General features: G+C 63.3%; 54 protein-coding genes and 1 tRNA gene (1 of these 55 running past the window's edge). 34 read left to right on the top strand and 21 right to left on the bottom strand.

Translation table 11 applies throughout. The annotated features are described in order from the left end of the window. Positions 1-1,419 (top strand): type IV pilus assembly protein FimV (locus tag ACFQNJ_RS14380; RefSeq protein ID WP_382258806.1); only part of this gene is annotated, 1,419 nt, incomplete at its 5' end. A 12-nt stretch (positions 1,420-1,431) separates the two neighbouring features. Here the strand turns inward: ACFQNJ_RS14380 and ACFQNJ_RS14385 are convergent. The 3 genes from ACFQNJ_RS14385 to lexA all read right to left on the bottom strand — a co-directional run bounded on the left by ACFQNJ_RS14385 (position 1,432) and on the right by lexA (position 3,680). Continuing rightward, positions 1,432-2,439: a D-2-hydroxyacid dehydrogenase family protein gene (locus ACFQNJ_RS14385; RefSeq protein ID WP_382258808.1), complete on the bottom strand. Its 1,008-nt coding sequence runs from the start codon at positions 2,437-2,439 to the stop codon at positions 1,432-1,434. Between the two features lie 57 nt (positions 2,440-2,496). Further along, positions 2,497-2,877, bottom strand: a complete 381-nt coding sequence (locus ACFQNJ_RS14390; protein ID WP_382258811.1) for a hypothetical protein — start codon at positions 2,875-2,877, stop codon at positions 2,497-2,499. A 122-nt stretch (positions 2,878-2,999) separates the two neighbouring features. Next, positions 3,000-3,680: a transcriptional repressor LexA gene (lexA, locus tag ACFQNJ_RS14395; protein WP_374639870.1), complete on the bottom strand. Its 681-nt coding sequence runs from the start codon at positions 3,678-3,680 to the stop codon at positions 3,000-3,002. Positions 3,681-3,777: 97 nt separating this feature from the next. On the opposite strand from lexA, the gene ACFQNJ_RS14400 reads away from it, so the two are divergent. Genes ACFQNJ_RS14400 through ACFQNJ_RS14410 form a run of 3 tightly spaced genes read left to right on the top strand, consistent with a single transcriptional unit; the run spans position 3,778 to position 5,622 of the window. Next, positions 3,778-4,710 carry an asparaginase gene (locus tag ACFQNJ_RS14400; RefSeq protein WP_382259046.1) on the top strand — a complete coding sequence of 311 codons (933 nt, stop codon included), beginning with the start codon at positions 3,778-3,780 and terminating at the stop codon, positions 4,708-4,710. Next, positions 4,711-5,130, top strand: a complete 420-nt coding sequence (locus tag ACFQNJ_RS14405; protein WP_382258814.1) for a hypothetical protein — start codon at positions 4,711-4,713, stop codon at positions 5,128-5,130. Positions 5,131-5,142: 12 nt separating this feature from the next. Then, positions 5,143-5,622, top strand: coding sequence for a DUF6152 family protein (locus ACFQNJ_RS14410; RefSeq protein WP_382258817.1), 480 nt, complete (start codon positions 5,143-5,145; stop codon positions 5,620-5,622). A 65-nt stretch (positions 5,623-5,687) separates the two neighbouring features. Here the strand turns inward: ACFQNJ_RS14410 and adk are convergent, their stop codons facing one another. The 6 genes from adk to ACFQNJ_RS14440 form a co-directional block, all read right to left on the bottom strand. Further along, positions 5,688-6,344, bottom strand: coding sequence for an adenylate kinase (gene adk, locus ACFQNJ_RS14415; RefSeq protein WP_374639866.1), 657 nt, complete (start codon positions 6,342-6,344; stop codon positions 5,688-5,690). 117 nt (positions 6,345-6,461) lie between these two features. Then, the gene (gene kdsB / locus ACFQNJ_RS14420; RefSeq protein WP_382258820.1) at positions 6,462-7,256 is read right to left on the bottom strand and encodes a 3-deoxy-manno-octulosonate cytidylyltransferase; all 795 of its coding nucleotides are present in this window, start codon (positions 7,254-7,256) and stop codon (positions 6,462-6,464) included. After that, entirely contained in the window at positions 7,253-7,459 is a 207-nt protein-coding gene (locus ACFQNJ_RS14425; protein WP_374639864.1) for a Trm112 family protein, read from the bottom strand. The genes kdsB and ACFQNJ_RS14425 overlap by 4 nt, the downstream gene beginning before the upstream one ends. After that, positions 7,440-8,552 carry a tetraacyldisaccharide 4'-kinase gene (lpxK, locus tag ACFQNJ_RS14430; protein ID WP_382258823.1) on the bottom strand — a complete coding sequence of 371 codons (1,113 nt, stop codon included), beginning with the start codon at positions 8,550-8,552 and terminating at the stop codon, positions 7,440-7,442. Before lpxK ends, ACFQNJ_RS14425 begins: the two co-directional genes overlap by 20 nt. A 22-nt stretch (positions 8,553-8,574) precedes the next feature. After that, positions 8,575-9,003, bottom strand: a complete 429-nt coding sequence (locus ACFQNJ_RS14435; protein WP_382258826.1) for an ExbD/TolR family protein — start codon at positions 9,001-9,003, stop codon at positions 8,575-8,577. Between the two features lie 16 nt (positions 9,004-9,019). Continuing rightward, complete coding sequence (locus tag ACFQNJ_RS14440; protein WP_374639861.1) at positions 9,020-9,661, bottom strand: MotA/TolQ/ExbB proton channel family protein; 642 nt, start codon at positions 9,659-9,661, stop codon at positions 9,020-9,022. Positions 9,662-10,004: 343 nt separating this feature from the next. On the opposite strand from ACFQNJ_RS14440, the gene xseA reads away from it, so the two are divergent. From xseA to ACFQNJ_RS14455, 3 genes are all read left to right on the top strand, one after another. Next, positions 10,005-11,303, top strand: a complete 1,299-nt coding sequence (gene xseA, locus ACFQNJ_RS14445; RefSeq protein ID WP_382258829.1) for an exodeoxyribonuclease VII large subunit — start codon at positions 10,005-10,007, stop codon at positions 11,301-11,303. Between the two features lie 104 nt (positions 11,304-11,407). Beyond that, positions 11,408-11,989 (top strand): superoxide dismutase, encoded by a 582-nt coding sequence (locus ACFQNJ_RS14450; RefSeq protein WP_374639859.1) that lies wholly within the window; start codon positions 11,408-11,410, stop codon positions 11,987-11,989. A 245-nt stretch (positions 11,990-12,234) separates the two neighbouring features. Beyond that, complete coding sequence (locus ACFQNJ_RS14455; RefSeq protein WP_382258832.1) at positions 12,235-14,472, top strand: NADP-dependent isocitrate dehydrogenase; 2,238 nt, start codon at positions 12,235-12,237, stop codon at positions 14,470-14,472. 108 nt (positions 14,473-14,580) lie between these two features. On the opposite strand, the gene ACFQNJ_RS14460 is transcribed toward ACFQNJ_RS14455, so the two are convergent. Beyond that, positions 14,581-15,027 (bottom strand): DUF192 domain-containing protein, encoded by a 447-nt coding sequence (locus ACFQNJ_RS14460; RefSeq protein WP_382258835.1) that lies wholly within the window; start codon positions 15,025-15,027, stop codon positions 14,581-14,583. A 167-nt stretch (positions 15,028-15,194) separates the two neighbouring features. Between ACFQNJ_RS14460 and icd the strand changes: the two genes are divergently transcribed. From icd to clpA, 3 genes are all read left to right on the top strand, one after another. After that, positions 15,195-16,448, top strand: coding sequence for an NADP-dependent isocitrate dehydrogenase (icd, locus tag ACFQNJ_RS14465; RefSeq protein WP_382258838.1), 1,254 nt, complete (start codon positions 15,195-15,197; stop codon positions 16,446-16,448). A 222-nt stretch (positions 16,449-16,670) separates the two neighbouring features. After that, positions 16,671-17,027: an ATP-dependent Clp protease adapter ClpS gene (gene clpS / locus ACFQNJ_RS14470; RefSeq protein WP_374639854.1), complete on the top strand. Its 357-nt coding sequence runs from the start codon at positions 16,671-16,673 to the stop codon at positions 17,025-17,027. Between the two features lie 101 nt (positions 17,028-17,128). After that, positions 17,129-19,468 (top strand): ATP-dependent Clp protease ATP-binding subunit ClpA, encoded by a 2,340-nt coding sequence (gene clpA, locus ACFQNJ_RS14475; RefSeq protein WP_382258841.1) that lies wholly within the window; start codon positions 17,129-17,131, stop codon positions 19,466-19,468. Positions 19,469-19,532: 64 nt separating this feature from the next. Here the strand turns inward: clpA and ACFQNJ_RS14480 are convergent, their stop codons facing one another. Beyond that, complete coding sequence (locus tag ACFQNJ_RS14480; protein WP_382258844.1) at positions 19,533-21,068, bottom strand: helicase HerA-like domain-containing protein; 1,536 nt, start codon at positions 21,066-21,068, stop codon at positions 19,533-19,535. A gap of 91 nt (positions 21,069-21,159) precedes the next feature. Here ACFQNJ_RS14480 and ACFQNJ_RS14485 point away from each other — a divergent pair, with 91 nt between their 5' ends. Genes ACFQNJ_RS14485 through rng form a run of 8 tightly spaced genes read left to right on the top strand, consistent with a single transcriptional unit; the run spans position 21,160 to position 28,162 of the window. Beyond that, positions 21,160-21,885 (top strand): YebC/PmpR family DNA-binding transcriptional regulator, encoded by a 726-nt coding sequence (locus tag ACFQNJ_RS14485; RefSeq protein ID WP_374639851.1) that lies wholly within the window; start codon positions 21,160-21,162, stop codon positions 21,883-21,885. 12 nt (positions 21,886-21,897) lie between these two features. Beyond that, positions 21,898-23,172, top strand: a complete 1,275-nt coding sequence (purD, locus tag ACFQNJ_RS14490) for a phosphoribosylamine--glycine ligase (protein ID WP_382258847.1) — start codon at positions 21,898-21,900, stop codon at positions 23,170-23,172. Between the two features lie 24 nt (positions 23,173-23,196). Then, positions 23,197-24,111, top strand: a complete 915-nt coding sequence (gene hemF / locus ACFQNJ_RS14495) for an oxygen-dependent coproporphyrinogen oxidase (RefSeq protein ID WP_382258850.1) — start codon at positions 23,197-23,199, stop codon at positions 24,109-24,111. After that, positions 24,108-24,749 carry a nicotinate (nicotinamide) nucleotide adenylyltransferase gene (nadD, locus tag ACFQNJ_RS14500; RefSeq protein WP_382258853.1) on the top strand — a complete coding sequence of 214 codons (642 nt, stop codon included), beginning with the start codon at positions 24,108-24,110 and terminating at the stop codon, positions 24,747-24,749. Before hemF ends, nadD begins: the two co-directional genes overlap by 4 nt. After that, positions 24,746-25,501 carry a ribosome silencing factor gene (gene rsfS, locus ACFQNJ_RS14505; protein ID WP_382258856.1) on the top strand — a complete coding sequence of 252 codons (756 nt, stop codon included), beginning with the start codon at positions 24,746-24,748 and terminating at the stop codon, positions 25,499-25,501. The genes nadD and rsfS overlap by 4 nt, the downstream gene beginning before the upstream one ends. Then, positions 25,498-25,965: a 23S rRNA (pseudouridine(1915)-N(3))-methyltransferase RlmH gene (gene rlmH / locus ACFQNJ_RS14510; protein WP_374639846.1), complete on the top strand. Its 468-nt coding sequence runs from the start codon at positions 25,498-25,500 to the stop codon at positions 25,963-25,965. Before rsfS ends, rlmH begins: the two co-directional genes overlap by 4 nt. A 21-nt stretch (positions 25,966-25,986) precedes the next feature. Then, entirely contained in the window at positions 25,987-26,604 is a 618-nt protein-coding gene (locus ACFQNJ_RS14515; protein ID WP_382258860.1) for a Maf family protein, read from the top strand. A gap of 31 nt (positions 26,605-26,635) precedes the next feature. Further along, positions 26,636-28,162, top strand: coding sequence for a ribonuclease G (gene rng / locus ACFQNJ_RS14520; RefSeq protein WP_382258863.1), 1,527 nt, complete (start codon positions 26,636-26,638; stop codon positions 28,160-28,162). Between the two features lie 8 nt (positions 28,163-28,170). On the opposite strand, the gene msbA is transcribed toward rng, so the two are convergent. After that, the gene (gene msbA, locus ACFQNJ_RS14525) at positions 28,171-29,961 is read right to left on the bottom strand and encodes a lipid A export permease/ATP-binding protein MsbA (RefSeq protein WP_374639843.1); all 1,791 of its coding nucleotides are present in this window, start codon (positions 29,959-29,961) and stop codon (positions 28,171-28,173) included. Between the two features lie 211 nt (positions 29,962-30,172). Here msbA and tolB point away from each other — a divergent pair, with 211 nt between their 5' ends. The 8 genes from tolB to ACFQNJ_RS14565 all read left to right on the top strand — a co-directional run bounded on the left by tolB (position 30,173) and on the right by ACFQNJ_RS14565 (position 36,910). After that, on the top strand, positions 30,173-31,432 hold the full coding sequence (gene tolB / locus ACFQNJ_RS14530) for a Tol-Pal system beta propeller repeat protein TolB (protein WP_374639894.1): 1,260 nt from the start codon (positions 30,173-30,175) through the stop codon (positions 31,430-31,432). Between the two features lie 127 nt (positions 31,433-31,559). Next, positions 31,560-32,048 carry a peptidoglycan-associated lipoprotein Pal gene (gene pal / locus ACFQNJ_RS14535; protein WP_374639893.1) on the top strand — a complete coding sequence of 163 codons (489 nt, stop codon included), beginning with the start codon at positions 31,560-31,562 and terminating at the stop codon, positions 32,046-32,048. A 23-nt stretch (positions 32,049-32,071) separates the two neighbouring features. After that, the gene (gene ybgF / locus ACFQNJ_RS14540; protein ID WP_374639842.1) at positions 32,072-32,827 is read left to right on the top strand and encodes a tol-pal system protein YbgF; all 756 of its coding nucleotides are present in this window, start codon (positions 32,072-32,074) and stop codon (positions 32,825-32,827) included. Positions 32,828-32,893: 66 nt separating this feature from the next. Then, positions 32,894-34,006, top strand: coding sequence for a YeeE/YedE family protein (locus ACFQNJ_RS14545; protein ID WP_382258867.1), 1,113 nt, complete (start codon positions 32,894-32,896; stop codon positions 34,004-34,006). A gap of 31 nt (positions 34,007-34,037) precedes the next feature. Then, positions 34,038-34,805: a tRNA threonylcarbamoyladenosine dehydratase gene (locus ACFQNJ_RS14550; protein WP_382258870.1), complete on the top strand. Its 768-nt coding sequence runs from the start codon at positions 34,038-34,040 to the stop codon at positions 34,803-34,805. 78 nt (positions 34,806-34,883) lie between these two features. Beyond that, positions 34,884-34,959, top strand: a tRNA-Lys gene (locus tag ACFQNJ_RS14555). 128 nt (positions 34,960-35,087) lie between these two features. Continuing rightward, positions 35,088-36,422 (top strand): phosphoglucosamine mutase, encoded by a 1,335-nt coding sequence (gene glmM / locus ACFQNJ_RS14560; protein WP_382258873.1) that lies wholly within the window; start codon positions 35,088-35,090, stop codon positions 36,420-36,422. Then, the gene (locus tag ACFQNJ_RS14565; RefSeq protein ID WP_382258876.1) at positions 36,422-36,910 is read left to right on the top strand and encodes a GNAT family N-acetyltransferase; all 489 of its coding nucleotides are present in this window, start codon (positions 36,422-36,424) and stop codon (positions 36,908-36,910) included. The genes glmM and ACFQNJ_RS14565 overlap by 1 nt, the downstream gene beginning before the upstream one ends. A gap of 18 nt (positions 36,911-36,928) precedes the next feature. On the opposite strand, the gene ACFQNJ_RS14570 is transcribed toward ACFQNJ_RS14565, so the two are convergent. Beyond that, positions 36,929-38,488, bottom strand: a complete 1,560-nt coding sequence (locus tag ACFQNJ_RS14570; protein ID WP_382258879.1) for a methyl-accepting chemotaxis protein — start codon at positions 38,486-38,488, stop codon at positions 36,929-36,931. Between the two features lie 161 nt (positions 38,489-38,649). Continuing rightward, a complete protein-coding gene (locus tag ACFQNJ_RS14575; RefSeq protein ID WP_374639836.1) occupies positions 38,650-38,934 on the bottom strand; it encodes a hypothetical protein in 285 nt (94 codons plus the stop codon). 181 nt (positions 38,935-39,115) lie between these two features. Here ACFQNJ_RS14575 and ACFQNJ_RS14580 point away from each other — a divergent pair, with 181 nt between their 5' ends. The 4 genes from ACFQNJ_RS14580 to ACFQNJ_RS14595 are packed head-to-tail and all read left to right on the top strand — an operon-like array spanning position 39,116 to position 44,100. Then, complete coding sequence (locus ACFQNJ_RS14580; RefSeq protein ID WP_382258882.1) at positions 39,116-41,098, top strand: DUF47 domain-containing protein; 1,983 nt, start codon at positions 39,116-39,118, stop codon at positions 41,096-41,098. Next, complete coding sequence (locus ACFQNJ_RS14585) at positions 41,095-42,795, top strand: PEP/pyruvate-binding domain-containing protein (protein ID WP_382258885.1); 1,701 nt, start codon at positions 41,095-41,097, stop codon at positions 42,793-42,795. The genes ACFQNJ_RS14580 and ACFQNJ_RS14585 overlap by 4 nt, the downstream gene beginning before the upstream one ends. Continuing rightward, positions 42,792-43,580: an enoyl-ACP reductase FabI gene (fabI, locus tag ACFQNJ_RS14590; RefSeq protein ID WP_382258888.1), complete on the top strand. Its 789-nt coding sequence runs from the start codon at positions 42,792-42,794 to the stop codon at positions 43,578-43,580. Before ACFQNJ_RS14585 ends, fabI begins: the two co-directional genes overlap by 4 nt. Before the next feature lie 16 nt (positions 43,581-43,596). Next, on the top strand, positions 43,597-44,100 hold the full coding sequence (locus tag ACFQNJ_RS14595; protein ID WP_382258891.1) for a MaoC/PaaZ C-terminal domain-containing protein: 504 nt from the start codon (positions 43,597-43,599) through the stop codon (positions 44,098-44,100). Here the strand turns inward: ACFQNJ_RS14595 and ACFQNJ_RS14600 are convergent. Then, a complete protein-coding gene (locus ACFQNJ_RS14600) occupies positions 44,088-45,770 on the bottom strand; it encodes a PHA/PHB synthase family protein (protein ID WP_382258894.1) in 1,683 nt (560 codons plus the stop codon). The genes ACFQNJ_RS14595 and ACFQNJ_RS14600 overlap by 13 nt on opposite strands. 198 nt (positions 45,771-45,968) lie before the next feature. Between ACFQNJ_RS14600 and ACFQNJ_RS14605 the strand changes: the two genes are divergently transcribed. Together ACFQNJ_RS14605 and ACFQNJ_RS14610 are read left to right on the top strand one after the other, a co-directional pair. Further along, positions 45,969-47,117 carry an ABC transporter substrate-binding protein gene (locus tag ACFQNJ_RS14605; protein ID WP_382258896.1) on the top strand — a complete coding sequence of 383 codons (1,149 nt, stop codon included), beginning with the start codon at positions 45,969-45,971 and terminating at the stop codon, positions 47,115-47,117. Then, positions 47,114-47,509, top strand: a complete 396-nt coding sequence (locus ACFQNJ_RS14610; RefSeq protein WP_374639829.1) for a hypothetical protein — start codon at positions 47,114-47,116, stop codon at positions 47,507-47,509. Before ACFQNJ_RS14605 ends, ACFQNJ_RS14610 begins: the two co-directional genes overlap by 4 nt. On the opposite strand, the gene ACFQNJ_RS14615 is transcribed toward ACFQNJ_RS14610, so the two are convergent. The 5 genes from ACFQNJ_RS14615 to asd are packed head-to-tail and all read right to left on the bottom strand — an operon-like array spanning position 47,490 to position 51,878. Further along, complete coding sequence (locus ACFQNJ_RS14615; RefSeq protein WP_382258899.1) at positions 47,490-48,092, bottom strand: TetR/AcrR family transcriptional regulator; 603 nt, start codon at positions 48,090-48,092, stop codon at positions 47,490-47,492. The genes ACFQNJ_RS14610 and ACFQNJ_RS14615 overlap by 20 nt on opposite strands. Positions 48,093-48,148: 56 nt before the next feature. Then, positions 48,149-49,354, bottom strand: a complete 1,206-nt coding sequence (locus tag ACFQNJ_RS14620; RefSeq protein ID WP_382258902.1) for an exo-beta-N-acetylmuramidase NamZ family protein — start codon at positions 49,352-49,354, stop codon at positions 48,149-48,151. Positions 49,355-49,368: 14 nt separating this feature from the next. Further along, positions 49,369-49,986, bottom strand: coding sequence for a DOMON-like domain-containing protein (locus tag ACFQNJ_RS14625; protein WP_382258905.1), 618 nt, complete (start codon positions 49,984-49,986; stop codon positions 49,369-49,371). Positions 49,987-50,037: 51 nt separating this feature from the next. Next, entirely contained in the window at positions 50,038-50,955 is a 918-nt protein-coding gene (ppk2, locus tag ACFQNJ_RS14630; RefSeq protein WP_374639825.1) for a polyphosphate kinase 2, read from the bottom strand. 32 nt (positions 50,956-50,987) lie between these two features. Further along, the gene (gene asd, locus ACFQNJ_RS14635) at positions 50,988-51,878 is read right to left on the bottom strand and encodes an archaetidylserine decarboxylase (RefSeq protein ID WP_382258908.1); all 891 of its coding nucleotides are present in this window, start codon (positions 51,876-51,878) and stop codon (positions 50,988-50,990) included. A 57-nt stretch (positions 51,879-51,935) separates the two neighbouring features. Between asd and ACFQNJ_RS14640 the strand changes: the two genes are divergently transcribed. Beyond that, on the top strand, positions 51,936-53,618 hold the full coding sequence (locus ACFQNJ_RS14640) for an aminotransferase class III-fold pyridoxal phosphate-dependent enzyme (protein WP_382258911.1): 1,683 nt from the start codon (positions 51,936-51,938) through the stop codon (positions 53,616-53,618). Positions 53,619-53,657: 39 nt separating this feature from the next. Here the strand turns inward: ACFQNJ_RS14640 and ACFQNJ_RS14645 are convergent, their stop codons facing one another. Next, on the bottom strand, positions 53,658-54,269 hold the full coding sequence (locus ACFQNJ_RS14645; protein WP_382258914.1) for a hypothetical protein: 612 nt from the start codon (positions 54,267-54,269) through the stop codon (positions 53,658-53,660). Positions 54,270-54,438: 169 nt separating this feature from the next. Between ACFQNJ_RS14645 and ACFQNJ_RS14650 the strand changes: the two genes are divergently transcribed. Beyond that, positions 54,439-55,259, top strand: partial view of a glycosyltransferase family 4 protein gene (locus tag ACFQNJ_RS14650; protein ID WP_382258917.1) — the 5' portion only. It continues 424 nt past the right edge of the window; 821 of the gene's 1,245 nt are visible here — the first part of the coding sequence; the start codon lies at positions 54,439-54,441; its stop codon lies beyond the right edge, outside the window.

The raw sequence follows: 55,259 nt of genomic DNA on the forward strand, positions 1-55,259 counted from the left end.
GAACTCGCGCTTGCGCGTGCGCTTGGTCTTGCGCTCGTATCCGCTCTCGCCCAGGCTCATTTGCTTCATGTCGGCAATGTCTCACATCACGCGGGTGGCGGCAGGGTTATGCAGACCTTCCCTAGGCGATTGGCCGCGCTTGAAGCTGAAACCAAGGCGTTGCGGGAGCAGATGTCCCGCAGCCAGGAACAGGTGGCTGCTCTTCAGTCAAAGGTCGACGAAGGAGCTTGGTTTCGTTCGCTCAGCCTGATGCTCGGTGGGGCACTGCTGGCGGTGCTCGTGGCGGGCGTATGGATCTGGCGTCGCAACCTGTTTCGAGGGCGCGCGCCTGTCTGGTGGGTGGGTGACGAGGCCAGGACACCTGCGGATGCCGAGGTGCCGGCGCAAAAGCGCCCCATCGTAAAAGGCCCCACCCGGTTGCCGGTCAGTCTGCGTGCGCGTAAGCCCGTGCCGGTTGATCTCGACCTGAGTCTGGATGAAGATTCCGCCTTTGATCAGGCACAGGTGGCTGCTGCAGGGCCGGGGGCCGCCGCGGCCAAGCCGCTGGCCGATGCCGAACTGCGGAGGGATTTCGCACCCAGTGGTACCGCACCAGGGCGCTCGGTGGCCACCGAGGAGTTGTTCGATGTGCAACAGCAGGCGGACTTTTTCGTATCGCTGGGCCAGCATGAGCAAGCCATCAGCATCCTGAAGGATCATCTGGAGGAGAGCCACGAACCCAGTCCCTTGGCCTATCTGGATCTGCTCAACATCTATCACAGTCTCGGACGTCGGGACGACTACGAGGCGCTGCGCGAAGATTTCAATCAGGTCTTCAATGCGGGGGCCCCGCCATACGATCAGTTCACCCAGGGTAGCCGTGGTCTGGAGTCCTACGAGACGGCCTTCAGCCGCATCCAGGCACTCTGGCCGCAGCAGAAGGTCCTTGACCTGATCGAACGGTCCATCTTCAGGGACTCACAGGCGACCGACGGGGAGGTCTTCGATCTGGAGGCCTATCGCGAGTTGCTGTTCCTGCACGCCGTGGCCAAGGAGATCGTGCAGGTGCGCAAGGAGGACGACAGCGCAGACGGGGTCGTGAACGACTTTCAGCACACCGCCATGAAGCCCCTGAAGGCTCAGCCATCTGCATTGGTGGAGCCTTCGGCGATGCGGGTCGACGGTGACCGGGTTACAGAGCCCATGAAGTATGCCCCGCCGATATCCAGCAACATCGGTCTTGACGTGGACCTGGATGCGCTTGCGGAGTTGTCCGCTTTCGAAGCGTCGTTGCCCGAGATCACGTCGCCGGTTCAGCCCTCAGCACAGACATCACCATCACAACGCGAGCAGTCGTCCGGTCTGAGCAACATGCTGGACTTTGAATTCCTCGACTTCGTTCCGCCGGCGAATGACCAGCCGGAGCCGCCGAAGAAGTGAGGATGCTTGCGCTCAGCGTCTGACCTGCAGCGCACCGGGGTTGACCACATTGGTGGGTGTGCCCTTGATGAAGTTGACCACGTTGTCGAACGCGGATGAGAACAGAGTTTCGTAGTTGTCCTGTTCCACGTACCCAATGTGCGGCGTGCAGATGCAGTTCTCCAGGCGCAGCAGCGCATGCCCCTGAAGAATCGGTTCCGATTCGAAGACGTCGATGGCCGCCATTCCAGGGCGGCCACGGTTGAGAGCCGTCAGCAAGGCCTCGGGTTCAATCAGTTCTGCGCGAGACGTGTTCACCAGCAGCGATGTCGGCTTCATGCGCGCAAGATCGTCCAGGGTGACGCATCCTGCATTGCGCTCCGAGAGCCGAAGGTGGAGCGACAGCACATCGGATGTCTCGAAGAGGTGCTCGCGGCTGTCCGCCAGTTCGAAGCCGTCGGCCAGCGCGCGAGCGCGCGCATCGTCGCTGCCCCAGACCAGAACGCGCATGCCGAAAGCGCGTCCGTAACCCGCGACCAGCGAGCCGATCCGGCCATAGCTCCAGATGCCAAGGGTACGTCCGTGCGCGACGGCGCCCAGCCCGAAGTTGGGGGGCATGGAGGCCGCCTTCAGTCCCGATTGCTGCCAGGCCCCGTGCTTGAGGCTGGCCACATACTGGGGAATGCGGCGCATGGACGCCATGACCAAAGCCCAGGTCAACTCTGCGGTGGAGACAGGTGAGCTCACACCTTCACAGACCGCAATCCCCCGCTCGGTACAGGCCTGGACATCTATGTGTGCGCCCACCCGCCCGGTTTGAACGATCAACTTCAACCGTGGCAACTTTTCGACGAGTTGGCGGGTCACCAGTGTGCGCTCTCGGATCAGCACCACAATGTCGGCGTCACGAAGGCGAACAGACAACTGCCCGACCCCTTTGACGGTGTTGGTGAAAACCTTCGCAGGGTAGGGCTCCAGCTTGTCGGCACACCGAAGCTTGCGCACCGCGTCCTGATAGTCGTCGAGAATGACAATGTTCATGGGCACTATTGTGCCCGCGTGTGCGCAGACATCCGTCAGGCTGCTCCGTCCGAGAGATCAGGCCGATGCCATCCTTGACTCCATGGCTGCCAGTCGGTCAAGCTCTGCGCAAACATCGCTCATGCGCCCGGAGATGACCAGCCTGGTCTCCTGCCCCCCAAGATCGGCACCCTGCGCGACGCGCACGACACGGACAGGGCGCAAGTTCCGACCGGAAACCGCTTCGGCCGCGCGGGACGCCTTGGCAAAACACACATCGTTGGCAGCCACGGCGGGGATTGGGTGTCCCCCCAGCCAGCCCGCCTTGCGGAACAGTCGCAAAGCTGCATGCTCATTCCCGGGCGGCCTGGGTGTGACATGCACGCCCCGCTGTGGAAGGAAGCTGTCAATGATCTGCAGGGGAGCGCGCCAGCTGCTGGCCTTGAATCGAAATCCCATGTGAAACTCCTGGTCAGGGGTTGTACATAGGCGAGATTGGGCAAAGGCCTGCCACGCAGGGTCTGGCCGCCACAATGGCTGCCAAACGCCCGCCACCTACGAGGCAGGAGGGTCTGAGCTGGTCAGACGAGAAAACTGTTGCGGATCAGGCCAACGGCCAAGCCTTCAATCTCGAACGGCTCTTCGGGACTGACCACAATGTTGCGGAAGTCGGGGTTCTCCGCGATCAGCTCGATGTGATCGGGATGTCTCATGAATCGCTTGACGGTCACATCGTCGCCCAGACGAGCCACCACGATCTGACCGTTGCGCGCGTCACGGGTGGCCTGCACCGCGAGCAGATCACCGTCCATGATCCCGGCATCCCGCATGGACATGCCGCGAACCCGCAGCAGATAGTCGGGTTGTCGGGCGAACAGGCTGCTTTCCACGTGATAGGTCTGGTCGACATGCTCCTGCGCGAGAATCGGCGAGCCGGCCGCCACCCGGCCGATCAGCGGAAGGGCCAACTGGGCCAACCCAGGCAACGCGAGCTGGCGGCTTCGGCCAGCATTGATCGACCGAAGGTCCTCGCTTCTCAAACGGATGCCGCGGGAGGTGCCGCTGACCAGTTCGATGACGCCCTTGCGTGCCAGCGCCTGCAGATGTTCCTCAGCCGCATTGGCCGACTTGAAGCCCAGCTCACTGGCGATTTCAGCGCGTGTGGGCGGTGCACCGGTCCGCGCGATGGCAGACTGGATGAGTTCCAGAATTTGCTGCTGGCGGGCTGTAAGCTTGGGCGAGTAGGACGGCAGTTCTGGCATGTGAACCTCATGGTTAGACTGGTTGCGTATCCAGTAACTGTATTTTTCAACAGTTTTTAGGAAAACACAAGTGCCCCTTCATCACAACCCAGGCAAAGTGGTCATTCTCGGGACTGGCGGCACCATCGCCGGGCGTGCGCAACGGGCGGGCGATAACGTGGGATACACCGCTGGACAGGTTCCCGTGTCCGAGCTCGTGTCGTCGATTCCGTCACTGGCCAATGTGTCTGTCGAGCTCGAACAGGTGGCCCAGGTGGACAGCAAGGACATGGACTTCGCCTTGTGGAAGCGCCTGGCCGACAGGGTGGTCCATCATGTCGGTCGGGATGATGTTCAAGGTGTGGTCATCACCCACGGCACCGACACCATTGAAGAAACCGCCTGGTTCCTCCACCACGTGCTTAATCCGGTAAAACCTGTGGCGCTGACTTGCGCCATGAGGCCCGCCTCGGCACTGGTTCCGGACGGTCCGCAGAATCTCGCGGATGCCGTCTCGGTGGTCCTGGATGGCCGCGTCTCTGGTGTGACTGTGGTCTGTGCCGGCCTGGTTCATGCGCCCGAGCATGTCACCAAGATTCACACCTACCGGACCGATGCATTTGATTCTGGCGAGGCCGGACCCATCGGGGTGGTGGAAGAAGGGCAGTTGCGGGTTTTCTGGTCGCCCAACCCCGGACAGGCTGACGAGGGTCTCTGGCCCGCTGTCCGGTCTGCCGACCAGCTGCCCAGGGTGGAACTGCTGGTCAGTCATGCGGATGCGGATGGTCATGTGGTCAGGGCGATGCTCAACGACACCCTGGCACCCCCTTTGCGCGGCCTGGTGGTGGCCGGGACAGGCAACGGCACCTTGCACGCCAGGCTGGCCGACGCGTTGGACGAAGCCCAGGCCAGGGGAGTGATTGTCTGGCGCGGTACCCGGTGCGTCCGGGGTCGTGTGCTGCCTGGCGGCGCGTCGTCGATGCCCTTGGCATCGCCGTCGGCCCTGAAAGCACGCTTGTCACTGGCGCTGGACATCCTCAAGGCCGCCTGAATGCTCGACGCGCTCGTTATTCATCCCTGGGCCTACCCGATGCTGGAGGTCATTCACCTGCTGGGTGTGTCTTTGCTGCTTGGCAATCTGGCCTTGCTGGAAATGCGGGTCTTCGGGGCAGGCCAGTCGCTGGAGGTGCGTCCGCTGGCCAAACTGTCGCTTTCCCTGGCGCTGGCTGGGTTTGCATTGGCGGGTGGAAGTGGTCTGCTGATGTTTGCCTCTCAGGCTGAGGAACTCCTGACCAACCAGATATTCACAGCGAAAATGCTGCTGCTGGTTCTGGCGGGATGCAATGCGGGCTGGTTTCACGGGAGACAGTCGCTGGATCGCCTGGACGCCTTGGCCAAGCTGCAGCTGGTGGTGTCCGCTTTGCTGTGGTTGCTGATCCTGGGCTGCGGACGTTGGATTGCCTATGTCTGAGGAGAATGCCGGATGAATCGACGTCAATGCCTGCGACTGTGTGCGGTCAGCGGGATCACCGGGTGGTCCGGGCAGGCGCTGGCCCACCATGGCTGGAGCAGCTTCGATCAGGACAGGCCGTTGTACCTGGAAGGGCGTGCGGTCGAGGTCCGGTGGCGCAACCCCCATGCCGAACTTGTGCTGGAGTTGGCCGATGGCCTGACGCTGCCGGCCGATCTGGCACGGCGTACCATCCCGGCCCAGTCGGCACCGGTGGATGCGGTTGCGGTGTTATCCAAGGCGACGCTGCCACGTCGCCGCGATCGACGTTGGAACGTCGAACTGGCGCCCTTGTTCCGGCTGGGGCAGTGGCAGGTTGGTGAGGTCGCCGTCGGTACCCCGTTGTCTGTGGTGGGTTTCGGTCTTCGTGACGAGCGGGGAGAGGCCCTGCTGCGCGCTGAATACCTGTTTGTGGACGGCAAGGCCTACCCCTTGCGCTCGTCACCGGCCTGAACTTGTTGGTGGCACAAAAAATCCCGGCGCCAGGCCGGGTCTTCACGGGTGCGCGGTCGGGCGATTCAGGCCGCCAGGGCAGCCAGGGCGCGTGACGTGATGTCTTCCACTGTGCCCATTCCGCTGATGGCCCGGTACTTGGGGGCAGCTGCCGGATCCTGGCTGGCCCAGTTGCGGTAGTAGTCCACCAGCGGGCGGGTCTGCGCACTGTACACGTCCAGACGCTTGCGGACAGTTTCCTCTTTGTCGTCGTCCCGTTGAACCAGCGGCTCACCCGTGACGTCGTCATGTCCCTCGACCTTCGGCGGGTTGAACTTGACGTGATAGGTGCGTCCCGATGCCGGGTGGGAACGCCGTCCGCTCATGCGCTCGATGATGGCGTCGAAAGGGACATCGATTTCCAGCACATAGTCGAGCTTGACACCGGCTGCCTTCATGGCATCGGCTTGCGGGATGGTCCGCGGAAATCCGTCAAACAGGAAGCCGTTCGCACAGTCGGGCTGGGCAATGCGTTCCTTGACGAGGTTGATGATGAGATCGTCGCTGACCAGCCCACCAGACTCCATCACCGCCTTGGCCTGAAGGCCCAGCGGTGTACCGGCTTTGACCGCAGCACGAAGCATGTCGCCTGTGGAGATCTGCGGAATGCCGTATTTCTGGCAGATGAACGTGGCTTGCGTGCCCTTGCCCGCGCCAGGCGCGCCCAGGAGAATGAGTCTCATCGGTTTCCTTCGTCTTGGATGTCAATTTCTGGTGGGGCGGCCTTCAAGTCGGGCAAACGCTCCCGGCCCTCCGGGCCAAATCGGGTCAAGGATAGCATGGGCTCCCCCCACGCAGGCTTACACAGATGGGTGGCCAGAGGGCCCGGCCGCGACGATGGCGCGCACCTTTTCAAGGTCTTCGGGCGTGTCCACCCCCGGAGCACCTGCGGTCGGGGTCACATGCACGGCAATGCGCTCGCCATGCGACAGCACCCGAAGCTGCTCCAGGGACTCGCAGGCCTCCAGCCCCGTTTTGCCAAGCGCCGGAAATCCAAGCAGGAACCCGACGCGGTAACCATAGAGGCCGATGTGGCGCAAGGGTGCCGGCGATGGGAGTGGGCCCTGGTCTGGGACGGGATTCATACCGTCGCGCCACCAGGGGATGGGTGCTCGGCTGAAATAGAGCGCGGTCGATCGAAGGTCAATCACCACCTTGACCACATTCGGGTTGAGAAACTCATCCCAGCTGCTCAGCGGGTGGGCTGCGGTGCTCATCACGCAGTCCGGGCGCATGGCAAGTTCTCTGGCCACCGACGCAATCAAATCCGGGGCCACAAGCGGTTCGTCACCCTGAACGTTCACCACCAGCTCGGCCGGGTCGAGCGACAGCCTCTCGCAGGCTTCGGCGAGTCGGTCACTCCCGGACTCATGATCGGGTCGTGTCAGTACCGCATCCACCCCGTGCTCGGCGCAAGCCTGGACAATGCTGATGTCATCGGTCGCGACCACGCACCGGTGGGCACCGCTTTGCTGGGCCTGTCGGGCCACACGGACCACCATCGGCAAGCCCCCGATGTCCGCCAGTGGCTTGCCGGGCAGCCTCGAGGAGGCCAGCCTTGCGGGAATCAGAACCGTGAACGCTGGCGTGTTCATGGCGCCCGGGGCGGTGTGGGCAGCTTGTCCAGCTCCTCGTCGCTCAGGGTGCGGGCCTCATGCTCCAGAAGGATCGGCATGCCATCGTGGATCGGGTAGGCCAGACGAGCGCTGCGAGAGATCAGCTCCTGTCGTTCCCGGTCGAAGATGAGGGGCCCCTTGGTGACCGGGCAGACCAGCATTTCAAGCAGTTTGTTGTCCATCCGGTGATGATAGTCGCGGACAGTGCCCCTGCTCCAGCAGGAGCCGGTCGATGGCTGCGAAGAAATCTGGCTCTATGTCCATTTCAAGGCGCACCGAGCCGACGCGCAGTCCGGGCACGGGCTGGGCCTGGCAGGCAGGAAGCAACTTGACGGCGTCTTTCTCCGTGCAGAGCAGCATGCCCTGCAGATCTTTGATGCCTTCCCGCAGGGCGCCGATGTCCGCATGATCGGCCAGGGACAGCTGTTGGCCGAGGCTCAGGCCCTGTTTCTGCAGCATGGAGAAGAAGCCTTCCGGGCGTGCGATGCCTGCCAGGGCATGCACCCGCTGTCCTTGCAACCCCGAGAGATCGCTGACCGAGCCATCTGACCAGCGCACCTGCTGGGCCAGCCGACGGGCACCTTCAAACTGCGGGAGGGACCGTGGAGCGGGTAGGCTAGGGGGGAGCGCGGATGCGTCGCTCCGGATCCTCAGGACCAGGTGGGGCGACAAGGCATCCAGTTGGGTCGGAGGCCAGGGTTCACGAAGCAGTCCGGCCGGCAGCAGCCAGCCGTTGCCGACACCCCGATCGTCAAACACCGCGATCGCCAGATCCCGCCCCAGGCGGAAGTGCTGCAAACCATCATCACACACCATGACATCGACCTCGGGGTGCTCGAGCAGGAGCTGGCGACCAGCCTCCGCCCGCCGGGCACCCACGCATACCGGTACGCCACCGAGCTGCTTCAGCAGGGATGGCTCGTCCCCATGCAAGGCAGGATCCGGGGTATCCGGCAGCATCAGTACGTCGCTTGCGCTGCGGCCGTAGCCTCGGGACACCACGCCAGGGCGCCAGCCGCGTGACCTCAGGTGACGGAGGAGGGCGAGGGTGGTGGGTGTTTTGCCGGCACCCCCCACCACGATGTTGCCCACCACGATCACGGGCACGGGCATGCGCTCGATTCGGCGGGGGTCAGCCAGATAGCGCTGACGATGGCGACGGGCGAGCACCTGGTAAACAAGGGACACCGGCCAAAGCAGCCGGGCCTGCCAACCCTTGGTCTGGGTGGCCTTCTGCCAGGTCGAGGTCCAGTGAGCTGCGGTGGAGGAACGCATTCGGCGCGGCACCTCCAGCTGGTCAGCGGCCGGATCGGCCGTTGCCTTGCTGGGTGGCAAAGGTGATCTGGACCAGGCCAGCCCGGCGCGCAGCATCCATCACGTTGATCACCGACTGGTGGGTGGCGGCCGCATCCGCGCTGATGATCACCACCGGGTCCTTCATGCCGGACGCGGCGACGCCGAGGGCACGCTGCAGGCTGTCGACCGAAGTGCCGTCGGCCGACTCCCGATTGATCGCGTATCGACCGTCACTGGCCACGGCCACGATGATCTCGTTGGGATTCTGGCGGGGCGTCTGGGCGTCCGCCACCGGCAGGTTGACCTGCAATTCCTTGAACTTGCTGTAGGTGGTGGTCAGCATGAGAAAGATCAGAACCACCAGCAGGATATCGATGAACGGAATGAGATTGATCTCCGGCTCATCCCGTGTGCCTTGGCGAAAGTTCATGACGAACGCTCCCGGCTCACTTGCGCAGACTCAGCAGATGGCGGGCAAATCGGTCGGCGGCGACCTCCATGCCCAGCAGGTACTGGTCGACGCGCGCACGGAAGTAGCGCCAGAAAATGAGCGCCGGGATGGCGATGATCAGGCCAAACGCGGTGTTGTACAGCGCAATGGAGATGCCATGCGCCAGGCGTGTGGGGTCCCCGCCACCGGGCACAGCCCCCATGCCGCCATCGCCGCCCTGGGAGGCAAAAATCTCGATCATCCCCACCACGGTGCCGAGCAGTCCGATCAAAGGGGCGGCAGAGGCTATGGTGGCCAGGGCACCCAGGTACTTCTGAAGCTTGGCGGCGGCCAAGCGCCCTGAAGCCTCCATGTTGGCCCTCAGGTCGGTTTCACTGGCCCTGGGGTCGCCCTGGAAGGTCCGAAATCCGCTGGCGAGTACCTCGCCGAGCACCGAATTCTGCTCCAGCTGCTTGATCACGTCGGGCGTCGGAATGCCGTTGCGTGACACCATGACCGCTTCATCGAGCAGCTTGGGCGGCAGGATGCGGGAAGACTTGAGGCTGATAAACCGCTCGATGACCAAGGCCAGGCCCAGAATGGAACACAGAATCAGAGGCCAGATGGGCCAGCCAGCGGCTTGTATGATGGACAGCAAAACGAAGCTCCGTCGACGTTCCGCAGGAGGTTGCGGCGGTATTGAAAGTAAGCTTTCGGATTATGACCCAGCCTCGGGCAGGTGCCGGGACAGGCTTACTCTGCGGCATATTTCACGCTCCGGGCGGTATGCACATCTTCTGTGGATAACTTTGTGAAGATCCTTGCGGACAAATCCCGGGAAGCCAGTCTTTCTGCGGGGTTGACCAGATTGATGACAAAACAGGCAGTGCAAAACGCTTTGAAATCAACGGGTTGCGGTGAAGCCTTTGGCTTTGCAGGGGCTTTGGGCCTCAATCCCAGTGTTTTCGCGGCCTGTGGACACGTGTCCCGCGGAGAGCCGCGTGTCTGAAGGGTTTGGCGACCGATCCCTGCCATTGGTGCGCACTGTGTGGGCGGTGGGGCCCTTGCTGCGAGCGATCGCCGACAGTCTTTCCGCCCGATTCAATCCCGTCACGGTGCGCGCCGAGATTTCAGGGTTTTCGCGGGCCGCCAGCGGTCACTGCTATTTCAACCTGAAGGATTCGACGGGGCAGGTACGCTGTGCCATGTTTCGCCGGGCCGCCGAACAGTTGTCATTCAACCCGGCAGACGGGGCGTTGGTCGAGGTGGAGGGCAAGCTCGATATCTACGGCCCAAGAGGCGATTTGCAGCTGATCGTCGAGCGCATGCGGCCGGCCGGACAGGGTGCGCTGTTCGAGCAGTTCATGCGGTTGAAGGCGCGTCTGGAGGCCGAGGGACTGTTTGATCCCGGGCGCAAACGCGAACTGCCCGTGTGGCCGAGGAGCGTCGGGGTGGTCACTTCCCTGGGGGCGGCGGCCCTGCGTGACGTGGTGACCGCCCTGCGGCGGCGCGTCCCTCACCTGCCGGTGGTGATCTATCCCGCCTCGGTGCAGGGTGCGCAGGCCCCGGACGAGATCGTCGGTGCGCTGCGGCAGGCCTACAGCCGTCACCCGGTGGGAGAGTGCGATGTCCTGTTGCTCGTCAGGGGCGGCGGCTCGCTGGAGGATCTCTGGTGTTTCAATGACGAGCGGGTCGTGCGGACGGTGGTCGCGGCGCCAATGCCGGTGATCTGCGGGGTCGGCCATGAGACGGACTTCACGCTCGCCGACTTCGCCGCCGACTTGCGAGCCCCCACGCCCACCGCAGCGGCTGAGCTTTGTGCACCGCCCCGACACCAGTTGATGGCGAGTCTGGAGCTGATGACCGAACGCCTGACCGCGTCGGTGGACGCGCGCCTGGATCTGAACGCACAGCGGCTTGATCGTCTGGCGCAGCGCCTGGGAAAGCCCTCGGGTCGGCTGCATGAGGCGCGCCAGTCTTTGCTGTCGATCGAGCACCGGTTGAATGGGTTGCTCCAGCAGACCATTCAGCGGGAGAGGCGACGAACTGATCGACTCGCGCCTGCGCTGCGCGAGGCCATGCTGCACAACCTGCAGGTGCAGCAGCGCCGCGTGGAACGATGCACCACGGCGCTGAGGCACCTTGATCCCCAAACCGTGCTGGACCGCGGCTACGCCTACGTCAGCGACATGTCCGGTCGTACCATCACCAGGGCAGCTCAGGTGGCCGGCGGCGATCGGCTGCATGTCACCATGGCCGACGGAGCGCTGGAAGTCCTTGCTGCCGATCCGGAGAAGTGATCTCCGGTCATCGGCCAAGCCTTGCCTTACCTACAATGTGAGGTTTCTCCGGGGCAATGTCCCTGAAGATGCATCTCTGTCACAACCACCAACGAGGAACCCACATGGAACACACCCTGCCCCCGCTGCCGTATGGCCTGGACGATCTGGCCCCGCATTACAGCCGTGAAACGCTCGAGTTCCACCATGGCAAGCACCACAATGCCTACGTGGTCAACCTCAACAACCTGCAGAAGGGCACCGAGTTCGAGGCCATGGACCTTGAGTCCATCGTCAAGAAGTCCAGCGGCGGCATCTACAACAACGCGGCCCAGATCTGGAACCACACCTTCTTCTGGAACTGCATGAAGCCCAACGGCGGCGGTGAGCCCTCCGGTGCGCTGGCCGCGGCCATCAACGCCAAGTGGGGCAGCTACGCTGCCTTCAAGGAAGCTTTCGTCAAGTCGGCTGTGGGCAACTTCGGCTCTGGCTGGACTTGGCTGGTCAAGAAGGCCGACGGTTCGGTGGATATCGTGAACATGGGCGCAGCAGGCACGCCGCTGACGACGGGCGATACCGCCTTGCTGACCGTGGATGTGTGGGAACACGCCTACTACATCGACTACCGCAACCTGCGTCCGAAGTTCGTCGAGACCTTCCTGGACAAGCTGGTCAACTGGTCGTTTGCCGAGAAGAATTTCGGCTGATCTGCTCGTAGCACTTTGAGAGAACCCGGGGCCGTTGCCCCGGGTTTTTTTTCGCCTATGACCCGCATCGGTGCGAAAATTTTTCGCTATTTCTGATATTCATTTTGCAATATGGAAAATTGAATCAAAAATCAGGACCTGGGTCAGAGGACTGAAAGCAAAATCACCCACGATCTTCCGATTCAGCCGACCGACACCCATGGTCGGCGGGATGCAGACATCACAACGACATCCGGAGCACCTTCATGAGCAATCAGACATCCACCATCGTCTACACCCTGACCGACGAGGCACCGCTGCTGGCCACCAGCGCCTTCCTGCCGGTGATCCAGACGTTCGCGGCGCCTGCGGGCGTCAACGTGACCACCAGCGACATCTCGGTGGCCGCCCGCATCCTGGGCAACTTCCCCGAGTACCTGACGGAAGAGCAGCGGGTGCCGGACTACCTGGCCGAACTGGGCAAGCTGACGCTCAAGCCGGATGCCAACATCATCAAGCTGCCCAACATCAGTGCATCCGTGGCCCAGCTGGTGGCCGCCATCAAGGAGTTGCAGGCCAAGGGCTACAAGATTCCTGACTACCCGGAAAACCCCAAGAACGACGAAGAGAAGGCCATCAAGGTCCGCTATGGCAAGTGCCTGGGCTCCGCCGTGAACCCGGTGCTGCGCGAAGGCAACTCCGACCGCCGGGCGCCGAAGGCCGTGAAGGAGTTTGCCCGCAAGAATCCGCACAGCATGGCCGAATGGAGCCAGGCTTCGCGCTCTCACGTCTCGCACATGCACGCTGGCGACTTCTACCACGGTGAGAAGTCCATGACTCTGGATCGTGCGCGCAACGTCAAGATGGAACTCATCACCAAATCCGGCAAGACGATTGTGCTCAAGGAGAAGGTGGCGCTGCTCGACCGCGAGGTGATCGACAGCATGTACATGAGCAAGAAGGCCCTGCTGGCCTTCTACGAGAAGGAGATCGAGGACGCCCGCAAGACCGGCGTGATGTTCTCGCTGCACGTCAAGGCCACGATGATGAAGGTCTCTCACCCCATCGTGTTCGGCCACTGCGTCAAGATCTTCTACAAGGAAGCGTTCGAAAAGCACGGCAAGCTCTTCGACGAACTGGGTGTGAACGTCAACAACGGCATGGTCGATCTTTACAACAAGATTGCGACCCTGCCCCAGAGCAAGCAGGAAGAGATCAAGCGCGACCTGCATGCCTGTCACGAGCACCGCCCCGAGCTGGCCATGGTCGACTCCGCCAAGGGCATCACCAACTTCCACTCGCCCAATGACGTGATCGTGGACGCTTCGATGCCGGCGATGATCCGCAACGGCGGCAAGATGTGGGGCGCCGACGGGCGTCTGAAGGATGTCAAGGCCGTGATGCCCGAGTCGACCTTCGCCCGGATCTACCAGGAGATGATCAACTTCTGCAAGTGGCATGGCGCTTTCGACCCCCGCACCATGGGCACCGTGCCCAACGTGGGCCTGATGGCCCAGCAGGCCGAAGAGTACGGCTCGCACGACAAGACCTTCGAGATCCCCGAAGACGGTGTGGCCAACATCACCGATCTGGACACCGGCGAAGTGCTGATGAGCCAGAACGTGGAGCAGGGCGATATCTGGCGCATGTGCCAGGTCAAGGACGCCGCCATCCGCGACTGGGTCAAGCTGGCCGTCACGCGCGCCCGCAACTCCGGTATGCCAGTGGTGTTCTGGCTGGACCAGTACCGTCCGCACGAGGCGCAACTGATCACCAAGGTCAAGATGTATCTGCACGAGCACGACACCACCGGCCTGGATATCCAGATCATGAGCCAGGTGCGCGCCATGCGCTACACGCTCGAGCGCGTCATCCGTGGTCTGGATACCATCAGCGCGACCGGCAACATCCTGCGCGACTACCTCACCGACCTGTTCCCGATCATGGAACTGGGCACCTCGGCCAAGATGCTGTCGATCGTGCCGCTGATGGCCGGTGGCGGCATGTATGAAACGGGTGCGGGCGGCTCTGCTCCCAAGCACGTGCAGCAGCTGGTGGAGGAAAACCATCTGCGCTGGGATTCGCTGGGCGAGTTCCTGGCCCTGGCCGTGTCTCTGGAGGACCTGGGCATCAAGACCGGCAACCAGAAGGCGAAGATCCTGGCCAAGACGCTGGATTCGGCCACGGGCAAGCTGCTGGACAACAACAAGAACCCCAGCCCCAAGACGGGTCAGCTGGACAACCGGGGCAGCCAGTTCTATCTGGCCATGTACTGGGCCCAGGAGCTGGCTGCGCAAAGCGAGGACGCCGAACTGGCGGCCAAGTTCGCACCTCTGGCCAAGCGCCTGACCGAGCAGGAGGAGGCCATCGTTGCTGAACTGAACGAGGTGCAGGGCAAGCCGGTGGACATCGGCGGCTACTACAAGCCCGACTTCGACAAGCTGGCCCAGATCATGCGACCCAGCAAGCTGTTCAACGAGGCCCTGGCCTCTGTGTCGGCCTGATGGTGGGTACGCGGGTTCTCGATACTGAGGACCCGCCGAATCTGCTGACGCCCCGGCGTACTGGTCCACACGGGGCGTTTTTCATTTCTTCGACCCGGTCACCTCTTTTCAAGGACGCGTGGCGAACGGTGCTCCCATGAGTTTGAAGCCTGGCTGGATGCCACGTTTGGCAAACCACCCCTGGTGCATCTCCAGCACGTAGCGCACGGGTTTCTCGGAGCAGTGCGAGTCCAGGCTTTGCGGCTTCATGTCGGCCAGGTTCACCACCGTGCCATCGTCGGCCACAAATGCGGCGGTCAGGGGCAGCAAGGTGTTCTTCATCCAGAAGCATTGCACGGCAGCCTGCTCGAAGACAAAAAGCATGCCTTCGTTGGCGGGCATCTCCTGTCGGAACATCAAGCCAGTGGCACGTTGCTCCGGGGTCTGGGCAACCTGGGCCTGGATCAGGTGCATGCCGGCCTTGAGGGTGGTGCGTGGCAGCTGGGTCTGTGGCACACCCTGCGCCCAGGCCAAGGAGACAAAGAGCGTCAGACAGCCGGCAAACAGTTTTTTCATGGGTTGGATAGATGGCAGATTGGGTCGCCGCCATTGTGCGGCATGCGGAACTTCGGTGACCCGCCAGTCCTTGGCCGGCAAGCATTCGGGTCTAGAATTCGCCGGCATCGCCGCCCTGACGCTCGCGCAGGCGACCACCGACATCGCATTCATCGGAGACCGGTTTCATGTACCAGCACATCCAGGTGCCCGACCAAGGCCAGAAGATCACCGTCAACGCCGACATGTCCCTGAACGTGCCGGATCAGCCCATCGTTCCCTACATCGAGGGTGATGGCACCGGTGTGGACATCACCCCGGTGATGCTCAAGGTGGTGGATGCCGCGGTGGAAAAGGCCTATGGCGGCCGCCGCCAGATCCAATGGATGGAGGTGTACGCTGGCGAGAAGGCCACCCGTGTCTATGGCCCGGATGTGTGGCTGCCCCAGGAGACGCTGGATGCCCTGCGCGAGTATGTCGTGTCGATCAAGGGTCCGCTGACCACGCCGGTGGGCGGTGGCATCCGTTCGCTCAACGTGGCGCTGCGCCAGGAACTGGATCTGTATGTCTGCCTGAGGCCTGTCCAGTATTTCAAGGGCGTGCCGTCACCGCTGAAGGAACCCGAGAAGACCAACATGGTCATCTTCCGGGAGAACTCGGAGGACATCTATGCGGGCATCGAATATCCGGCGCAAAGCGACAAGGCCCGCAAGTTGATCCGTTTCCTTCAAGACGAGATGGGCGTGACCAAGATCCGTTTCCCGGAGACCTCGGGCATCGGCATCAAGCCGGTTTCGATCGAGGGCACCGAGCGCCTGGTTCGCAAGGCCATCCAGTATGCGATCGACAACGACAAGCCCAGCGTCACCCTGGTGCACAAGGGCAACATCATGAAGTACACCGAGGGCGGGTTCCGGGATTGGGGATATGCGCTGGCGCAGAAGGAGTTCGGTGCCCAGCCCATCGATGGCGGCCCATGGTGCCAGTTCGCCAATCCCAAGACTGGGCGCAAGATCGTCATCAAGGACTCCATTGCCGACGCCTTCCTCCAGCAGATCCTGCTGCGGCCTGCCGAGTACTCGGTGATCGCCACGCTCAACCTCAACGGGGACTACATTTCCGATGCGCTGGCTGCGCAGGTGGGCGGCATCGGCATCGCTCCGGGCGCCAACCTCTCCGACTCAGTGGCCTGTTTCGAAGCCACGCACGGCACGGCCCCCAAATACGCGGGCAAGGACTACGTGAATCCGGGGTCTGAAATCCTGTCCGCCGAAATGATGCTGCGCCACATGGGATGGAAGGAGGCGGCCGACCTCCTTATTTCGTCCATGGAGCAGGCCATCCTGTCCAAGCGGGTGACCTACGACTTTGCCCGCCTGATGGAAGGTGCTACCCAGGTTTCCTGCTCGGGGTTCGGGCAGGTGATGATCGAAAACATGTGACCGTTCAACCAGGGGCACGTCCCCACGAGTGTCGGGCGGTCATGCCCGGAAATGCCGCCGGGAAGTGCGATTTCTCGGCGGTTTTCTTTTTGTGGTGCCACCCAGAATAGGCAATCAGCGGCGGGTTCCAGAGCCAGAGGAGGCCAGGGTGAAGACGGCAAGGATCCGCCGACGAATCCGGGGTGACGGTGTGGTCGCCATGTCGCCGCTAGAATGGTTTTCATGGCTACCCAGATACCCAAAAAACCCGACTTGCCGGCTTCGCCGCCCTCGGCGGGCAGCGACGATTCGGTGGTGCTTGAGCGGCGGACCCAGAGAGTGGGACCGCCCAAGATGTATCAGGTCGTGTTGCTCAATGACGACTTCACGCCCATGGAGTTCGTGGTGTTCATCATCCAGGACTTTTTTGGAAAGGACCGGGAAACGGCGACCCAGATCATGCTCAAGATCCACCTGGAGGGCAAAGGCGTGTGCGGGGTTTACACCCGGGATGTCGCAAGCACCAAGGTGGACCTCGTCCTGCAGGCCTCCCGCCAGGCAGGTCATCCGCTGCAATGTCTGAGTGAACCTGTTGAATAAGGGAAGCTACTCCCCATCTGATGGACTCTTCCACCCGATACTGATCGCCAGCACGCTGGAAATACCCTCACTCCTCATCTTCGACGCCAAAGGAAGTGCCCATGATTGCCCAGGAACTTGAAGTCAGCTTGCATATGGCCTTTGTCGAGGCCCGGCAGCAGCGGCACGAATTCATCACTGTCGAGCATCTGCTGCTGGCCTTGCTGGACAACCCCAGTGCGGCCGAGGTGCTGCGCGCCTGCTCGGCCAATATCGACGATCTGCGCAAGTCGCTGACCAACTTCATCAAGGACAACACGCCTCAGGTGGCGGGTACCGAAGAGGTGGATACACAGCCGACGCTGGGCTTCCAGCGGGTGATCCAGCGCGCCATCATGCACGTGCAATCCACGGGCAATGGCAAGAAGGAAGTCACGGGCGCCAACGTGCTGGTGGCCATCTTCGGCGAGAAGGACTCGCATGCCGTCTACTACCTGCACCAGCAGGGCGTGACGCGCCTGGATGTCGTCAACTTCATTGCCCATGGAATCCGCAAGAGCGACCCGCAGGAATCGGCCAAGCCGGGTGATAGCGCGGCCGAGAACGAAGAGCAGGGCGCCGAAGCCAAGGGCAACGAGAAGCAATCTCCGCTGGAGCAGTTCACCCAGAATCTGAACCAGGCGGCCAAGGACGGCAAGATCGATCCGCTGATCGGCCGCGAGTACGAGGTGGAGCGAACCATCCAGATCCTGTGCCGCCGCCGCAAGAACAACCCCTTGCTGGTGGGCGAGGCGGGTGTGGGCAAGACGGCGATTGCCGAGGGTCTGGCCTGGCGCATCACCCAGAATGAGGTTCCCGAGATTCTGGCCGAGGCGACGGTCTACTCGCTGGACATGGGTGCGCTGCTGGCGGGCACCAAGTACCGTGGTGACTTCGAGCAGCGCCTCAAGGCGGTGCTCAAGTCGCTCAAGGACAAGCCGCACGCGATCCTGTTCATCGACGAGATCCACACCCTGATCGGCGCTGGTGCGGCATCGGGGGGCACCCTGGATGCGTCCAACCTGCTCAAGCCGGCCCTCTCCAGCGGGCAGCTCAAGTGCATTGGCGCGACGACCTTCACCGAGTATCGCGGTATCTTCGAGAAGGATGCAGCGTTGTCTCGCCGCTTCCAGAAGGTGGACGTGGTCGAGCCCACTGTGCAGGAAACCATTGACATCCTCAAAGGCCTCAAGAGCCGCTTCGAGGAGCACCACAGCGTCAAGTACGCGGTGGCCGCGTTGCAGGCCGCGGCCGAACTGTCGGCCAAGTACATCAACGACCGGCACCTGCCGGACAAAGCCATCGATGTGATCGACGAGGCCGGTGCGGCCCAGCGCATCCTGGCGCCCTCCAAGCGCAAGAAGACGATCGGCAAGAGTGAGATCGAGGAAATCGTGGCCAAGATCGCCCGGATTCCGCCCGCCAATGTGTCCAACGATGACCGCAGCAAGCTCCAGACGCTGGAGCGCGACCTCAAGAGCGTCGTGTTCGGTCAGGACAAGGCGCTGGAGGTGTTGTCGGCCAGCGTGAAGATGGCGCGCTCTGGTCTGGGCAAGGCGGACAAACCCATCGGTGCGTTCCTGTTCAGTGGTCCCACTGGTGTCGGCAAGACCGAAGCCGCCAAGCAACTGGCCTACATCATGGGTATCGACCTGATCCGGTTCGACATGTCCGAGTACATGGAGCGGCATGCGGTCAGCCGGCTGATTGGCGCGCCCCCGGGCTATGTGGGCTTTGACCAGGGTGGACTCCTGACCGAGGCGATCACCAAGAAGCCGCACTGCGTGCTGTTGCTCGATGAAATCGAGAAGGCGCACCCGGACATTTTCAACGTGCTGCTGCAGGTGATGGACCATGGCACGCTGACCGACAACAACGGGCGCAAGGCCGACTTCCGCAACGTCATCATCATCATGACGACCAACGCGGGCGCCGAGACCATGAACAAGGCGACCATCGGCTTCACCAACCCGCGCGAGGCGGGCGACGAGATGGCCGACATCAAGCGCCTGTTCACGCCCGAGTTCCGCAACCGGCTGGATGCGATCGTGAGCTTCAAGGCGCTGGACGAGAACATCATCCTGCGAGTGGTGGACAAGTTCCTGTTGCAGCTCGAAGGTCAGCTCGCCGAGAAGAAGGTCGAGGTCACGTTCACCGACACCCTGCGCAAGTACCTGGCGAAGAAAGGCTTTGACCCCCTTATGGGTGCCCGGCCGATGCAGCGTCTGATCCAGGACACGATCCGCCGTGCGCTGGCCGATGAACTGTTGTTCGGTCGCCTGACCGAAGGCGGGCGCCTGACCGTCGATCTGGAGGTCAAGACCGGTGACGACGGCAAGGAAACGCAGGAAGTCAAGCTCGACATCCAGCCTTTGCCCAAGAAGGAAGGCAAGGCCAAGCCCGAAGAGGCCACCGCCGACTGACCCGACTCAACCCACAAAAAGCCCGGCGCAGGCCGGGCTTTTTCATGGGGCGCGGATCGCTTCTTCAGCGGCGTTTGCCGCCCAGCAGGCTGCCGAGCACCCCGCGGACGATCTGGCGGCCCAGAGAGCTGGCCACCGTTCGCGCAGCGGTCTTGGCCATCGTCTGGACGATGCCGTCGTACTGTCCACCGCGAGGTCCGGTCCGGCCAAAGAGCGCCTCGTTGACCATGCCGCCAAAGCCCCCGGATGTCTCCTCCGCGGGCTGACCACCCGGCACGCGGGGTGTCCTGGGTGTTCCCTCTGGGGCCTCATCTGGCATGCGGGCCTGGGCGTGGCCCCGCAGGATTTCGTGGGCACTTTCCCGGTCAACCACCTTCTCGTACACGCCGGCGACCAGCGAGTTCTGGATCAGGGACTGGCGTTGTGCGGCGGTGATCGGACCGATCTGGCTGCCCGGTGGCAGGACATACACCCGCTCGGTTTCGCTCGGTCGTCCTTTGGGGTCAAGGAAGCTGACCAGTGCCTCGCCCACCGCCAGCTCGGTGATGGCGGCTTCGATGTCCAGGCCTGCCTTGGGCCGCATGGTTTCGGCCGTGGCCTTGACCGCCTTCTGGTCCCGGGGGGTGAAAGCCCGAAGGGCATGCTGGACGCGGTTGCCCAGTTGCCCCAGGACGCTGTCAGGGATGTCCAGCGGGTTCTGGGTGACGAAGTAGACGCCCACGCCTTTGGACCGGACCAGGCGAACCACCAGTTCGATCCGCTCGACCAGCACCTTGGGGGCCTCGTTGAACAGCAGGTGCGCCTCATCGAAGAAGAAGACCAGTTTGGGCTTGTCGGGGTCGCCGATCTCGGGCAAGGTCTCGAACAGTTCTGACAGCATCCACAGCAGGAAGGTGGCGTACAGTCGGGGGGAGTTCAGCAGCTTGTCGGCGGCCAGCACGTTGATCATGCCTTGGCCGTCCACCGTCTGCATGAAGTCCTGGATGTCGAGCATGGGCTCGCCGAAGAAACGGTCGCCCCCCTGCTGCTCGATCTGCAGAAGGCCCCGCTGAATGGCCCCCACGCTGGCGGCGCTGATGTTGCCGTACTCGGTGGTGAACTGCTTGGCGTTGTCTCCGACATGCTGCAGCATGCTGCGAAGATCCTTCAGGTCCAGGAGCAGCAGACCGTTGTCGTCCGCGATCTTGAACACCAGGTTCAGGACGCCCGTCTGGGTGTCGTTCAGATTGAGCATGCGGGCCAGCAGCAGAGGGCCCATGTCGGAGACGGTTGCCCTCACCGGGTGACCCTGTTCACCGAAAACATCCCAGACCGTGGTGGGGCAGGCCACCGGAGCCGGCAGATCGATTCCGCGGTCGGCCAGCACCTTGGCCATCTTCTCGCCGATGTGTCCGGTCTGGCTGATGCCGGTCAGGTCGCCTTTGACATCGGCCATGAATACCGGCACGCCGATCGACGAGAAACCCTCGGCCAGCTTCTGCAGGGTCACCGTCTTGCCTGTGCCAGTGGCACCGGTAATCAGCCCGTGCCGGTTGGCCAGCTGGGGCAGCAGATGACATTGGGCGGTCGCATTTCGGGCGATCAGCAAGGGGTCGGCCATGGCGTCGTTCCTCGTTCAGACGGGCGCAGTCTGCGCAAAAGTAAAATCGGCACCATTACACCAAATTCCGTTCGGTAAAAAGGACTCAGTCGTGGCTGGACACAGCAAGTGGGCAAATATTCAACACCGCAAGGGTCGCCAGGATGAAAAGCGTGGCCGTGTGTGGACACGCATCACCCGCGAGATCATCGTGGCAGCGCGCAATGGCGGGGGTGACCCCAACATGAACCCGCGCCTGCGCCTGGCCATTGACAAGGCCAAGGCGGCCAACATGCCGGCCGACAACATCAAGCGAAACGTCGACAAGGCCACCGGCAACCTCGACGGCGTGACCTATGAGGAAATCCGCTACGAGGGCTATGGCATCGGGGGCGCCGCCATCATCGTGGACACCATGACCGACAACCGGGTCCGCACGGTGGCCGAGGTGCGTCATGCCTTTTCCAAGCATGGGGGCAACCTGGGGACCGAGGGCTCTGTGGCATTCCAGTTCAAGCACTGCGGCCAGCTGATTTTTGCGCCGGGCACCAGCGAAGACCAGGTCATGGAGATTGCCCTGGAGGCGGGCGCCGAGGATGTCGTCAGCGGCGAAGACGGCTCGATCGAGGTCTTGACCGCTCCCAGCGACTTCGAGGCGGTGCGCAACGCACTGGAGGCGGCCGGACTCAAGGCCGAGGTGGCCGAGGTCACCATGCGCGCCGAGAACACGATTGCCCTGGGCGGTGAAGACGCGCAGCGGATGCAGAAGCTGCTGGACGTGCTGGAGGATCTGGACGATGTCCAGGATGTCTTCCACAACGCCGAACTGGACCTGTAAGGCAGGATCATCATGAAAGTACTGGTGATCGGCGGTGGTGGCCGCGAACATGCCCTGGCCTGGAAGCTCAAGCGCTCGCCCAGCGTGACGCAGGTCTTCGTCGCACCCGGCAACGCCGGAACGGCCCGTGACCCGGCCTTGACCAACGTTCCCCTGACCGACAAGGTGGCGCTGCGCGAATGGGTGCAGGCCAATGGCATCGGGCTGACGGTGGTCGGGCCCGAGGCGCCGCTGGCAGCGGGTGTGGTCGATGAATTCCGGGCCCACGGCCTGGCCATCTTCGGCCCGACCCAGAGGGCCGCGCAGCTGGAAAGCTCCAAGGCCTTTTCCAAGGCATTCATGCAGCGTCATGGCATTCCCACCGCTGAGTACCAGACCTTCACCGATCCGGCGCAGGCTCACGCCTATGTGGACGCCAAGGGTGCCCCCATTGTGGTCAAGGCCGACGGGTTGGCCGCAGGCAAGGGTGTGGTGGTGGCGATGACCGCGGCCGAGGCACACGAGGCCATCGACTTCATGCTGCTGGACAACAAGCTCGGGGTGGCCCACAACGAGGGCGGAGCCCGTGTGGTCATCGAAGAGTTCCTCGAAGGCGAGGAGGCCAGCTTCATTGTTCTGTGTGACGGCGAGCACGCGCTGGCACTGGCCACCAGCCAGGACCACAAGCGCCTGCTGGATGCCGATCAGGGGCCGAACACGGGTGGCATGGGGGCCTATTCCCCCGCGCCGGTGGTGACGCCCGCGGTTCATCAGCGCGCGATGGAGGAGGTGATTCTGCCGACGCTGCGCGGCATGGCCGCCGATGGGGTCCCGTACACCGGCTTCCTGTATGCGGGCCTCATGATCACGCCGGACGGACGCGTCAAGACGCTGGAGTTCAACTGCCGCATGGGCGATCCCGAGACGCAGCCGATCATGATGCGACTGCAAAGTGATCTGGCGCAGGTGTTGCTGGCGGCCACGCGCCAGGAACTTGACCGTGTGTCGCTGGATTGGGACCCCCGTGTGGCCCTCGGCGTGGTGCTGGCTGCGGCCGGCTATCCGCTGGACCCCCGAAAAGGCGACGCCATCACCGGGTTGCCGGCTGATGCGGATGACGGCATGGTCTTCCACGCTGGTACGGCCGAGCGTGGCGGTGCGGTCGTCACCTCGGGCGGTCGCGTCCTGTGTGTCACGGCGCTGGGCCCCGATGTGCGGCAGGCCCAGCAGCGGGCGTACACACTGGCCGAGAGCATCCGGTTCGATGGCATGCAGTACCGCAAGGACATCGGGTTCCGCGCCGTGTGAGTGTGCCTGACGGAAAAAACATCCATGAATTCCCAGACCCAAAGCGTCCGTGACTACCTGACCGACCTGCAGGATCGCATCACCTCGACGGTGGCCATGGTCGATGGCGGCCGTTTCGTCGTGGACCGCTGGAAGAAGCCTGCGGGCGAACGCCTGCAGGGGCAGGGCATCACCCAGATCCTGGAGGACGGGCAGGTGTTCGAGCGCGCAGGCTGCGGCTTTTCCCATGTGAGTGGTCCCAGTCTTCCGCCGTCGGCCACGCAGCATCGCCCTGAGCTCTCGGGCGCACCGTTCGAAGCCATGGGCGTTTCGCTGGTGTTCCACCCGCGCAACCCCTACGTGCCCACCGTGCACATGAATGTGCGCATGATCGCCGCCACCCCGGCCGGCGGAGAGACGGTGTGCTGGTTTGGCGGCGGCATGGACCTGACCCCGTACTACGGGTTCGACGAGGACTGCGCGCATTTCCACACCACCTGCAAGGGCGCGCTGGACCCATTCGGCGTCGACAAGTACCCGCGGTTCAAGAAGTGGTGCGACGAGTACTTCTACCTGAAGCACCGCGACGAGCAGAGGGGCATCGGTGGAGTTTTCTTTGACGACTTCTCCGAGCTGGGTTTCGACGGCAGCTTTGCCATGATGGCCTCGGTGGGGGATGCCTTTCTGGACGCCTACCTGCCCATCGTCGACCGCCGCAAGAACACCCCCTATGGCGAGCGTGAGCGCAGCTTCCAGCTGTACCGCCGCGGACGTTATGTCGAGTTCAACCTGGTCTGGGACCGGGGCACCCATTTCGGGCTGCAATCCGGCGGCCGATCCGAATCCATCCTGCTGTCCATGCCGCCCCTGGTCAGTTGGGCTTACAACCGGCAGACCAAGAAGGGCACGCCGGAGGACAGGCTCTACCGGCATTTCCTGGTCCGTCGGGAGTGGGTGTGAGCGATGCGTCCCTGCGCATCGGACTCTACGGTGGCGCCTTCGATCCTCCGCACCGGGCGCATCGGGCGCTGGCCGAGGCGGCCCTCGACCAGTTGTCGCTGGACCGGTTGCTGATCCTGCCGACCGGTCAGGCCTGGCACAAATCCCGGTCGTTGACCGACGCCCGGCATCGGCTGGCCATGTGCCACCTGGCGTTCGACGATCTGGCACGGGTGCAGGTGGACGACCGGGAGATGCACCGGGTCGGGCCGACCTATACCATTGACACCGTCCAGGAGGTGCTGGCGCAATACCCGGGCGCCCAAGTCTTTCTGGTCATTGGGGCCGATCAGTTGCAGCTGTTTCGCACCTGGCACCGCTGGCAGGAACTGCTGTCGCTCGTCACGCTGGCGGTGGCCGAACGGGCCGGACGCATCGGCGATGACGCCATCGATGCCTCGCACCCGCCGACGGATCTGCGAGAGGCGGATCTGCCCCATGTACGGCTGCAGATGCCCCTGATCAACGTCAGCGCGACGGCCCTGCGGCGTCGCCTGTCCCGCGAGGGTTCTTCAACGATCTCCGAAGAGATACCGCTGGTGTCACAGCCGGTCGCAAGCTATATTTCACAACAACACCTTTACCAGACCCATTCATGACCAGCGAAACCGCCGCCAAAAAAGACATCCAGAAACTCCAACGGGCCATCGTCGAGGGGCTGGAGGACGTCAAGGGTCAGGATATTGTGGTGTTCAACACTGCAGACCTTTCGCCCCTCTTCGAGCGGGTGATCATCGCCAGCGGCACCTCCAACCGGCAGACCAAGGCGCTGGCCTCCAGCGTCCGTGACGCGGTGCGCGAGGCCGGCTTCGACAAGCCACGCGTCGAGGGCGAGGACAATGGGGAGTGGATCATCGTGGACTGCGGTCAGGCTGTTGCCCACATCATGCAGCCGGTGATCCGTCAGTACTACCGCCTGGAAGAGATCTGGGGCACCAAGCCCGTGCGTCTGAAGACCGGGGCGGAGAAAGCTGCAGAGGCCCGTCAGGCCAGCCAGACCAAGCCGGCCCGCAAGACAGCGGCCAAGGCCAAGTCCGAGGCGCCTGCTGTGCCGGCGAAAAAGGTGGTGCGCAAGACGGCAGCCAAAGCCGCTGCAACTGATGTGACTCCAACCCGCAAAAAGGCGGCCCCTTCGAAGAGCTCCGTGGCGTCCAAGACCGCGGTCAAGTCAGCGGCGACACCGGCACGCACGAAAGCCACCGGCGCGACCGCCAAAACCAAGACCAGCCTGCCCAAGGTGGTGGTCAATGCGCCGAAGCCGGCGGCCAGGAAGTCCCCGGTCAAGGCTGCCTCGGCGAAACCTGCGGTGAAGTCGCCCGCCAGAAAAGCCGCACCCAAGAAGAAGGCATGAAGCTGGTCATCGTGGCGGTCGGGCAACGGGTGCCCGACTGGGCTCAGACCGCCTACGACGACTACGCCAAACGGTTTCCGCCCGAACTCAGGGTAGAGCTGAAGGCGGTCAAGACAGAACCCCGCGGATCCAAGACCGTCGAGACGGTCATGGCGGCTGAGCGGGAGCGCATCCAGGCCGCATTGCCCAAAGGCTGCCGCATCGTGGTGTTGGACGAGCGGGGCAGCAACCTCACCACCAAGGCCCTGGCGCAGCAGTTGCTGCAGTGGCAACAAGGCGGGGACGATGTCGCCCTGGTCATCGGCGGGCCGGATGGGCTGGAGCCAGCCTTCCGGGCGGCGGCGCATCAGCGCATTCGTCTGTCGGATCTGACCTTGCCTCACGCGATGGTGCGCGTTCTGCTGATCGAGCAGCTCTACCGGGCCTGGTCGATCAATGCCAATCACCCGTATCACAGGGAATGACGCGCTGACCGGCTGCACGATATGCACGAACACATCTACCTGGCCTCACAAAGTCCCCGCCGGCTTCAACTGCTGGAGCAATGGGGGGTGCGCTGCGAGCTCCTGCTGCCCGATGACGAGGAGGATGCGGAGTCACTGGAGGTGGTGTTGCCGGGCGAGGCGCCGGCGGCCTATGTGCGCCGGGTCACGCAGCTCAAGCTCAAGGCATCGCTGGAACGTCTGCGCCGCAGGCGCCTTCCCCTGGCACCCGTGCTCTGCGCCGATACCACCGTGGCCCTGGGCCGCCGTATTCTGGGAAAACCCGCCGACGAAGCCGACGCCATGCGGACGCTCGCGGCATTGTCGGGGCGGCGTCACCGGGTGCTGACCGCGGTGGCGCTGGGGGTGCCCGGTGTCAGGACGGACCGAACCCTGGATGCGCTGTCTGTGTCGTGGGTGACGTTCTCCGACATGTCTCCCGGCGACATCTGCCGCTACGTGGCCACGGGTGAACCGATGGGCAAGGCCGGTTCCTATGCCATCCAGGGCAGGGCGGCGGCGTGGATCTCGCACATCAGCGGCAGTTATTCGGGGATCATGGGACTCCCTGCCTTCGAGACCGCAGGCCTGCTCCGGGCCGCCCACGTCCGGACCGGATGACACCACGACCGCCAGATTGGAAAAGACCGACATGAGCCAGGACATCTTGATCAACTGGGCGCCCCAGGAAACCCGCGTGGCCGTGGTGGAACAGGGCGCCGTCCAGGAGGTGCACATCGAACGCACCCTGGAGCGAGGTCTGGTGGGCAACATCTATCTGGGCAAGGTCTCCAGGGTGCTGCCGGGCATGCAGTCCGCCTTTATCGACATCGGACTGGACCGGGCGGCCTTTCTGCACGTGGCCGACCTGATGCCCAACATCGCGGCCAAGCACGCTGCGCCCAAGGACAAAAGCCAGAACGGTGATGCCGGAGCGGGTGCCAAGGTGCTTACCCCTGACCCGGTGCAGCCGATTGAGCGGCAGATCTTCGAAGGGCAGGCGCTGATGGTGCAGGTGCTCAAGGATCCGATCGGTACCAAGGGTGCCCGACTGACCGCCCAGATCAGCATCGCCGGGCGCCTGCTGGTTTTTCTGCCTCAGGACAACCACATTGGTGTCAGTCAGAAGATACCGACTGCCCAACGGGAAGCCTTGCGTCAGCGGCTGGGCGCACTGACCGCGCCCCCCGACGGCAGCGCCGCAGGGGGCTTCATCCTCCGAACCAACGCGGAGGACGCCAGCGACGATGAACTCAGGGAAGACATCGCCTATTTGCGCAAGACTTGGCAGCGCATTCGCGAGGCGGCCAGCCGCCTGCCTCCGCCCTCGCTGCTGCACGAGGATCTCAACCTCATGCAGCGCGTGCTGCGCGACCTGGCCGGCAGCCAGACCCAGTCGATCCGGATCGACTCCCGCGAGCAGTTCGGTATCCTGCAGCAGTTCGCGTCCGAGTTCATGCCCGATACCCTGCCCAAGCTGCAGCACTACAGCGGTGAGCGCCCCATCTTCGACCTGTTCAACATCGACGAGGAAATTGCCCGTGCGCTGGGGCGGCGGGTGGACCTGAAGTCGGGTGGCTATCTGGTGATCGACCAGACCGAGGCCTTGACCACCGTGGACGTCAACACCGGCGGATTTGTGGGTGCCCGCAACTTCGATGACACGGTGTTTCGCACGAACCTGGAGGCCGCCCAGGCCATCGCGCGGCAGTTGCGCCTGCGCAACCTGGGCGGGATCGTCATTGTCGATTTCATCGACATGGTCCGGGATGACCACCGGGAAGCCGTGCTGAGCGAGTTCCGCAAGCAGCTCGCCCGTGATCGCGTCAAGACCATGACGGGTACCTTCTCTCAGTTGGGCCTGGTGGAGATGACCCGCAAGCGCACCCGCGAGTCGCTGGCCCAGATGCTCAGCGAGCCCTGTGGCAGCTGCAGTGGCAAGGGCCTGGTCAAGACTGCGCGCAGCGTCTGCTATGACATTCTGCGCGAGATCCTGCGCGAGGCCCGGGCCTTCAATCCGCGCGAATTCCGTGTGATTGCCTCGGCCCGGGTGGTCGAACTGTTCCTGGACGAAGAAAGCCAGCATCTGGCCGGCCTGTCCGACTTCATCGGCAAGCCGATCTCACTGCAAACCGAGTCATCCATGACCCAGGAGCAGTACGACATCGTCCTGCTCTGAGCACTTCCTCAGCGCTCTTCGGCCGGATCCTCGCTGCGAAACCCCTGCGCGTGCAACCGGGCATAGATGCCACCTTGCTGCAGCAGCTGGGCGTGGGTGCCTTGTTCGGCCACCTGGCCATCGGCCAGCACCACGACCCGATCCGCGTGCTCGATGGTGGACAGGCGGTGGGCGATGACCAAGGTGGTCCGTCCGGCCATCAGACGGGCCAGCGCATCCTGAACCAGTCGCTCTGATTCGTTGTCCAGGGCCGATGTCGCTTCATCCAGGATGAGAATGGGTGCGTCCTTGTAGATGGCGCGGGCAATGGCCAGTCGCTGGCGCTGACCGCCGGAAAGCTCGGTCGCATTGTGGCCGACGCCCGTGTGAATGCCTTGGGGAAGGCGCTCCACCAGATCGCCGAGATTGGCCGAACGCAGGGCCGCCAGCACACGGGCCTCATCGATGACTTCGTCGTTCGCACCCAGCGCCACGTTGGCCGCCAGCGAATCGTTGAGCATCACGACATCTTGACTCACCATGGCGAACTGACGACGCAGCGATCCCAACTGCCAGTCGGGCAGCGGCACGCCATCGAGCAGGATTCTTCCTTCGGTGGGTTCCAGGAATCGAGGCAGCAGGTTGACCAAGGTGGTCTTTCCCGATCCCGATGGCCCGACGAGCGCGAGCACCTCACCTTGGTGAACCTGCAGTGTCACACCGCGCAGGGCGGGTCGAGGCTCCAGATCGCTTTCACGCGACGGGTATCGCAGCCAGAGGTTCTCGATGAGCAGATCCCCCTGTGCGCGGTCGACCGCATGGGTGCCGCTGGTCTGCTCGGAAGACTCCTCGATAAGCTCCAGGCCACGTTCCAGTGCCGCCAGACCGCGGGTGATCGGGCCGGCAATCTCGGCCAGGTGACGCACCGGCGCAATCAGCATGAGCATGGCGGTCACGAAGGCCACGAAGTTGCCCACCGTGACACCGCTGGTGGAGCTTTGCCACAGCGCGATCGCAATCACCGCCGACAAGGCAGCCGCCGCCAGCATCTGGGTCAGCGGCGTCATGGCGGCCTGCGCGATCGTCGACTTGAGGGCCAGCCTGCGCAAAGCCACGCTCAGCTTCTCGAACCGCCTGGCCTGCTGTGCCTGCGCGCCATGCAGCCGGATCATCCGGTGGGCCAGCGCGTTCTCTTCCACCACGTAGGCCAGCTCGTCGGTGGCCTGCTGGCTCGACCGTGTCAGCTTGTACAGCCGACGTGACAGGACCCGCATGATCAGCACGAGGCCGGGAAACAGCAACAGCACAATCAGTGTCAGCCGCCAGTTCAGGTACATCAGGTAGCCCATTAACGCCACCAGGGTCAGGCTGTCCTTGGCCAGCGTCAGCATGGCATTGACCAGCGTCGTCGACCCCGTCTGGACTTCGTACACCAGCGTGTTGGACAGTTTGCTGGCGCTCTGGCGGCTGAACAGCGTGAGGTCGGAACTCGACAGCCGCTCGAACATGGCGCGCCGAAGGTTCAGCAGGCCCATGCTGGCGGTGTACGAGAGGGAGTACTGGGCCACAAATCCCGCAAGGCCGCGGATGCCGAAAAGGCCCATGAGTGCGGCGGGCACCATCCACAAGGGAATCTGTCCCTCGGTGAAACCGCGATCCAGCAAAGACTTGAGCAGGGCGGGGATCATGGGCTCGCTCAGCGCACCCACGAGGGTGCCCGCAATGGCCAGGACGATGCCTGTCCGTGCCTGACGAAAGTAGGGCCAGAAGCGGCGCAGGCGCTGAAGAATCGTGACTTGGGGAGCGTGGTCGTCGGGCATGAGGGGTCAGAGGCAGGTTGGACCTGTGGTGGCCCCGATAGCTGCACATCTTGTGACGGACGCGCAACCTGCTTCCGTTATTATCCAATGTGATGCATTGATCGGAACTTCTGGCGGACCTCGTCCACCAAGTCCGAAACCCATCCTCCCTCACATGCACGACCAAATCCTGTCCGCACATCTTTCCTCGCGCCGAGGCTGGCTCGGCGCAATGGCCGCCACGGCCTCACTGGCCGCTCTCCCGGTCTCCCCGGCGCTGGCTCAGTTCCGGGTCGAGGTGTCCGGGGCAGGGGTGACCCAGGTCCCATTCTCGATCGCCCCGTTCCGGGACAACGGCATCGTTTCGCAGGACATGGCGGCCATCGTCCGCGCAGACCTGGAGCGCACGGGCCAGTTCCGCTTTGTCGAACCCCTGGCCGCCCGCCTGGATGAAACGGCCCGCCCTGATCTCGCGCCATGGCGTTCCAAGGGGACCGATTCCCTGCTCACCGGCAGCGTGTCACGTCTGGCCGATGGTCGCTTCGACGTTCGCTTCCGTCTTTGGGACGCCGTGCGCGGGCAGGACCTTGGCGCCATGAGTTACCCGGTCACGACCAGGGACCTCAGGCAGGCGGCGCACAAGATCGCCGACTACATGTACGAGAAGCTCACCGGTGAAAAAGGTGTCTTCTCCACGCGCATTGCCTACGTCTCCAAGCAGGGCAACACGCACCGGCTGCTGGTGGCCGACGCCGACGGCGAAGGCGCCCAGGAAGTATTTCGCAGCAACCAGCCGCTGATCTCCCCGGCGTGGTCGCCCAGCGGCAACGATCTGAGCTATGTGTCGTTCGAATCGCGCAAGCCGGTCATCTACACACACGACATCTATGCGGCCCGCCGGCGCCTGCTGGCCAACTTCCGCGGTTCGAACAGCGCGCCCGCGTGGTCGTCTGACGGACGGCAACTGGTGGCGGCCCTGTCGATCTCCGGCAATGCCCAGCTGTATGCCCTGTCCATGGATGGCGGACAGCCGCGGCGCCTGACCCAATCCGGCAGCATCGATACGGAGCCGGCGTTCAGCGGCGATGGGCGAAGCATCTATTTCGTCAGTGATCGAGGCGGGTCACCCCAGATCTATCGCATGGATGCACAGGGGGGCGGTGCACAGCGCGTCACCTTCAACGGCAATTACAATATTTCCCCATCGCCCAGCCCGGACGGCAAGTGGCTGGCCTACATCTCGCGGGTCGGCGGTGCTTTCCGTCTGCATGTGATGGACCTGGCTTCGGGCAACGTCACCGCGCTGACCGATACCAGCGCCGACGAAAGTCCCAGCTTCGCACCCAACAGCCGTCTGATCATCTATGCCACCCGTGACCGCGGCCAGGAGGCCCTGATGACGTCGACCGTGGACGGGCGCGTCAAGACCCGCCTGGCCAGTGTGCAGGGTGAGATCCGTGAGCCCGACTGGGGTCCTTTTGCCGCTCGTTGAGTCACCTGTTTCGTTTCTGTCAACCGCTTTTCCTCCATCGTTCAAGACCATGATCCATCGTCACGCCACCTCCACCACCCATCCGGCCCGCACCTGGGCCATCCGGTTTGCATCCGTTGCGCTGGTGATGTCGCTTGCCGCCTGCGGCTCCAGTGTCAAGCTCGACGAGGCACCTGTGGAAGACCGCAATGCGGCGGCCGCGACTGGCCAGCAAGGCCAGACGGGAATGGATCAGGGCAGCCTTCAAGGCGTCAATGTGCCCGGCATCGACACGCCCCAGCCTGCTGGCCTGGAGCGTCTGGTGTACTTTGATTTCGACAGCTTCGAGGTGCGTGCCGATTCCACCGCCGTGCTGGAAGCCAATGCTCGCTACATGAAAGCCAACCCCAATCGCAAGGTCAACCTTGAGGGGCATACCGACGAGCGCGGCGGTCGTGAATACAACCTGGCCCTGGGCCAGAAGCGGGCGGAAGCGGTTCGTCGCGCGCTCTCGTTGATGGGCATTCCTGACAGCCAGATGGAGCCTGTGAGTTTTGGCGAAGAGAAGCCCGCAGCGGTCGGTTTCGATGAGTCTTCTTACGCCCGCAACCGTCGCGTCGAACTGGTCTACCGTTGATGCCGATGACAGCACTGAGGCTCATGCCATCCCGGGCAGCACTTGCGTGCATTGCCACTTGTGCTGCGCTGTCGTGGCCCATGCAGGCGCATGCGCTGTTCAGCGATGACGAAGCCCGCAAAGCGGTGATCGATGTCCGGCAGAGGCTGGATGCTGCGCAGGCGACGATCAATGAACTCAAGCAGAACGAGTCCACGAGCCGCCGCAGCCTGCTGGAGCTGTCCAACCTGATCGAACAGCTGCGCAGCGAAATCGCCCAGGTCCGTGGCCAGAACGAACAGCTCGCCCGGCAGGTGGCGGACCTTCAACGCATGCAAAAGGACGCGCAGCAGGGCATGGAGCAGCGGCTTCGGGAGATGGAGCCCGCCACCGTTTCTCTGGACGGGCGCGAGTTCCAGGCGCTGCCGGCCGAAAAGCGCGAGTATGAGGTCGCACTCGAAGCGCTGAGGGCCTCCGATTTCCCGAGGGCAGAGGCCGCGTTCGAAGGCTTCCTTCGGAAGTATCCCGACAGCGGTTTTTCCCCCTCGGTGCTCTACTGGTTGGGCAATGCGCAATACGCCAATGGCAAGTACCGGGACGCCATTGGCAGCCACCGCAGGCTGGTCAACGGGTATCCCACCCATCCGCGTACGCCTGAGGCCATGCTGGCGGTGGCCAACAGCCAGATTGAACTCAAGGACATCAAGTCTGCGCGGCGCACGCTGGAAGATCTGGTGAAGGCCCATCCGAAAACGGAGGCTGCAGCCGTCGCGCGCGACCGTCTCGCCCGTTTGCGCTGACCGGGTGCCAGGGACGCTGGCGGGGCGTCCGGCAGGACGATCCCGCTGCTCCTACAATGGCGGCCCATGGAAATCGCCGAACTCAATTCCTTGCAGTCCACGGTGCTTTGGGCTGCCTTCGCGGTGTCTCTGGCCTTCGGATTCATCGCCCAACGCACCCATTTCTGCACCATGGGGGCGATCAGCGACATCGTCAACATGGGCTCATGGGTCCGCATGCGCATGTGGGGCATGGCGGTGGGGGTGGCCATGCTGGGCTTTCACCTCATGGCCTGGCTGGGCTGGATCGATCTCAGCAAGACCATCTACGCTTCGGGGCGGATCATCTGGTTGTCTGCGTTGACTGGTGGCGCCTTGTTCGGCTTTGGCATGGTGCTGGCGTCCGGCTGCGGCAGCAAGACGCTGGTGCGCATCGGCGGCGGCAGTCTCAAGTCGCTGGTAGTGTTTTTTGTGATGGGCTTTGCGGCCTTTGCCACCATGCGCGGGTTTGTCGCTGTCGCACGCGTCAACACCGTCGACCAGGTCGCATTCGACATGGCCGGTGGATCGTCGATTCCGGTGGCCCTGTCGGCTCTGTTGGGCGCTGATCCGCAAATCGTGTCACTGGCGATGGCTCTGGTGCTTGGGTTGGGTCTGCTGGTCTGGAGTTTGCTGAGTGCAGAGTTCCGGACCTTTGACAACCTGCTGGCGGGATTGGGTATCGGCCTGGTGATCGTCGCCATGTGGTGGGTGAGTGGTCGTCTGGGATTTGTGGCAGAGCATCCCGAGACCCTGGAAGCGGTATACCTTTCGACCAACTCCGGCCGCATGGAAGCGCTGACCTTCACGGCGCCCATGGCCTACACCCTGGACTGGCTGATCTACTTCAGCGATGCCTCGAAAGTCCTGACCCTGGGCGTGGTGTCCGTGTTCGGGGTGATCGGTGGGGCCTGGATCCAGTCGATGCTGGATCGCAGCTTCCGCTGGGAAGGTTTTCGCGGGACGCAGGACACCGCGCTCCATCTGGTCGGGGCTGTCTGCATGGGTGTGGGCGGGGTTACTGCGATGGGTTGCACGGTGGGTCAAGGCCTTTCTGGCCTGTCGACCCTGGGACTGACCAGTGTGGTCGCCGTGGCCGGTATCGTTGCCGGTGCGCTGGGCGGATTCCGGTTCCAGCTGTGGCTGCTCGAGCGTGAGTGAGTCCCACCACGGCGGACCATTGCTGACCCCCATGACCGAGCCGGATCACGAACGCCGTTTCGGCGGCTTGCGCCGCCTCCTGGGTCAGCAGGCAGCCCAGAAAGTATTCGATGGGCACGTGGTGGTGGTTGGCATTGGTGGTGTCGGCTCCTGGGCTGCAGAGGCGCTAGCCCGCAGCGGCATGGGGCGGCTGACCCTGGTCGACATGGATCACGTCGCCGAGTCCAATGTGAACCGCCAGATTCATGCATTGGACGGCACCTTGGGCATGGCCAAGGTGCTGGCCATGCGCGATCGCATTCAGCAGATCAACCCGGGCTGTCAGGTTCATGTGGTGGATGATTTCGTGACCGACGAGAACTGGCCTGCGGTGCTGGAAGGTGTGCCCGCTCCCCAAGCGGTTGTGGACGCCTGTGATCAGGTGCGTGCCAAGGTCGCCATGGCGCACTGGGCGGTGTCTCACCGTGTTCCCTTCGTGTCGGTGGGCGCCGCCGGTGGCAAACGGTTTCCGCATCGGGTGGAGCTGGGGGATCTGGCCGAGGTGACCCATGACCCGCTGCTGGCGCAACTGCGTTATCGGTTGCGCAAACACCATGGTGCCGCCCGGCAGGGCCGGATGGGCGTCAGCTGTGTGTTCAGCAAGGAGGCGGTTCGGCCAGCCGATGCGTCCTGCAGCACGGAGACGTCGGACCACAGCCTCAACTGCCATGGGTACGGATCCTCTGTCGCGGTCACCGCCACCTTCGGCATGTGTGCGGCCGCCTGGGTGATGAACGCACTGGCCGATGCCAAAAAATGAAGGCAACTTTTTCAAAAGGCAATTTTCACGCTATAATTTGAGGCTTAGCTGATCAGCAAACAGTTGAATAGCTTGAGTGGGACGTTAGCTCAGTTGGTAGAGCAGCGGACTTTTAATCCGTTGGTCGTGGGTTCGAATCCCTCACGTCCTACCACACATTCGAGACCGCCTTCTCCCTTTGGGGGAAGGCGGTTTTATTTTTGTCCGTATCCGTCGCATGCCTCATGGCTGCCGCCCGCGGCGGCCTCGGCCTAAAATTGAAGTTTTAGCCGCGCAATGCTCATGACTCGCAAATACTTCGGTACGGATGGCATCCGTGGCACGGTCGGCAAGGCGCCGATCACACCTGACTTTGTCCTGCGCCTGGCCCATGCGGTAGGCCGGGTGCTCAAGCGCAATGAAGCCCGTCCCACCGTGCTGATAGGCAAGGACACGCGCATCTCCGGGTACATGTTGGAATCTGCGCTGGAGTCGGGGTTCAACTCGGCGGGTGTCGATGTGGTGCTGCTGGGGCCGGTGCCCACACCGGCGGTGGCCTACCTGACCCGCGCCCAACGCGCCAGTCTGGGTGTGGTGATCAGCGCAAGCCACAACCCCTTTGCCGACAACGGGATCAAGTTTTTCAGTGCACAGGGCACCAAACTGTCCGACGACTGGGAGGTGGCCGTTGAGGCCGCGCTGGACGAAGCCCCGGTGTGGGCCGACTCTGCCGCTCTGGGCAAGGCGCGGCGTCTGGACGATGCCGCCGGGCGTTACATTGAGTTCTGCAAGAGCACGTGTCCCCACCAGTTCTCCCTCAAGGGACTGAAGATCGTGGTGGATGCCGCGCACGGAGCGGCCTATCACATCGCGCCCGATGTATTTCACGAGCTGGGCGCTGAAGTGGTCCGGATTGGCTGTTCGCCTGACGGACTGAACATCAACCAGGGGGTGGGCGCCACCCATCCGGCGGCTTTGGTCGAGGCGGTCAGGCAGCACGGGGCCGACTACGGTGTGGCATTGGATGGCGATGCCGACCGGCTTCAGATGGTCGATGCCAGTGGCCGTCTCTTCAATGGTGATGAACTCTTGTACCTGATTGCGGCCGATCGCATCGCCCGGGATGTGGATGTGCCCGGGGTGGTGGGCACCCTGATGACCAACATGGCGGTCGAGGTGGCGTTCAGGAACAAAGGCATCCGCTTTGTGCGTGCGAAGGTGGGTGACCGATACGTGCTGGAAGAGCTTGAACGCCATGGCTGGACCTTGGGTGGCGAAGGTTCCGGTCACTTGCTGGTGCTCGACCGGCACACCACCGGAGACGGTCTGGTGTCGGCGCTGCAGGTCCTCAATGCCTGCGTGGACAGCGGCAAGACCATGGCCCAGCTATTGTCCGATGTGGTGCTGTTTCCCCAGACCTTGATCAATGTCCGCTTGCAGCCCGGCCAGGACTGGCAAGGCAACCAGCGGCTCGCGCAGGAGCGGGTCGCCGTCGAGAGCGAGTTGGGCGACAGCGGACGTGTCCTGATTCGTGCCAGCGGGACCGAACCTCTGGTCCGGGTGATGGTCGAGGCGCGCGATGGCGCCCTGGCACAATCCTGCGCCGAACGCCTGGCGGATGCGGTGAGGGCAGGGTGATGGACTCAGCGCTATTTGTCAGACCGGCCGACTACGCCGACGCTGTGGATGCGGCAGCCATTGTGATGCTGCTGGACGCGTACGCCAGCGATCCGGCGGGTGGTGGGGAGCCGCTGTCGACATACACCAAGGAACATCTGGTGGCGTCCCTGGCTGCCCGCCCCCAGGCCTTCAGCATCCTGGCAATTGATGGGCAGACACCGGTGGGTCTGGTCAATTGCATTGAGGGGTTCTCCACGTTCAAGTGCAAGCCCCTGATCAATGTGCACGATGTGGCGGTCTTGGCCAGCCATCGGGGGCGCGGCATTGCCGCATTGATGTTGGCTGAAGCGGAGCGCATCGGTCGGGCCAGGGGCGCGGTGAAGATGACGCTTGAGGTGTTGTCGGGCAATGCGCCGGCGATGAAACTCTACCGGCGCATCGGCTACGAGGGTTACCAGCTGGACCCGTCCATGGGCACGGCACAGTTCATGCAGAAGTGGCTTTGATACCGATGGTCTGGGTGTTCAGGCACTGGCCAGCTTGAAAATCGACACGCGCTGCTCCAGACGGGAGGCCTGCGTTTTGAGGCTCTCCGCAGCGGCGGCGCTTTCCTCCACCAGCGCGGCGTTTTGCTGGGTCATCTGGTCCAGCTGGTTGATGGCGGTGTTGATCTGACCAATGCCCTGACTTTGTTCGTCTGTGGCGGTCGAGATGTCTCCGATCATGGCGGACACCCGTTGAACGGCGGCCACGATGTCGGTCATGGTCTTGCTGGCATCATCGACCAGCGCGGTGCCAGACGACACCTTTTCCACGCTGTCCCCGATCAGCAGCTTGATTTCCTTGGCGGCCTGTGCACTGCGCTGCGCAAGGTTGCGGACTTCGCCGGCCACCACCGCGAAGCCTCTGCCTTGCTCCCCGGCCCTGGCTGCCTCGACGGCCGCGTTGAGCGCCAGAATGTTGGTCTGGAATGCGATGGCATCGATCACGCCGATGATGTCATTGATCTTTGCGCTGCTGTGGTTGATGTCCGTCATGGTCTTGACCACACCTTGCATCACGGTACCACCGTGCGTGGCCGTGGTGCTGGCAGAACCCGCCAGTATCCTTGCCTGCTGAGCCGCCTTAGCGCTGTGATGAACCGCGCTGTTGAGTTCGTCCATCGAGGCTGCTGTTTCCTCCAGGTTGGCAGCGGACTGTTCGGTCCGACGTGACAGGTCGGCGTTGCCCGCCGCGATTTCGCTGCTGGCCACGGCAATGGATCCGACCCCTTGCCGGATGTCCCTGACGATGTCACCCAAAGCCGATTGCATGTGGGCAATGCCCGCCAGGACACGGGTAGTCTCGTCCTTGCCGGGATGCTGCACGGGTTGACTGAGGTCTCCCGCGGCGACCCGTTCGATCGCGCTCACAGCGGCCTGGAGCGGGCGCGCGATCCTCATGGCGATCAGGTACCCCATGCCGACTGAGAGCACCAGGATGGAGATCGCCACCGTTGCCATCCACACAAGTGCCTGCCGTTGCAGGACCGCAAGATGGTCCACGGCGGCATCGACCCGCGCGGCCACGCTTTTGCCGATGTCCGAGAGCGCGCCGTCAGCGGCCCGGATGTCGGCCTTCGAGGGCTCCATCAGTTGGTTGGCCCGCCATGGGTCGTTGACTTCTCCGCGCTGGATGCCGGCCACAATGCCTTCGACGGCTTTCTGATAGCCACTCAGGCCGGTCTCCATGCGCATCAAGGCTTCCTGTTCCGTGGACTCCAGCGTCGGTTTGATGTCAGCCATGCTCTTTCTGGTCGAGACGATCTGTTCTTTCCACGACTTCTCATACCGCAACAAGGCTTCCTCGTCGGCCAGATTGAGGAACAGGTCCTTCTCGAAGCGGCGCATGTTGCCGACGGCGGAGCGGATTTCTCCCAGGGTGCGCACGGCACCCACCTCGGTTTCCACCAGGGCCTGACTGGTGGCCACGGCACGGTTGAGGCTGAGCCAACCGGTGATGGCGACCCCCACGATGCCCAGCGAGAACAGCACCAGCAGCAGGCCCAGCTTGGCTTTGACGGAGATGTGATTCATCCACTGCATGAGAAGCTCCGGAGTCGGTAATGCAGGGCTTGTCGCCCTTTGCGTGTTGCGGTGCAGCAAGTTCGATATCGGCGGGCGGCTTCTTGAACTTGAGACCGGCGTTCACAAAACAAAGCCCATCTCAGGGATGGGCTGGAAACAAAGGCTGTCGGAGCAGGTACTCAGGCGGAAGGCTGTACCTCAGAGCCGTCGCCCTGTCGCTTCATCTGGGAGAGTTGCACAGACAGGTCCAGCAGGCGCACCTTGCTGGTGTAGTAGCGATCCAGCCGCCATTCCTCGAGGATTTCGAGAGCAAGCTTGAATTCGTCGTATCCCAGCTTGTAGAGATTGGTGATGGCCATCGGGCTTTCCGATTCCAGGGCCACCACCAACTCCGATAGGACGGCCGACGAGGGGTGATCGGGATTGGCCTCGATGAACTTGCGCGCTTTCTTGATGCCCAACATATGTGTTCTCCTCCGGTGCGCTGGCAACGGATCGTTTGCGAATTGACTCAGCTAAGGGATTACCCTTGGTCGCAAGCGTAACTGTTCGAGCCGCCATTTTTGTGACGATTTGATGACATTGCCCCGGACGTCCATACCGATCGGGTGACCTGTCATGGCGATGCCATACAGGTCCGACACCATGAAAAGCCATCACATTCGGGAGGGATGGCACATGGAGAAAACGGCGGCCGTGGAGGCCTTGGGGCAGGAATCACTGCTGCTGCCCGCGTGGATCAAGGCAGCACTGGCGGCCAACGACCGTCTGAAGTTCTACCTGAGTCTGATGCAATCGGTGGCCCAGCAGGCGACGCATCCACAGCCGGGTCAGGTGGACTGGAAAGCAGAGATCGGCCGGCTTGGTTTGCAGGAGCAGGCGTGGCTGGCCGGCTTTGGTCGGGGGGCCTACCGCGCCGACGATGTGCTGTTCGTGCCCCGGGTCGACGAGTGGATCGCTGCGCTTTCCCGCGATCTGCATGTCATGGCCAGGCCCGCCTGCGAGCGCGGCTCTCATCCGGATGCCGCACTGACAGCGCGCCGGGATGCGTGGCTGGCCCGCCTGGAGCAGCTTCAGGACGAGGAGGGCCTTTCCGACGACGCGCTGGCCGAAATCACCCATGGCGATCACCACCGGTCGGACAGCCTGCACCTGCTGGTCATGGACCTTCACAAGGCCATCAACGCCATGGCGGCCGAGGTGGCAACCGAAGACATCATGGGGGCGCATGTCTGGCAGATCGCGCCCGGTGACCGTGAATGGGTGGAGGCTTTCCAGCGCGGCATCCATGCCACTGCACCGCTGAAGTTTGGCCATCCGGGTCTGGACACCGCTGTGACGCGGGACGGCGACCGTCTTCTGGTCCAGAACGATATCGGCACCAACGACGCCCATGTGCTGGTGCTGCAGTGGTCGCCCGGTGAGCTGAGCCTGACGTACTCGGACCTGCATGTGGCGCGCTTTGAGTTTTTCGGGCGCATGCTGCAGTCCCTCGGCTTTGACTGGGAGGCCATGCCAGTCCAGACCCATGGGTCACTCAACGCCGGCAAGCCATATCAGGTCGGGCACGCGTGGTTGCGCTCGCGTCACGAGAGTCGGCTCAGGGAGGCGCTGGAGATGGCGGCGTCGCGCATCGTGTTCGTGATTGACTGGAACAGGGCACGCAAACGACTGCAGCCGTTCGTGAGAAAACCGGTGGCCGTCGAGATTCTGGAGCAACTGGCGCGGGAAAACATGGGTCACATGGCCTGGCTGCTGGCTGGAGCGGATCGGCTGGTGTTCGAGGCGATGCAGGCCGTCAACGGCGATGCCTTCCGGGTGGGAGACCGCCTGGATCAGGTGCTGGGTGAAGCTGCCGCGCGCGATTACTTGCTGGCCTTGATGCGCTCGGCCAGCCTGACACTGAGGGAGCAGCACCCCACAGCCCTGGTGGCCGATGAAGCGCGGATGCTGCTGGCGCGCGCGATGCGAAAGCGCACCTTCGAGTTTGATCTTCTGGCCGAGCACGCCGCCTTTTGCCATGCGCTGGCCGAGGAGTTGACGCAAGGGCTGTTGGCCGATGCCGATCCTGCCGCGGGGCAGCGGCGGGTGCAACGGGCCAAGACGTGGGAGCGACAGGCCGACCACCTGCTGACGGAGGCGCGTCAGCGGGCCGAGCGACAGGCCAGGTGGATGCCGATGCTGGACCTGCTGGATCGCATGGATGACGTGGCAGACGTGGTGGAAGAGTCGATCTTTCTGCTCAATCTGACGGAGCAACCCGCCGTCGCGACCATGCCCCAGTTGGTCCGGGAGTCATTGAGCAGGCTGGCAGAAGCCACGCTGGCGGCCGTTCAGGACCAGATCCGTGCCATTGAGATGGCACGCCATCTGCACGACAACGTGGCCCAGGTGGAGGGAGAGGAGTTTCTCCAGGCGCTGTGGCGAATTCTGCGGGCCGAGAGGGTCTGCGATGACCTGCACAGGGCAGCAAGAACGGAGATTGTTCGGAACCTGAGTGCGCAAGCGGCCGCGATGCAGTTAACCACCGAACTGGCGTCCACCATCGAAAGTGCCACCGATCATCTACTGGGCGCAGCCTATTCGCTGCGCAAGATCGTCTTCGAGAAGAGCGGAGTGCAGGCATGAGCAAGAACACGCATTGGCCCAAGGCCTTCTTCCTGATTGCCAACGGCTCGTCGGAGCTGGCGCCTGGCGCCGACCGTCAGACCATGGGCGGCAAGGCCTTCAACCTGCTGGAGATGGCCCGATTGGGTCTGCCAGTTCCGGCCGCCCTGGTGATCGGCACCGAATACACCTTTGCGCCGGAGTCCTGTTTGCTGCCGCTCAATGCCTGGGGCCTGCCGGCGATGGAGTCAGCCACCGGCCTGAAGCTGGGCGATGAACGCGCGCCACTGGTGGTGTCGGTGAGATCGGGCGCGCCAGTCTCCATGCCCGGCATGCTGGAGACCCTGCTCAACGTGGGCCTGTGCGACCGCACTGTGCAGGGCTTGCTGCGTCAGACAGGCAACCCTCGGTTCGTCTGGGATGCCTATCGGCGACTGGTGCACTTGTTTGGAACCGTGGTAGCCGGGGTTCCCGACACCGCATTCGAGGCTGCTCTGGATGAGGTGGCTGATGGGCGCGATGTGAGGTCGCTGGACTTCTGCGAACACCGGACGCTGGCCAGGCGGAACATGGACATCTATCTGTCTCATACCGGCAAGGCCTTTCCCCAGGACCCTCGTGACCAGCTCAATGCCGCCGTGATGGCCGTCTTCCATTCGTGGGACAAACCCAAGGCCAGACACTATCGCGAACTCAACCGCATCAAGGACACGATGGGGACGGCGGTCACTATCCAGCGCATGGTGTTTGGCAATACCGGTTGGCATTCGGGTGCAGGGGTTGGCTTCACGCGCAATCCGACCACGGGTGCCCCTGGCCTGTGGATGGACTATCTGATCAATGCCCAGGGCGAGGACGTGGTGGGTGGCCAGCGCAATGCACACGGCCACCTGGCCATGCACCAGAGCGCCCCGCAAGCCTGGGCGAAGCTGCAGGAGGCGGCAGGGCGCCTGGAGCAGCACTTCAAAGACATGCAGGATCTGGAGTTCACGGTACAGGATGGAGACCTATTTCTTCTGCAGACCCGCGCGGGCAAACGGACGACCAAGGCCGCGATGCGGATCGCACTGGACATGCTGGAGGAGGGCCTGATTGATCGCCAGCAGGCGATTGACCGTACCCGTGACATTCGGGAAGAAGATCTGGTCGACCATCAGCTGGTCGCCGATGGAGCAAAGGCTCCGATCCTGCTGGCAGCAGCGGATGTGGCCTGCCCCGGGGTGGTCTGCGGGGAGGTGACACTCGACCCCGAGATGGCACAGGAGCGTGCCAGGACTGGCGCCCCGGTTGTGCTGGTGCGCAGCGACGCCCGCACCGAGGACATCGCAGGTCTGCATGTCTCGGTGGGCCTGCTGACCCAGCGCGGCGCCCGCACGTCCCACGCGGCAGTGGTGGCGCGCCAGCTGGGCAAGCCTTGTCTGGTGGCCTGCTCGGGCATGCGCATCGACTTGGCGGCCAGGACTATTCGCTTCTCGGACGTAGTGGTGCGCGAAGGGGACTTGATCACGCTGGACGCCAACAATGGCCAGGTGTACCTTGGCCAGCTTTCGATCGAGGCCATTCCTGATACGGCCCTGGTCGACGGGCTGAGGAAACTTCGTGGTCAGGAGCAAGCACCCATCCCTGGCGAGTCTGACGTACACAAGCCAGGCAAGAATCACGGAAAGGATCAGGCAAAGGGCAAAGGGGAACGCAAGCACCAGGGGGTGCAACCGTGAACGGACGTCTACCCCTCCCCGACTCCATTCACCTGCAGGGCAAGCGTGGGCTGGTGCTGGGAGTGGCCAATGAGCACAGCATCGCGTGGGGGTGCCTGCGCCGGTTGCACGCGATGGGCGCCGAAGTTGTGGCGACTTGCCTCAACGACAAGGCAAGACAGCATGTGCAGCCCCTGACCGATGCCCTCCATGTGCAGCTGCTCAATTGCGACGTCATGCACGATGGCGAGTTGTCGGATGTGGTTGCCCATTGCGTGCAGACTTGGGGGCGGCTGGACTTTGTTGTGCATTCGATCGCCTGGGCGCCACTGGCCGATCTTCACGGGCCGGTGGCTCGCAGTTCTCGCCAAGGTTTCAGTCAGGCGATGGATGTGTCCGCCCATTCCTTTGCTCGAATTGCCGGGCTGTGCGCGCCCTTCATGCACAACGGCGGGAGCTTGCTGGCGATGAGCTACCTCGGTGCGGACGAGGCGGTGGCCCACTACGGCATGATGGGACCGGTCAAGGCCGCGCTTGAAGCCTTGGTCAGGTACATGTCGCTGGAGCTCGGGCCTCTCGGCATCCGGGTTCATGCGATCTCTCCAGGTCCCGTGCCGACCCGCGCCGCCTCGGGCATTGAAGACTTTGACGAGTTGATGGCCAGTGCGATCCGCAAGGCGCCATTGGGCAGGTTGGTGACGCTGGACGAAATCGGCGCGCTGTGCGCTTTCCTCTGCAGCGATGCGTCCACGGGCATGACAGGTCAGACCATCTTTGTGGACGGCGGCTGCCACGCGGTCAGTTGAGAAATGGAGTGAATGTATGAGTGACTGGCTGGAAAACCACACGATCGACGAAATTGTGCTCGGACAAAAGGCACGGCTGCTGCGCACCCTCAGGCGCGAGGACATTCTGGCCTTTGCTGCTGTGTCGGGAGACGTGAATCCCGCCCATCTTGACCCCGAGTACGCGGCAGGGACCGTGTTCCATGGTGTCATCGCCCACGGCATGTGGGGTGGCGCGTTGATCTCCGCATTGCTCGGCACCGTCTTTCCTGGACCCGGGACGATCTATCTGGAGCAGCAATTGCGCTTTTCTCGGCCGGTCCACCTGGGCGACACCCTGACGGTGGAGGTCGTGGTCATTGCCATTGACGAGAAGCACCGGCATCTTGACCTGGATTGCCACGTGCGCAATCAGCATGAAGAGGTCGTGATTTCCGGCCTGGCGCGTGTGCTCGCGCCCCGGGACAAGCTCAGGATCCCGAGGCCGCCGCTGCCCGGTCTGCAGGTCACCGACGAAGGGGCGGCAACTCAGTCCGCATAGCGCACGTGGACGTAGTGCCCGGGGGCGGCACCCAATCCGGCACTCGAATCCGGGTGGCGGGGTGCGACCTCAGGGCCGGTTGCCCGTTGTGTCAACCAATCGCTCCAGGCCAGCCACCAGCTGCCCTCGCAGGCGGTGGCCTGCTGCAACCACTGCTCCGGTGTCGGTCGGGCCCCGTCCGAGGCCGTGTCGCCCCAGCGGTAATGCCGATGGGCATGCCCTGGCTCGGAAACGATGCCCGCGTTGTGTCCTCCATTGGTAAGGACGAAGCGAATCGGAACGTCAGCCAGCTGATGGATCTTGAATACGGATCGCCATGGCGAGACATGGTCCTTCTCCGTGCCCACGACGAACAGGGGTGCCCGGATGTCCCGAAGATTCACGGGCCTTCCCTCAAAGCGGTAACGACCGTTGGCCAGCGCGTTGTCCAGGTACATGCGGCGCAGATATTGGCTGTGCATCGTCGCGGGCAGGCGTGTGACGTCTGCATTCCAGGCCATGAGGTCGTTGCCGGCGGTCTCTTCCCCCAGGAGCCAGCGTTGTGTACGTCTGGCCCAGACAAGATCCCTTGCGTGCAGAAACTGGAAGGAGCCGGCCATCTGCCTGCCGGAGAGGAAACCCTGGCTGCCCATCATCGCTTCCAGCATCTTGACCTGGGCCTCGTCGATCAGGACGCCCATCTCCCCGGGCTCTGAAAAGTCCGTTTCTGCTGCCATCAGGGTCAGTCCCGCGAGCGGGGTCACGGGTTGTGGGGGATGTTCGCGCGCCAGCGCAGCCGCCGCCACCGCTGCGAAGGTTCCGCCCAGGCAATAGCCGACGAGGTGAACCGGTTGGCGGCATAGGGCATGTATGAGGGCAAGGGGCTCCAGCACACCTTGACGCACGTAGTCGTCAAAAGTCAGATGGGCATCGGCGGCATCCGGATTTCGCCAGGACACCATGAACACCGTGTGGCCCTGATCCACCAGCCACCGCACCATGGAGTTGTGGGGTGAGAGGTCCAGAATGTAGTACTTCATGATGCATGAAGGCACAATGAATACCGGAGCCGCCTGCACCTTGGATGTGGTGGGTGCGTACTGAATGAGTTCCACCAGGTGATTTCTCAGGACAACCTGGCCCGGCGTGGTGGCCAGTTTGGCGCCTGGCGTCAGTGCCATGTCTTTTGGGGTCGGATCTGCCGTGGCAGCTTCACGCAGATCCTCGAGCGCGAGCAGCCAGCCTTGGTGTAGGCTTCCTCCCAGTGTCTCCATCGCTTTGCCCAGGGCGTGCGGATTGGTGGCCAGCAGGTTGCTCGGTGCGAGCAGGTCCAGCCACTGGCGGGCGTAGAAAGACATCTGTTCCCGGGCATGGTCGGGCATGCCGTCGATTCTGGTGACCTGCTCCCACCACTGCGTGGCTGTTTCATGGGTTCTTGCCATGGTCAACCAGGGCCAGCCATGCCAACGGCGGTCAGAGAAGCGGGTGTCCGTAGGCTCGCGGTCGCGGCCCTCCCAGTGATCAAGCATCAACTGAAATGTCACCGTCATGCATCTCGATTGCTCGGCCGGGGAGCAGGCCAGGGATGTCCACCAGGCTGTCATGGCCTGAATCATGGAAGACGGAGACAGACCTGCCGTCAGCCTGGCCAGTGTCGCCAGGACCGCATCGTCCAAGGAGTCGCTTCGCATCGTCGGGGCAGGTGTGATGGGTTTCACAGAAGTGTGTTCCTCTGGAACGGGTTGAAGGTCTGGGTATCAAAATTCGGACAATCGTCCTTAAAATTTGTACGCTACCGGGTATCGGTTGGTACACTTCTGTACCGGTTTCAATGCCCCTGCCGGAATTTTCGCGGTCCCTTGCGTCAAATTCATTACACAACCCCCATCATGAAGCGCAGACAGTTTCTAGCTCACACTTCCGCATTGGCCGTCGGTGCCTCCTCCGTTGCCTTAATTTCGCACGCTAGTGCGCAAAATAAGGATGATGCTGTGGTGGTCGGGTGCACGGCAGCCCTGAGCGGCCCGTTAGGCTCTCTGGGCATGGGCATGAAGGCGGGTGTCGACGCGGCCTTCAGCCAGATCAACGCACAAGGTGGCGTGAACGGTCGCACCGTGCGCTTTGATGTGCTGGATGACGCCTATGTGCCTGCCCGCAGCGTGGAGAACGTCCGCAAGCTGCTGGGTGACAGCAATGTGGTCGCTCTGATGGGATGTCTGGGCACGCCGAACAACGCCGCCATCACCCCAGTGGTGGAAGAGGCCGGTATCACCCATCTGGCCCCCCTGACCGGTGCCGCCAGCCTGCGCCGGTCGGACTTCCGTCATCTGTTCCATGTGCGTGCCAGTTACACCGACGAGATCCAACGACTGGTGGGCAGTTTGGTCTCCATGGGCATCAAGGATCTGGCCGTGGTGCACCTGGACAACCCCTACGGCCGCGAGGTGCTGGAGGATGCCGTCAAGGCCATGACCCAGGTTGGCATCAAGGCCGTCGCCACCGTGGCGCTGGCCACCGATGGCGCCAACATGGAATCGGTGCTTGCCGCCATCAAGCAGGCCAAACCTTCGGCGGTCCTGCTTGGCACCGCGGGCGCCGCCACGACGGCCCTGGTGGCCGGCTTGCGCAAACAGTCGACGATGTTGCCGATCGCCGGGGTGAGTGCATCGCTGACCCAGGACGGTATCCGCCAGCTGGGTGGACTGGTGCAGGGGGTGGGGTTGACCACGGTGTTCCCGGATCCCTGGCAAGCCAAGCACAAACTGGTGCGTGACTATCAAGCGGCCATGACCGCCATGGGGGCCAGGACCTTCGACTCCGGCAGCCTGGAAGGGTATGTGAACGCGCGCATCATGGTCGAGGCCCTGACCCGCGCAGGCAAGGGTGCTGGGCGCGAGAAGGTGCGGCAGGGCGTCGCTTCGATCCGCAACCTGGATCTGGGTGGCTTCAGTGTCGACTACAGCCCTGCCGCCGGTCGGGTGGGTTCAAAGTATGTTGGCCTCGGCATTCTCGGGGCCGATGGCCGGCTCAAGGTATGAACTGGCGCAGCCTGGGCCGTCGCCGGCCCTTCACACGCCAGTGGTCCGAGCAGGATCAGGTGGAGATCATGGCGGTGCAGGCGCTGGATGAGTTGGCGTCTGACCTGATCCGAAGCTGCGGGCTCGGCACACCTGAGGGCTTGCTGGACTGGCTGGCATCGACCGCCACCTTGCGGGTACGGCACATGGCGAGGACCCTGTACGCTGGCCACCGGCTCTCGGGACGCCTGTCCAGCAGCCGTGAAATCCGCTGCATGGTGGCCAGCTGGCTGTATCCGCAAGTGGCGCTGCGGTTTCCTCAACTGGCCGATTGCGTCTGGTTGGGCAAAGAGGCTCCGTCCCAAGGCAGTGGGACCCGGATTCCCAGGCTGGTCAGGGTAGGTAGTTGCTGATCAGCCGCTGGTAGGAGCGCTGGCAGCGTGCCACCACCTTTCTGTCGTGCAGAAAGGCGTGGACAAACAATACCCCCAGCAGCAGGCTGTGCATTTCGTAAAGGAGGTCGTCCGGGTCCATGTCGGCGCGCAGGTGACCTTCCTGCATGGCCTGGACCACCGTGCGCCGTGTGGTCGACACCCACGACTGCAGGCTGTCCCGGATGGCGGCCACGATGACGGCATCCATAGGGTCGGTGCTGAACGCGGCGGCCTCATGCAAGGCGCCGGCCGTGTGGTCGCTGCTCACAAACCACTGCAGCCAGCGTTCCATGATGGCGTTCAGTCGCGGAAGACCCCTGGGCTGCTTCATGGCAGGCAGGAACACCTCGGCAAAGAAGCGACGACCATATTCTTCGATCACCGCCTGTTGCAGTGCCTCGATGGAACCTACCCGCGAAAAGACGCCACTCTTGGAGATCTGGAGACTGTCCGCAATGCTCCGCATGGAAATCGCGGCGATGCCGCGTGACCGCGCCAATTCCAGCGCTGCGTCGATGATGGCCGCGCGGGTGAGCTCGGATTTACGCGTTTTGGCATCCATGGCTCAGTTTAGCACCCTCGTGCAAAAAACTGTCTGTCGTCCCAAGTCTGGCATTGTCAGTAGAGAAGGTACTGCTGGCGCTCCTCGGACCATGCTTGCTCATCGGTGAGAGCCAGCGTATCGAGATCGCCTGGGCAGGCCTTGGCGTCGTCGACCCACTCGCGCAGCAGGGGGCTCCCGTTGATGAGGTCGATGGCCAGGCGGTCGTGTTCGTACTCGTAGGGAAAATCCCGCCACAGCGGATAGTCGGGCTGCTGCAGGCGCAAGGCCTTGAATGCCAGCGACTGAAGACGCCATGGCATGAAGGCCTGGTGTTGGTAATACCCCGGATCGTCGACATGGATCTGGATACCTGCACACAGCTGACCCACATGTTTGTGGAAGGTCGGCTCGAACCAGCATTCCCGCAGCCGGCAGCCCATCAGCCATTGGGGCGCCAGCCGCTGCATGTCGGCCATCAGGCGGCGAGCGTCGATGTCCGGCGCGCCAAAGAGCTCCAGCGGTCGGGTGGTGCCGCGTCCTTCGGACAAGGTGGTTCCTTCCAGCATGACGGTGCCCGCATAGGCCCGGGCCATCGAGAGGTTGGGTGCGTTGGGGCTGGGGTTGACCCAGCTGCGCTCCAGCAGGGGCCAGCCGAACCCGGGACCTTCGTCTGGCTGCCAGCCTTCCATGCGGATCACCTGGTATTCGAGGTCCAGGCCCAGATGCGCGATAAACCAGTGACCCAGCTCACCCATGGTCATGCCATGGCGCATGGGCATGGGCCCGGCGCCCACAAAGCTCTCCCAGCCCGGGCGCAGCGTCAGACCTTCCACAGGGCGACCCGCCGGGTTGGGGCGGTCCAGCACCCAGACCGCCTTGCCATGCCGGGCGGCGGCTTCCAGCACGTAACGCAGCGTGGTGATGAAGGTGTAGATGCGACAACCCAGGTCTTGCAGGTCCACCAGCAGGACATCGAAGCTGTCCATCATGGCGTCGGTGGGGCGCCGCACTTCGCCGTACAGGCTGAACACGGGGATGCCGTGCCGCGGATCGATGAAGTCAGGGGACTCCACCATGTTGTCCTGCTTGTCGCCGCGCAGCCCGTGCTGGGGGCCGAAGGCGGCGCTCAGTCGGACGTCAGGCAAGGAGGCCAGCGCGTCCAGCGAGTGAGTCAGGTCACGGGTGACAGAGGCCGGGTGAGCCAGCAGGGCCACGCGACGGCCCGCCAGGGGTGCACGCAGTTCAGGAGATTGGAGGAAGCGTTCGATGCCGAAAAGCATGGCAGGTGCAGGCGTCAGGACGGGCGATGTCCGGAAAGTGAAAAGGGAAGGGGAGTCCAAGCCTGTCGGTCGTGAAAGTCAGGCCGATCCTTGGGGTGCGCGAGCGCCCAGTATGACAGGCGGCCGTCCTGGTGCTCGAGCACGGTGGTCAGACCGATCAGGCACGGACCTGGCGCCGGCCACAGCGGTGCGGGAATGAGTGCCAGGACGCGAAGGGTGTCGCTGGTGGCCGAACACGACACAGCCGGGCAGGCGTGGCCGACGGGCACAGAAGCAGACGCACGTACGCGCTCGTCCTCGAAGGCGTAGCTCGCCCACTGGCTGGACGGTGAGAAATTGAACTCCCGGTAGGCGGAAGCCTGGGCCAGTCCCAGAAAGGCCTCTGCGCAGGTGTGTTGCCACAGGCCATCGGTGGCCACCGGATCGGTCGGCGGCGGGACTTTCAGATCGTTCAGATCGCCATGGATCCGGTAGTCGATCAGCAGGGCTGGACCATCCAACGTCCCGGCCAGGGCCAGGCTTGCCATCACCGTGAGGTCGGGGTGCCACGCCGATGCCGGATGGACCTGCAGCGCCAGGGCTGGCGCCGGCAGGGTGGCCAGGTCGGAGGAAGAACGGTCGCGAGGAGTCACAGACCCGTATTCTGGCAGCGTCTGGTCGCAGCCAGTTGAAGCAGTGTCTGCTCAGTAAACCTCGGGCACCACCATCTCCTGGGGCACCGGGTGCCTGAGATAGTCCGGGTTGCGGACACGGGCCGGCAGCACCACCTCGGGCCGTTCGATCTCATGGTAAGGAAACTGCCCCAGCAGGTGATGGATGCAGTTCAGGCGCGCCTTCTTCTTGTCCACGGCCTGGACCACCCACCAGGGGGCTTCCGGGATGTGGGTGCGCTCCAGCATGGTTTCCTTGGCACGGGTGTAATCTTCCCAGCGGCGTCGGCTCTCCAGGTCCATGGGGCTGAGCTTCCACTGCTTGAGCGGGTCGTGGATGCGGCCCAGAAAGCGCAAGTGCTGCTCATCGTCGGTGATGGAGAACCAGTACTTGATCACCTTGATGCCCGATCGGACCAGCATGCGCTCGAACTCGGGCACCGACCGGAAGAACTCCTCGTACTCCTCATCGGTGCAGAAACCCATGACCTTCTCGACCCCAGCCCGGTTGTACCAGCTGCGGTCGAACAGCACCATTTCGCCGGCGGCGGGCAGATGCGGGGCATAGCGCTGGAAGTACCACTGCGTGCGCTCCCGGTCGTTGGGCGCGGGCAGGGCCACCACCCGGCAGACGCGGGGATTCAGGCGCTGGGTGATGCGTTTGATGACACCACCTTTGCCCGCTGCGTCGCGACCCTCGAACAGGATGACCACCTTTTGGCGGGTGGTGGCGATCCAGTCCTGCAGCTTGACGAGCTCACCCTGAAGCTTGAACAACTCACGAAAATAGGCCAGTCGGGCCTGCTTGTGTTCATCGGTCTGTGTGCCGTCGGCATTGCGTTCGTACCCCTGCGGGTCGCGGTCCTCGATCTCCAGCTCCAGTTCTTCGTCGTAGCTGTCGAGCAGATCGCGCTCAATGCGGCGCACCAGTTCGTCGTGTGAAAGGCTCATGGAAACATCCGGTGATGATGGGTGAGCGTAAGTCAGTGCTGTGACAAAGGTGTGTCAGTGCGTCGAGTCATCAGGGGCTGACCCATGCGCACGGTGCTGCCTTCGTCCAGGTGGTTGGCCAGCTCGAAATGCCCGGGCACCAGCAGGATGATGGTTGAGCCATGCTCGAACCAGCCCATTTCCTGGCCCTTGCTCAGGTGTGCTGAGCAGGCGATCGGGTTGGCGCCACGGTAGCGCAGGTGCAGCAGCACGTCTGCAAAGTGCAGGCGGATGCTGGCCACCAGCACGGCGGCCACCGGAACGAGGGTGATGCGGTCTCCGCTGTCGGTCAGCCGCGCTTCGATGACGGCACGCTCGTTGCGGCAGAACAGGCGCTGTACCCGCCGCAAGGCGATCGGGTTCACGTTCCAGGTGTCGCCGCTGATGTATGTCACACGTTTCACGTCCATGTCGTGAGGGGCGTGAAACCGGTGGTACATGCTCGACGTCAGCCGTAGCGTGATGTATCGGAAGTCGGCATGCTCGCGGGCCAGCGCCGGGTCCCCCAGCAGCTCCTCCAGGCGGTAGGGCATGCCCTTGGCCTGCAGCGCCAGCGTGTCTTGCAGCCGCCCGTGGGCACCCACAATGGCGTCACAGGGGCTCGCCAGAATTTCAGGGGTCTGGTCGATGGGTCGGGCTCCGGGTTTGAGTTCGCGGATGAAGCAGTCGCGCAAGCTCTCGAAGTGCTGCTGACGGGCTTCATCCAGGTCGAGCTCCGTGAACAGGCGCCAGACGCGGATGCTGAGTCGTGTGAGCCAGGGACTGCGAATCCGGCTGTACCAGCCCATGACGTGGGTGAGCAGGATTCGGGGGATGCGGTTGGTGAGCAGGAAGTTCAGGTCTTCCTGAAGAAGCAGTCGGTCGCGGAGCTGTTGGAGTTTCATCGTGGTGTCAAAGCCGGTGCGTACAACTTTCACACCGCCACTTGAAACCTCGATGACATGACCCCTCCTGAGATCACTTTCACCGCAGTGGCCGCCGCAGCGGCCCTGCTGGTGGGGCTGCCGGCAGCAAGGCGACGCGTGCTGCTCTCGCTGGGCAAACACCCGTCGCTGACCGGCCACTCCCGCATGGCCAAGCGTCTGGGGCGCTGGATTCCGGCCTACCACTACGGCGAAGAAGAGTTTTTCGGGGTGGATGAAGCACCCGCCGAGGTCCAGCAGCAACGCCGCGCTGGCTTCATGGCGTTGGGGCAACGTCTGAAGGCCCGCAGCACGCGCACCCTGGACCTGACTGCCGCCGCCCGTGCGGGACTGTCGGACCTGCAACTGACGGGCCGCTACCGGGTGCCGTTCCAGTTCAGTCCTCATGTCATGAAGCACCTGCCTGTCGGCGCCTTCTGGTCGGAGGCGACAGGCAATGAACTGATCGATCTGGACGGCAACCGCTACCTGGATCTGACCGGTTCCTATGGCGTCAACCTGCTGGGGGTGGATGCCTACAAGGCGCTGATCGCTCAAGGCAGCCACATGGGTGAGCAACTGGGACCTGTTCTGGGGGGATACCACCCCTGCGTCGCAGACAACGTGGCCAGGCTGCAGGCGATCTCCGGTCTGGATGAGGTGAGCTTTCACATGTCTGGCACCGAGGCCGTCATGCAGGCAGTCCGTCTGGCCCGCTACCACACGGGCAAACGCTATCTGGTCAGGTTCTCGGGCGCTTATCACGGCTGGTGGGAAGACGTGCAGCCGGGTCCCGGCAACCCCCTGCCACCCCGGGAGACCTACACCCTGCGAGACATGGATGACCGGGCCCTGCGCGTGCTGCGCAGCCGCAAGGACATCGCCTGTGTACTGGTGAATCCCTTGCAGGCGCTTCACCCCAACCGCAATGCACCGGGGGACTCCACGCTGGTGAACGGAAGCCGGTCCGCAGGCTTTGACCGCCAGGCGTACGCCGACTGGCTGGCGCGCCTGCGCCGCGTATGCGATGAGACCGGCATCGTCCTGATCCTGGATGAGGTCTTTGTGGGATTTCGTCTCGCGCCCGGTGGGGCTCAGCAGTATTTCGGGGTTCAGGCGGACATGGTCTGCTACGGCAAGACCCTGGGCGGCGGGCTTCCCGTGGGCGTGGTCTGTGGCAAGCGGGATCTGATGCGCCGTTTCGATCCGCAGCGCCCTGCCGATCTGTGCTTTGCCCGCGGCACCTTCAATGCCCATCCTTATGTGATGGGGGCGATGAATGCGTTCCTGCAAGCCTTGCACAGCCCGGAGGTTCAGGCGATGTACGAGGGGATGGACGAACGCTGGTCATCTCATGCCCGACGTTTCAACGAGGCGCTGGCGAATGCCGAGTACCCGGTGCGGGTGGAGGCGCTGTCGACGATCTGGACGCTGACCTACACACAGGCGGGTCGCTACCACTGGATGCTGCAGTACTACCTGCGAGACGCCGGCCTGGCACTGAGTTGGGTGGGAACCGGACGGATCGTGTTCAACCTCAGCTACACCGACCAGGAGATGGAGGTGGTGTTGCAACGCCTGCTGTCCGCATGCGAGGCCATGCGTCGGGATGGCTGGTGGTGGCAGGGTGCTGCGCTTGACCGGGGGCGCATCGCGAGGCAGGTGCTCGGGGAGATGGTCTTGGCCCGGCTGGGTTTGAGGCCACGACAGATGGAGTCCTGAGTCGCGGCCCAAGGGCCGCGACCGCCCTGGAGGGCTAAATCAATGGGCGCGATGCCCGGGGTCCATCCATTCGCCCCGCAGCAGATGCAAGGGGGCCTTGTGATAGAGCTTGATGTCGTGGAAAGGGTCGGTGAGGATCTTGGTGACCCAGGCCAGACCGGCGACGACACCCTGGGTCACGAAAAGCTGAAGCATCCGGAACACCAGGCCGGCCACCCCCACCATGAACCAGAGCAAGCCCACGTTGTGGACAAAGCCCTGCCAGTCCTGATGAGGTTCGAGCAAGCCGAAGAGGGCCGGTTCCTGCACCAGCAGCAGCGGAGACAAGGCCCAGATGGCCATCAGCACCACCTTGCGCTGCAGGTTGTAGCCCACCTTGATGGCTTCCTTGTGTTCGTGCGTGGCCTGGTTGATCTCGTCATAGCCCTTGGGTTCGAAGAAGAAGTGCCCTGCCTGGCGTGTGACCATCGACACCAGCCAGGCAATCAGCGCGGCGGTGGCCGGGTCGGAAAACACCATCGCATAGGCCACCAGGAAGCTGATGGCGCTGATCAGATGCAATGACTGGTTGACACGGCTGTGGTGGTAATAGCGGTGATCGTCCCAGCGTTGAATGCGCAGTGTTTCCAGAAATGCGTTCACGTTGTTCATCCTTGCTTGAGGTAAATGACGGCACAAGATGTCCCGGACCGGGACGGCGGCATCTTGGTGGGCGCCGGTGAAAGCCCTGTGACAGGTCTTCAACCTGTCATGAGGCCGCAGAAGCTCGATGTTGGGGTGCTGTCACATGCCTGTTATGCGCATGCATGAGCATGCGGTCATGGAACACCCTGACCAGCCAGCACTTGAAATGACCCACCTGCTGCCGACCCATCGCAGTCTGCGCCTGGCGGTGGTGACAGAAACCTATCCTCCGGAGGTCAATGGGGTGGCGGTGACGGTGGCACGGCTGATCGAGGGCCTGCTGTTGCGTGGGCATGAGATTGACCTGGTGCGACCGAGGCAGGCCTTGCGCGGGCCGCAAGGCACGGCCGTGGAAGGTCTGCAGGAGTTGCTGATGCGAGGCATGCCGATCCCGCGCTACCCGCAACTGCGCATGGGCCTGCCCGCCAAAGCCGCCTTGGTCTCGCAGTGGCAGAGGCGTCGACCCGATCTGGTCCATGTGGCCACCGAGGGACCTCTGGGCTGGTCTGCGGTGCAGGCGGCCCGCAAGCTGCGTCTGCCGGTGAGTGCGGATTTCAGGACCAATTTCCACGCGTACAGCCGTCATTACGGACTGGGATGGCTGAACAAGACCATCCTGACCTATCTGCGCAAGTTTCACAACCGGGCCGATCTGACCCTGGTGCCCACCGAGACCCTGCGCAAGGAGCTGGCTGCCATGGGATTCGAGCGCTTGAGCGTGGTGGGTCGGGGGGTGGACACCCAGCGCTTCGACCCCGCACTGAGAAGCCCGCTGGTGCGAGCCCGTTGGGGGGTCGCCGTCGATGACCCGGTGGTGCTGTATGTGGGACGTCTGGCCGCCGAGAAAAACCTCGACTTGCTGATCCGCGCTTACCAGGCCATGAAGCAGCGGCGCAAGAGCCTGCGCCTGGTCGTGATTGGCGAAGGCCCCATGGCGGATGACCTCGCCAACCAATG

It is taken from the genome of Hydrogenophaga bisanensis (assembly GCF_042665135.1).
Classification (GTDB): domain Bacteria; phylum Pseudomonadota; class Gammaproteobacteria; order Burkholderiales; family Burkholderiaceae_C; genus Hydrogenophaga; species Hydrogenophaga bisanensis.

What these genes read in the sequence shown, in the direction of transcription:
- ACFQNJ_RS14385 (WP_382258808.1), bottom strand. Translation starts at nt 2,439, where the DNA reads ATGAACATTGTCATTCTCGACGACTATCAGGACGCGGTGCGCAAGCTT.
- ACFQNJ_RS14390 (WP_382258811.1), bottom strand. Translation starts at nt 2,877, where the DNA reads ATGGGATTTCGATTCAAGGCCAGCAGCTGGCGCGCTCCCCTGCAGATC.
- lexA (WP_374639870.1), bottom strand. Translation starts at nt 3,680, where the DNA reads ATGCCAGAACTGCCGTCCTACTCGCCCAAGCTTACAGCCCGCCAGCAG.
- ACFQNJ_RS14405 (WP_382258814.1), top strand. Translation starts at nt 4,711, where the DNA reads ATGCTCGACGCGCTCGTTATTCATCCCTGGGCCTACCCGATGCTGGAG.
- ACFQNJ_RS14410 (WP_382258817.1), top strand. Translation starts at nt 5,143, where the DNA reads ATGAATCGACGTCAATGCCTGCGACTGTGTGCGGTCAGCGGGATCACC.
- adk (WP_374639866.1), bottom strand. Translation starts at nt 6,344, where the DNA reads ATGAGACTCATTCTCCTGGGCGCGCCTGGCGCGGGCAAGGGCACGCAA.
- kdsB (WP_382258820.1), bottom strand. Translation starts at nt 7,256, where the DNA reads ATGAACACGCCAGCGTTCACGGTTCTGATTCCCGCAAGGCTGGCCTCC.
- ACFQNJ_RS14425 (WP_374639864.1), bottom strand. Translation starts at nt 7,459, where the DNA reads ATGGACAACAAACTGCTTGAAATGCTGGTCTGCCCGGTCACCAAGGGG.
- lpxK (WP_382258823.1), bottom strand. Translation starts at nt 8,552, where the DNA reads ATGCGTTCCTCCACCGCAGCTCACTGGACCTCGACCTGGCAGAAGGCC.
- ACFQNJ_RS14435 (WP_382258826.1), bottom strand. Translation starts at nt 9,003, where the DNA reads ATGAACTTTCGCCAAGGCACACGGGATGAGCCGGAGATCAATCTCATT.
- ACFQNJ_RS14450 (WP_374639859.1), top strand. Translation starts at nt 11,408, where the DNA reads ATGGAACACACCCTGCCCCCGCTGCCGTATGGCCTGGACGATCTGGCC.
- ACFQNJ_RS14455 (WP_382258832.1), top strand. Translation starts at nt 12,235, where the DNA reads ATGAGCAATCAGACATCCACCATCGTCTACACCCTGACCGACGAGGCA.
- ACFQNJ_RS14460 (WP_382258835.1), bottom strand. Translation starts at nt 15,027, where the DNA reads ATGAAAAAACTGTTTGCCGGCTGTCTGACGCTCTTTGTCTCCTTGGCC.
- icd (WP_382258838.1), top strand. Translation starts at nt 15,195, where the DNA reads ATGTACCAGCACATCCAGGTGCCCGACCAAGGCCAGAAGATCACCGTC.
- clpS (WP_374639854.1), top strand. Translation starts at nt 16,671, where the DNA reads ATGGCTACCCAGATACCCAAAAAACCCGACTTGCCGGCTTCGCCGCCC.
- clpA (WP_382258841.1), top strand. Translation starts at nt 17,129, where the DNA reads ATGATTGCCCAGGAACTTGAAGTCAGCTTGCATATGGCCTTTGTCGAG.
- ACFQNJ_RS14480 (WP_382258844.1), bottom strand. Translation starts at nt 21,068, where the DNA reads ATGGCCGACCCCTTGCTGATCGCCCGAAATGCGACCGCCCAATGTCAT.
- purD (WP_382258847.1), top strand. Translation starts at nt 21,898, where the DNA reads ATGAAAGTACTGGTGATCGGCGGTGGTGGCCGCGAACATGCCCTGGCC.
- hemF (WP_382258850.1), top strand. Translation starts at nt 23,197, where the DNA reads ATGAATTCCCAGACCCAAAGCGTCCGTGACTACCTGACCGACCTGCAG.
- rsfS (WP_382258856.1), top strand. Translation starts at nt 24,746, where the DNA reads ATGACCAGCGAAACCGCCGCCAAAAAAGACATCCAGAAACTCCAACGG.
- rlmH (WP_374639846.1), top strand. Translation starts at nt 25,498, where the DNA reads ATGAAGCTGGTCATCGTGGCGGTCGGGCAACGGGTGCCCGACTGGGCT.
- ACFQNJ_RS14515 (WP_382258860.1), top strand. Translation starts at nt 25,987, where the DNA reads ATGCACGAACACATCTACCTGGCCTCACAAAGTCCCCGCCGGCTTCAA.
- rng (WP_382258863.1), top strand. Translation starts at nt 26,636, where the DNA reads ATGAGCCAGGACATCTTGATCAACTGGGCGCCCCAGGAAACCCGCGTG.
- msbA (WP_374639843.1), bottom strand. Translation starts at nt 29,961, where the DNA reads ATGCCCGACGACCACGCTCCCCAAGTCACGATTCTTCAGCGCCTGCGC.
- tolB (WP_374639894.1), top strand. Translation starts at nt 30,173, where the DNA reads ATGGCCGCCACGGCCTCACTGGCCGCTCTCCCGGTCTCCCCGGCGCTG.
- pal (WP_374639893.1), top strand. Translation starts at nt 31,560, where the DNA reads ATGTCGCTTGCCGCCTGCGGCTCCAGTGTCAAGCTCGACGAGGCACCT.
- ybgF (WP_374639842.1), top strand. Translation starts at nt 32,072, where the DNA reads ATGCCATCCCGGGCAGCACTTGCGTGCATTGCCACTTGTGCTGCGCTG.
- ACFQNJ_RS14545 (WP_382258867.1), top strand. Translation starts at nt 32,894, where the DNA reads ATGGAAATCGCCGAACTCAATTCCTTGCAGTCCACGGTGCTTTGGGCT.
- ACFQNJ_RS14550 (WP_382258870.1), top strand. Translation starts at nt 34,038, where the DNA reads ATGACCGAGCCGGATCACGAACGCCGTTTCGGCGGCTTGCGCCGCCTC.
- glmM (WP_382258873.1), top strand. Translation starts at nt 35,088, where the DNA reads ATGACTCGCAAATACTTCGGTACGGATGGCATCCGTGGCACGGTCGGC.
- ACFQNJ_RS14565 (WP_382258876.1), top strand. Translation starts at nt 36,422, where the DNA reads ATGGACTCAGCGCTATTTGTCAGACCGGCCGACTACGCCGACGCTGTG.
- ACFQNJ_RS14570 (WP_382258879.1), bottom strand. Translation starts at nt 38,488, where the DNA reads ATGCAGTGGATGAATCACATCTCCGTCAAAGCCAAGCTGGGCCTGCTG.
- ACFQNJ_RS14575 (WP_374639836.1), bottom strand. Translation starts at nt 38,934, where the DNA reads ATGTTGGGCATCAAGAAAGCGCGCAAGTTCATCGAGGCCAATCCCGAT.
- ACFQNJ_RS14580 (WP_382258882.1), top strand. Translation starts at nt 39,116, where the DNA reads ATGAAAAGCCATCACATTCGGGAGGGATGGCACATGGAGAAAACGGCG.
- ACFQNJ_RS14585 (WP_382258885.1), top strand. Translation starts at nt 41,095, where the DNA reads ATGAGCAAGAACACGCATTGGCCCAAGGCCTTCTTCCTGATTGCCAAC.
- ACFQNJ_RS14595 (WP_382258891.1), top strand. Translation starts at nt 43,597, where the DNA reads ATGAGTGACTGGCTGGAAAACCACACGATCGACGAAATTGTGCTCGGA.
- ACFQNJ_RS14600 (WP_382258894.1), bottom strand. Translation starts at nt 45,770, where the DNA reads ATGCGAAGCGACTCCTTGGACGATGCGGTCCTGGCGACACTGGCCAGG.
- ACFQNJ_RS14605 (WP_382258896.1), top strand. Translation starts at nt 45,969, where the DNA reads ATGAAGCGCAGACAGTTTCTAGCTCACACTTCCGCATTGGCCGTCGGT.
- ACFQNJ_RS14610 (WP_374639829.1), top strand. Translation starts at nt 47,114, where the DNA reads ATGAACTGGCGCAGCCTGGGCCGTCGCCGGCCCTTCACACGCCAGTGG.
- ACFQNJ_RS14615 (WP_382258899.1), bottom strand. Translation starts at nt 48,092, where the DNA reads ATGGATGCCAAAACGCGTAAATCCGAGCTCACCCGCGCGGCCATCATC.
- ACFQNJ_RS14620 (WP_382258902.1), bottom strand. Translation starts at nt 49,354, where the DNA reads ATGCTTTTCGGCATCGAACGCTTCCTCCAATCTCCTGAACTGCGTGCA.
- ppk2 (WP_374639825.1), bottom strand. Translation starts at nt 50,955, where the DNA reads ATGAGCCTTTCACACGACGAACTGGTGCGCCGCATTGAGCGCGATCTG.
- asd (WP_382258908.1), bottom strand. Translation starts at nt 51,878, where the DNA reads ATGAAACTCCAACAGCTCCGCGACCGACTGCTTCTTCAGGAAGACCTG.
- ACFQNJ_RS14640 (WP_382258911.1), top strand. Translation starts at nt 51,936, where the DNA reads ATGACCCCTCCTGAGATCACTTTCACCGCAGTGGCCGCCGCAGCGGCC.
- ACFQNJ_RS14645 (WP_382258914.1), bottom strand. Translation starts at nt 54,269, where the DNA reads ATGAACAACGTGAACGCATTTCTGGAAACACTGCGCATTCAACGCTGG.